The following is a 54,381-nucleotide window of genomic DNA, read 5'->3' as shown; positions in this document are numbered from 1 at the left end:
GCCAGCATCAGCGTGTAGACCAGCAGGTACACAATGTACCAGAGATGGTTCCAGGTGGGGGTTGTGATCGAAAAATCCGACCCGAAATCAAGGTATTGAGGCCAGAAGGCTAAGAAACTGCCTGAAAACTCCCCGGATTCGACCAGCTGCAGCCAGCTTTGCGGCGCGACCACGACCGCCATGCCGAACAGGATGGGCAGGCCCAGACGTACGACGCGTTCCCGGGCCAGTTTCGAGCCGCCCAGCTTGTCGGCTGCAAAGCGTAGCGCCACACCGGAGATGAAGAAAAGCAGCGCGAGGCGCCACGGGTTCAGCAACATCATGGCCCATTCGGCCTCAGGGCCTGCATGCACGCTTTTCACGTGCCAGCCCCAAGTCACGTAGAACATGCCGGAATGGTAGAGAATGAGCAGGCCAAACGCGATAATGCGCAGCCAGTCTAGATCGTATCGGCGCGGGAAGGCGGGAGCGTTGGGCATGGGTTTCTCCTGTGGATTTGACGCCAGCCTCTCGCGCGCCTGTCGTCAGGTCACGCGGATTGGGATGTTCGGTGGATGCAGGGGACGAATGACCCGCCAGAGGGGTGGGCGGCGGTATTCAGGGACGAAATCCTGAGATTTCTATTCCGGACTTGGCCGGGCTTGTGGCAGGAAGCGAAGCATGGAGACACGTGCCGCCCATCCGGAAATCGAAGCTGACCGTCGCGCAGACCGGAAGACGTGGATCTATTTCGGATGCTTCTTGTTCGCGTCATTTCTCGTGGAGTCCTTGTCAGATCAGCATTTGCTGAATCGGGTTGGGGATCCGTACCCAAACCTGCCATGGCTGAGCCAGGCGACGTCGCATGGCGTGATCCTGGCATTGACGCCCTTTATCACTTTCATGCTCAGCCGGTTCCCACTCTCGGCGGGGCAGTGGCGCACCAATCTGCTGGTGCATGCAGCGGCGACAATACTGTTCTCGGTCGCACATATCCTGGCCATGGTGGCCCTGAGGAAACTGCTCACGCCGATTGTGTTCGGCATTCCTTATGATTTCGGGCTCTCGAATGTTTCGGTCTGGCTCTACGAATACCGCAAGGATGTGCTGAGCTATTCGCTGATCGCTGCGATCTTCTGGATGAACCGACTGGTCGAGCAACGCGCACTTGATTCCCGGGTGGCGCAACGCGACGCAACTGATTTGCATCGGCTGACGCTGAAATCCGGTGGGCGTTCCTATTTCGTGAATGCCCCGGATGTGATCTGGGCCAAGGCGGCGGGCAATTACGTCGAAGTTGTCACCAAGGGCAAATCCTATCTGGCGCGCCTGACGCTGACAGAGCTGTCACGTCTGTTGGATGCTGCTGGCGGACGGCATGTGCGGGTGCACCGCTCACACATCGTCAACCTGGACCATGTGCAGGCAATTGAGCCTACCGGCGAAGGGGATGTGACCCTGCGGCTGGACACGGGCGACGAGGTACCGGGCTCGCGGCGGTATCGCGCCCAGTTCGAGCCGGAACGGGCGGCCTGACCACTTTTCCGTGAGGGGGTAGGCGGCCGGATAAATGCCGCTAGGGTGCCGGAACATTTTTCTCGGAGAGGTCCATGCTCAACGTGTTTCGTGCCCTTGTCTGGTTTCTTGTCCGCGTGCCGCTCTTGTTGCTCATTTTTGTGACCGCGCTGATCATGAGCAGCTGCACCATGCTGGGCCTGAATTATGCGAGCCTGGAGACGGCCAACAAGCCTGTGCCCCAGCCTGAACTTAATGTGGCGGCGATTGTAAATGAGCCAGCTTACCGATCAGACGTTATGCAGGGCTTTGAGGACGTTCTCTACGGGCCATGGCCGGAAGGACTGCCGATCGAATGGGGTGAGCCACGTCTGGTCGATGCCAATTTGCTTGGCGGAAAAGGACGGCTTGAAGAGATACCTGTCACGATCGGTGAAGGTGAGGGTGCGAGCCAATTCTGGTTGGCTGTAGCCACTCCCGCCGGGGATGGGCCATTCCCGCTTGTGATCAGCCAGACCTTTTCTTCCAACTGCGCGGCCTTTCCCGGTTACCCGGTCACCGCGACCGACGGAACGATCTGCGAGGGCAGCGAGATGGAGGGTACATTCGGCTTCATCGCGACCCAGATCTTCGGCACATATATCGCCAAAGTGCCGCTCGACCGCTTCATGGATTCGGGCATTGCCTATGCGAGTTTCTATGGGTCGGATTTTGTGCCGGATCGCCGCACTGAAGCGCCGGGCGTGATGGCCAATCTGGGCGGGCCGATCAATCCAACCAGCACGTTGATGGCTTGGGCCTACGGGTATTCGGCCGCTATGGACGCGTTGGAGGGCCTCGAAGCGATCGATTCCGACGCGATAGTGCTGTTCGGGCATTCGCGGTTCGGCAAGGCTGCGCTGATCGCGGGCGCCTGGGACCGGCGGACTGACGGGGTCATTGCGCACCAGACCGGGTTCGCTGGCGCATCGCTCTCGCGTTCGGAAACAGGTGAAGGATTGAAGCGTATGGCAGAATCCTACCCGCACTGGCTGGCGCCTGAAATACAGGATTGGCTGGATCGGCTGGACGAATTGCCGGTGGATCAGCACCAATTGCTGGGCCTGTTGGCGCCAACCCCCGTCTTGCTGGGCAATGGACGCCGCGATGTCTGGTCCGATCCGAATTCCTCCTTTCGCGCAGCCCTGTCGGCTTCAGACGTTTATGAAGCGGCTGGTGAGCCGGGATTGCCAGCGGGCGGCATGAAGCAGGATTTCGTTCCAGAGGCGGGGATTGCGTGGTGGCTGAGGCCGGGCGGGCACAGCATTGTATCGGAAGACATCGACACGTTCATTGCCTTCGTTCACGCACAGTTTCCTGAAGCCTCTCGGACGCAAAGTGCTGTTCATGCTGCAGAATAGTGCCTAAGCTCCCCGCAATTAAAAAAGCTGTGGGAGGCCAAAATGCCAATCAATGTCGAATTTCTCCATCCTGTTCTCGCGCTTATCGTATGGACGCTGATCCTCTGGTTGTGGATGTACGCGACGCGTATCCCCGCCATGCAGAAGGCTCATATAAACCCGGACGACGCCCGTCATCCAGGCACCTATGGCGATAAACTGCCGGCGAATGTCCGGTCTGTGGCGGACAATTACAATCACCTCCATGAACAGCCGACCATTTTCTATGCCCTGATGTTCTTTGCGGCTTTGACCGGTGGTGGGGACCATCTCGCGACGCTGATTGCCTGGATTTATGTCGGCCTGCGCGTTCTGCATTCCTTCGTCCAGATCCTGTCGCCGAAAGTGGTTTTGCGGTTTACGTGTTTCGCGCTCGCCTCGATCACGCTGATCGTGCTGGCCGGTAAGGAAGTGATCCGCATCCTCCTCTGACTTAGGCAATCACAGCCGAAGGGACTTATCAGGTGGCCAAAAGCGCTCTAAAGGGCGCGGATGGCTACTCTTTCCCTTTCCCGGCTCCAGCAGGTTGTTGATCGTTTCGAACAGGTCGAGGCGCGCATGGGCGCGACGACCGAAACCGATGAAATCATCGCCCTGTCCAAGGAGCATTCCGAACTGAAACCCGTGGTCGACAAGGCGCGGGAAGTGATGACAGCGCGCAAGGGCCTGGAGGAGGCGCAGGCACTGGCATCCTCTGGCGATGCCGAAATGGCTGAATTGGCCCAGATGGAAATCGAGGACATCAAGGACCGCCTGCCGGACCTGGAGCAGGAGATGCAGGTCCTGCTATTGCCGAAGGATGTCGATGACGCGGCCAATATCGTGCTGGAGGTTCGCGCCGGAACAGGCGGAGACGAGGCCGCCCTGTTCGCAGGCGACCTCTACCGCATGTACACACGCTACGCGCAGACGATGGGATGGAAAGTCGAAGTGGTCGACGCGTCCGAAGGCGATGCCGGCGGCTATAAGGAAATCGTCGCCAATATTGCTGGCGACGGCGTGTTCGGTCACATGAAGTGGGAAAGCGGTGTGCACCGCGTCCAGCGTGTGCCAGCGACCGAAACGCAGGGACGCATTCATACGTCGGCCGCGACTGTGGCTGTTTTGCCTGCGCCCGAGAATGTCGAGATCGAAGTCAAACCCGAAGACATCCGTATCGACACAATGCGGTCTTCCGGTGCGGGCGGCCAGCACGTCAATACAACGGACTCCGCGGTGCGTATCACCCATCTTGCGACCGGTATCATGGTGACGAGTTCGGAAAAGTCCCAGCACGTCAACCGCGAGAAGGCGATGGAACAGCTGAAGATTCGCCTCTACGAGAAAGAGCGCTCCGAGCGCGATGCTGAACGCGCCGAGGCGCGCGCCAGCCAGATCGGCACGGGCGACCGCAGCCAGAAGGTGCGGACCTATAATTACCCGGAAAACCGGGTCACGGATCACCGTATTGGCCTGACACTGTATTCGCTCGACAAGATCATCACGGGCGACAAGCTGAACGATGTTGTCGAAGCGCTGATTACGGAAGACCGGGCGCGCAAGCTGGCCGCGATGGAGGCGAACTAAGCTGCCTGCGAAGACATATGACACTTTACTGGCAGAAGGCGCGGCGCAGTTGCGCAAAGCCGGCATTGATACATCGCGGCTTGAAGCGCGGTGGTTGCTGGCCCATGCGGCTGGCTGTCAGTCCTCAGACCTTATAGCGCGAGGGGGAGGCAATGTTTCAGATGAAATCAATTCTGCATATTCCAACAGTATTTTGCGCCGTGCCGCCCGCGAGCCTCTGCAACACATCATTGGCTCGACGGAGTTTTTCGGTCTTGAATTCCTGAGCGATGCGCGCGCATTGATCCCGCGCCCGGACAGCGAAATTGTGGTTGAGGCGGCCCTTGCGCGTATCCCTGACAATGCACCTGTCTTCATTGCTGATCTCGGAACGGGGAGTGGGTGCCTGTTGTCCGCAATCCTCGCAAATCGACCGCTGGCGACCGGGGAGGGCGTCGAGGCAAGCCAGGATGCAGCGGAACTGGCGGAGGAAAACCTGTCCCGGCTCGGCCTTTCGGATCGCGCATCGATCCATAGCGGCCCATGGTCCGATTGGCAGAAATGGGGTGCAGCGGACCTGATCATTTCCAATCCGCCCTATATTGTCAGCGCGGAAATGGCAGGCCTCATGCCTGAAGTTCGCGACCATGATCCGGCGGCAGCGCTTGATGGCGGCCCGGATGGCCTGAATGCCTATCGGGAAATCGTTGGCCTTGCAGCGGGTCGGATGAAGCCCGGCGGCTGGCTCGTATTCGAGATCGGGTATGACCAGAGACTATCCGTCAGCGCCTTGCTGGAAACGGCCGGATTTGAAGCCATCACCTGTCTGAAGGATCTAGGCGGAAATGACCGGGCCATTGCCGCGCAACACCCTGTTGTGTAATACTTACATTTCTTCTTGGCGTATTGGGAAAGTCACGCTAGAAGATTCTCGTGAGACGGCGACCACACACGGTGTAATTGCATGTCCCCCTCACAAGACTCGCGCAAATCAAGGGCTGGGGCCACTTTATCCAGAAGGCCAATTGCGCTGGGAATTGCCTGAAAACTGATCAGGCGCATGAAACGGGAAGATCTGCATGAAACGTTCACGCGGGCGCAATCGTCGCTCAGGCGGTAACAACCAGAACAGCCACAACAATCCGAATCGTCACTATGAAAGCGTCGGTCCGGATGTGAAGATTCGTGGCTCTGCACAGCAGGTTCTGGACAAATACCAACAATATGCCCGTGACGCCCAGACCAGCGGCGACCGGATCCTGTCCGAGGCGTATTACCAGTTTGCCGAACACTATCAGCGCATCGTGGCCAAGCAGGCGGAAGCGAAAGAACGCTCCCAGCAGAATCGCAATCAGAATCGCGACAATCGCCGCGATGATCGCGATAGCAATGACAACAATGACAACAGCAATGCCGATGACGACAATTCGTCCAAGCAGGAAGCCGAAGTCGAATCGCGCAACAAGAACCGCAACGAGGATGACCGTTCCGATCAGGACTCTGACTCATCCAGCGATGCGAAATCCAACCAGGACGACGCGTCGGAAAATTCAGACAAGTCCGATGATGGCGATGACAAGGCTGACAAGCCCCGTCCGCGCAGTCGCCGCAAGCCTTACGCCAAGCGCGAAAAGGCCGATGATGCGCCAGAAGCTGAAACCGATGGAGTGCTGAAAACCGTCTCCCGTGGTCGTCGTAAAGCTGCGCCGAAGGGGGATGATGGTGCCCAGCCCGAAGAGGCTTCCGCCGAAACCACCGACTGATTGCAAGTCGTCAAACCGATTTGAAGCGCCCGGCTGCATCTTGCAGGCCGGGCTTTTTCTTGCGCGTATCGTGACGGTGCGGGCGGTTGCAAACCCATCAAGGCTTCCCACATCAGGAAAGAACCGGATACCGGCTGCCGCTGAGCGGGGCCATTGTCCACCAACTTCCATGATCTGCCTTTCAAAGGGGATGTAGATGAATATTGAACAATACACAGAGCGCGCTCGCGCGATCATTCAGGGTGCACAGACCGCTGCCTTGGCGAATGGCCATCAGGTTCTGACGCCTGCCCATGTCCTGAAGACCATGCTGGAAGACCGCGACCAGCTCGCGGTGAACCTGATCCGTGCAAGCGGGGGTCGTCCGGAACTGGTTGCGCAAGGCATAGACACGGCGCTTGGCAAACTGCCCAAGGTGCAAGGCGCAAGCTCTGGCCTGCGTCTCGAGCAGGCAGGGGCCCAGCTGTTCCAGACTGCCGAAGCGGACGCAAAGAAAGCTGGCGACAGTTTTGTCACCGTTGAACGCCTGTTGCTGGCAATCGCCAGTCTGAAGGGTGATCCGGCTTCTGACGTGCTGGCCAATGCGGGCGTGACCTCATCTGGCCTCGAAGGCGCCATTGCCGAACTCCGTCAGGGTCGCACCGCTGACAGTGAAAATGCCGAAGAAGGCTATGATGCCCTGAAAAAATACGCCCGCGACCTGACCAAGGATGCGCGGGAAGGCAAGCTCGACCCGGTTATCGGGCGCGACGAAGAAATCCGCCGTGCGATCCAGGTCCTGTCTCGCCGCTCGAAGAACAACCCAGTCCTGATTGGTGAGCCCGGTGTGGGTAAAACGGCAATCGCCGAAGGACTCGCGCTGCGCATTGTTAATGGCGACGTACCAGAAAGCCTGAAAGGCAAACGCCTGCTTGCGCTCGACATGGGCGCACTGATTGCGGGGGCAAAGTTCCGCGGTGAATTCGAGGAACGCCTGAAGGCCGTGCTGAATGAAGTTCAGCAGGCGGAAGGGGGCGTTGTCCTGTTCATTGACGAGATGCACACGCTGGTTGGTGCGGGCAAGGGTGATGGCGCAATGGACGCCTCAAACCTCCTCAAGCCTGCCTTGGCGCGTGGCGAACTGCACTGTATCGGTGCGACGACTTTGGACGAGTATCGCAAACATGTTGAAGGTGACCCCGCCCTCGCACGACGGTTCATGGCCGTTTTCGTGGATGAGCCAACCGTTGCCGATACAATCTCGATTCTCCGTGGCCTGAAGGGTCGCTACGAGGCGCACCATGGTATCCGCGTGTCGGACGCCGCGATTGTTTCTGCCGCCAATTTGTCGAACCGGTATATCACTGACCGGTTCCTGCCGGACAAGGCCATCGACCTTATGGACGAAGCCTCTGCGCGTTTGCGAATGCAGGTCGATTCCAAGCCCGAAGAACTCGACGAGATCGATCGCCGCCTCCTGCAATTGCGGATCGAGGCCGAGGCTCTGAAGAAAGAAAAGGATGCTGCTTCGGTGGATCGCCTCAAGACAATCGAGAGCGAGATTACGGATCTGCAGACAAAGTCTGATGAGCTGACGGCGACATGGTCCGCCGAGAAGAACAAGTTGAAGGGCGCTGCCTCCGCGAAAGAACAGCTCGACCGGGCCTATGCCGACATGGCGGAAGCCCAGCGCCAAGGCGACCTGACCAAGGCGTCTGAGTTGAAGTTCGCGACAATCCCGCAGCTGGAAAAGCTCATTGCCGAAGTCGAAGGCAGCGAGGATGATCAGGGAGACGGTGGACTCGTCTCCGAAGTCGTCCGCCCAGAGCATATTGCTGCCGTGGTCTCGAAGTGGACAGGCATTCCCGTCGACAAGATGATGGAGGGCGAGCGCGAGAAGCTGCTCAAGATGGAAGACGATTTGCGCAAGCGGGTCGTGGGTCAGGATGCTGCGCTGGAGGCCGTCTCCAATGCTGTTCGCCGTGCGCGTGCAGGCCTGCAGGATCCGAACCGCCCAATCGGCTCTTTCCTGTTCGTCGGTCCGACGGGCGTCGGCAAGACAGAGCTGACCAAGGCACTGGCCGAGTTCATGTTTGACGATGATACCGCGATCCTTCGGCTCGACATGTCGGAATTCTCCGAGAAGCATTCCGTCGCCCGTTTGATTGGAGCGCCTCCGGGCTATGTTGGTTATGATGAAGGGGGTGTGCTGACGGAGTCAGTGCGGCGCAGGCCCTACCAGGTGATCTTGTTCGATGAGGTCGAGAAAGCCCATCCGGACCTTTTCAATACGTTGTTGCAGGTCCTCGATGATGGGCGCCTGACCGATGGTCAGGGCCGTACGGTCGACTTCAAGAACACGATCATCATCATGACGTCGAACCTCGGCGCAGACGCGCTGGCGAGCGGCGAAGAGGGAGAGGTGTCGGAGGCAGCCAAAGAGTCCGTCATGGGCGCTATCCGCATGCATTTCCGACCCGAATTCATCAACCGGATCGACGAGATCGTCTTCTTCAAGCGGCTGGGCCGCGGCGAGATCGACCATATTGTCGATATCCAGATGGAGCGCCTGGAAGCGCTGCTGAAGGATCGGAAGATGACGCTGCAGTTGAGCCTCGATGCTCGCAACTGGCTGGCCGCGCGGGGCTATGACCCGGTCTATGGGGCAAGGCCACTCAAGCGTGTCATCCAGAAGGAATTGCAAGATCCTCTGGCCCGCCTCCTGCTGGAAGGCCGCATCCATGATGGCGAGACCATCGAGATTGGGGTCGAAGGCGACCAGCTGTCCATCAATGGCGTCCCGAACGGGTTCGCCAAAGGTGCTGCAGCCCTGAACTAAAGGTTGATCGACCGAGAATTTTATGATGGCCTTTCTGTCACTCAGGGAGGCCATCTTGCATTTGAAAATGATATTGACCGCGCTCGCGGTGACACTGGCGGCCGCGTGCCAGACGGCGCGCGCGGACATGAACGAGATCGCGGAACTCTATGGTCGTGCGGACGGAATTGCTGAGCCGCAGCTTTCTCCTCAAGGCACGAAACTGGCCATTGAATGCGCCCCGCAGGGCTTGCCGTCGCTGTGTGTGTTCGACCTGACCGGGGCCACGGAGTCTGCTCTGATCGGCCTCGACTCCACGTATCGCCTGAAAGATTTTCTCTGGGTAGATGAAGCGCGTCTGATCTTTCGTTTCGGTATGTTCGAGCGCCTGCAGACTCAGAGCGGAATGCAGGAATTCGAGGCGTGGCGGGCCGTTTCGTATGATGTGAACTCTGGCGAATCCACCGTACTCATGAACGACACGCGGGGCATGGTGGACACGTCGAACATCGTGTCTCTGCTGCCCCAGGATGAGGGCAAGGTCCTGATCATGGGATGGATTTACGATAGTGGTGCGACTTCGGGTACGATCATGCCGACGAAATCCAACAAGGGCTGGATGCCCCGTACATTTGCGGTCAATCTGAAGAACGGAAAGACCCGGAAAGCTGAAACGTTCCCCAAACACACAGATCAGGTCGTTTTCGACCAGTATGGTCGAGAGGTTGCCCGTTTGCGTCGCGACATCAATCTCGGGACGTCGACCGTTTATCGCGGGCGGGATGAAATCTACTTCGAAGATGATGTGAATGTTCGTAATCTGCGCCTGATCGCGCTCGAAGAAAGCGTTGGAGACCTGATCGTCTGGATCGACAGGGGTGAGAACCGCGGCCTGAATTACATGTCGCTGCGCGACGGATCGATGTCTCCCGTCATGATCGGAGACAAGCGGGCCGGGGCCGCCGCGACGATCATCGATCCCTATACGGGCACATTGGTTGGGGTCGAATATGGTGGGGAATGGGATGAGCAGGTTTTCCTCGTGCCGGAACTGGATGCTGCGCAGTCCGCCATCGAGGCGGCCATGCCGGGCAAGCATGTTACGATCACTTCCTGGACGGCCGACCGCAAGAAAGTCTCTGTCGCCCTGGCGGAGGCCGGGCGGCCGGCAGACTATTTCGTCTATGACTCTGCCGCCGGCACGATGGGGAGCATCGGCAGCGCCGGATCACATCTGGTGAACCGCCCTGTTGGAAATGTCGTTTCGATTTCGTATGAGGCCCGCGATGGCCGCACCATTCAGGGTTTCGTCACCTTGCCGCCCGGCAAGACGTCGGATAATGGCCCGTTTCCGCTGGTCGTCCTGCCGCATGGCGGCCCGGTGGCCCATGACACGGCCGAGTTCGACTGGTGGTCCGGCGCCTATGCCGAGGCAGGCTATGCCGTATTGCGCCCGAACTATCGCGGCTCGACCGGTTCGACTTCGGAGCATCGCTTCGCCGGATATGGCGAGTATGGCGGCAAGATGGTCGACGACGTGATCGACGGTGCGGCATGGGCCATCGCGCAGGGCATTGCCAAGCCGGACGGTTATTGCATCGCTGGCGGCAGCTATGGCGGTTATTCGGCCCTGATGGTGGCCGCGCGGGATTCCGGACGGGTGAAATGTGCTATCTCGGTGAACGGAGTGACGGATCCGATCCTGCGCCTGTCGGAATACACACCCGACAGCGATGCTTACAATCACTATGAATTGATGCTCGGGTCAGGCCGGTTTTCAGACGATGCCAGCCGCGCGGCCATCATGCCGGTCCGTCAGGCCGGGGCAATGTCGGCGCCGATCCTGATCATGCATGGCCGCGAAGACACGCGCGTGCCCTTCCGGCAGTTCACGCGGATGCGCGAAGCTACCGGAAACCGCCCGAACTTCACCTTTGTGGAGATGGAAGGCGAGGATCATTTCCTGCAGTCCACGTACGCACGTTCGGATGTGTTGAATCGGACGCTTACATTTCTGGAGGCGCATCACCCAGTGCAATAGCCGCAGGATACGCGGAGCCTCGGGAACTCCGCGACATTCCTTTTACGGAGAGGGTGGATTGGTCAGCGAGCCGGTGCCTGCCATGAGCTGGGCGCCCTGGGCTGTGCGGATCGCGTCGATCTCGGCCTTGCGGGCTTCGAATTCGGCAAGCATGTCCGGCGTCTCAGCCAGCTTGCGGCCGGTCGGCAGTTTCAGGCGCATCGCGTTGACTGGCTTGCCCTTGATGTAGACTTCGTAGTGCAGGTGCGGTCCGGTTGAGGCACCGGTCGAGCCGACATAGCCAATCACGTCGCCCTGGCGGACCCGCTTGCCAGCGCGCACGCCTGGTCCGTAGCGGGACATGTGGGCGTAGGCGGTCTTGTAATTATTGGCGTGCTTGATGCGGACATAATTGCCATAGCCGCCATAGCGGCTGGCGCGCTCGACCGTGCCATTGCCCGCTGCATAGATCGGCGTGCCGGACGGCGCAGCGAAATCAGTGCCCTTGTGCAGGCGCGTATAGCCAGAGATCGGATGGCGCCGATTGCCGAAGGAGGATGACAGACGCGCGCCATTGATCGGAGTCTTCATCAGGAATTTCGTGGCGCTTTCGCCATTCTCGTCGAAATAGTCAGCTACGCCGTCATCGCTGGGTGTGAAGCGATAGAAGCCGCGTGTCAGGGCCCGGCCATTCAGCTTGGCGAACACCAGCTCGCCATTCTTGACCGGTGTACCACGTTCATCGACCTGGGTCTCGTAGACCATTTCGAAGGTATCGCCCGGATGGATCTCGCGCTGGAAATCCACGTCATAGGCAAACGCGCTGGCAAAATCGACAACCTGCTGGTCGCCGGCGCCCAGCTTGCGGGCGGCTTCATAGATTGAGGTTTCAATTGGGGCTGCAACGCGGTGATAAGTTGGGCTGAGGCGGGCTTTCAGCTCGCTGGCGGTCCAGCCGCTCTCGGCTGAGCGCGTGATGAAAAGATTGCGTTCGGCGTCCGCCTTGATGTTGAGCGCGGTCAGTTGACCATTGGTAATGAAGGCGTCGGCCTTGACCCCGGGGCGAAGGCGCCGCGGATCGAGGAATTCCTTCTCGTAAATCGTGTGCAGTGCAGCGGCAGCATCGGATGGCTCGGCCCCAAGGCGCGTAACGAGTTCCGTCAGCGTTTCGCGGCTTTTCAGCGTGCCGCTTACGCGGTTTGGAATGCCAAGGCCGGGCTCGAATTCGGTTGCAGACAAGAGTGTTGTGGCGAGGGGCGGCGGGGCCGGCGATGCATGGGCGGCGCCCATTCCGACCGGCTCATTGGATGGACCGACCGTTACAAGGCCCAGAATGGCCGAAACCGATCCCAACAGACCCAATACGACCAGACTCTTCACGCCATGCGAGACCGTTCGGCCCGGCTCGGCAGTGTTCGTTTCGACTGTTTTCACGTCATGCACCATGGCGCGATCTCCCTCACTCCAGTGCCACCCAGCACCTCTGTCTCTCAAGACTGTGAATGTCAGAAGGACCTTTTATACCGTTTACACGTTAAGAAACGACATTCTTGCTCAATTTGGCCTTCTTGCTTTCCTACAAATCCTAGTAGCCAATCAAAGCAAGAAGCAAGCCGGAACCGTCAGTGAATACGCCACATTACAAAGATTTAGAGGTTGAAGGCTCGAAGGCGGGCACGCGCCGCCTGAATTGGGGGCGTTGGCTGCTGGTCGCGATCCTGACCCTGATCCTGCTTTTTGGTGCACTCGGCTGGCTCGGTCGCAAATACATCGCCCAACAGGCATTGGCGCAGTGGTGCCATGACCAGTCCCTGACTTGCGAGGCCGATTTCAAGCGCCTTGGGCCTGGTGGCGCGGTGATTACCGGGGTGCGCATCAAATCCGGCGACGAGACGCCCTTCGTGGCAGACGAAGTAATTGCAGACATATCCTGGAAGGGGCTGGTGCCGTCTCTCGGTGCCGTATCGGTTATTGCGCCGGAATTGCACGGCACGTTGGATGATCGTGGTATTCGCTTTCATGGGCTTGAAAATCTGGGCGGGTCTGGCGGGGACAGTGGCAGTCCGCTGCCTCCAGTGAAGATTACCAAGGGCCGCGTCTTGCTGGCCACAAGCGCCGGCGACATCGGGGCATCGGTCGATCTGGAAGGCGAATTTCCCGAATCCGGCACATTGCAGATGGTACTCGACCCGGTGTCCCTGTCCGGTCCGGACGGCACGCTGGTCTGGTCGGAGGGGCGAGTCGATGTCACCGCCAGCGACGGCCAGCTGGAAGGCGAGGCTTTTCTGGATCTTGCCGAGGCCGATATACGCGGCGTTCAGGCGCGAAACGTTCAACTCGACGCGTTGCTGAATTCCCCCCTCGACGGAGCAGGTGACACACAAATTGTCTGGGACGGACATGTCGCCAGCGCCTCCTGGAGCGGATATGAAATTTCCAATGCATCAAGTAGGGGGCGTGCCATTTTGGATCGTCTGCCATCCTTTGAGATCGACTCGATTTTGAATGCGCTGGTTGAGGCCTCTGCCGAGACAGATGCGTCGAAAGTTTCCGGCAGCGCATTTGCCGGTCGCGACATGCAATTGGAGTTCGATCTTGCGGGCGAAGCGGGGCACGTCATCGGCCCTGTACTGGCTTCTGCAAGCGACCTGGACGTTCCTCAGGGCCGCACGCAACGTGCGTCGATCCGGGCAAACTTGGACAGGACGGTCGCGGACGGCATCGACTTCAAGGCCGATGTATCGACGTCCGGGACATCGTTGACTGCCGCGACATCTGACCAGTTGCTCGACTTGGTCAATCTGCCCGACATGTTCGCGGCCCATGAAGCTAGTCTCACGAGCGCGCTGCGTCGAGCGCTAACGGCCTTCAATGCGTCGGTTACGGTCGAGGCTCAGCACAAGGCGGACGGATGGGCCATTTCGGCGGATGGGCCGGCGCAGCTCAACGCACAATCAGGGCTGGCGGCAGACATCTTGCCTGGCGCTAACGGAAAATGGCTCTCTTGGATGGGCCGTGATCGATCGGTAGCAGGTCAGCTCTCTTTGAAAGGCGGCGGTTTGCCAGCCCTTACGGCAGACCTTCAGGTCCAGATGTCCGAAATGGGCCTGTCGCATTTCAACGCGACGGATCTGAAACTGTCCTCCTGGTCGGCAGGTGGCAGGACTCTCTCAGCCGATTTGAAACGGATTGACTATCAACGCGTCGGCGAAGGGGAGATGGCGCTTGAGACATCTGGCAAGATCGGCGTCGCGGGTAATGTGTCCGGCTTTGATCTCGACTTTTCCAGCCTGTCCGGTCAGTTGCTGGTGTCGTCCGACAAGGCGGGGTGGCGGATATCCACTCCGGATCGGTCCTGCCTGTCACTGGACAGCCAGGGCTTGCGGTTCGGATCGGTCAGCCTCGGCGCTTTCCGCACGCCGATATGCCCGGAAGGGAAAGACTTCATCTCGCCGGGGGCCGGATTTGCCGGGGCCACAAAACTCGGAGACTTGGTGGTTCCGGTCGCTTTCTCATCGAATGCCGGGACGGTCAGCTTCACAAATGCACAGATTGACTGGACGGGCGGAAAGACTGCGAGCGTCTCGGCGGTGTCAGACTCTGTCTCATTGGCCCTTGGCATCGGTGAGGAGACGCTCAGCATTGATGGCGACGGACTGAGGCTGGGCATTGCCACCCGTCTGAACGCCGCGCCCGCTCTGTCGGCGCGACTGGGGGCAACCAAGTTCAACGGAACGCTTGTGCCCGCCAATGTCAGCTCCAGTGATTTCCGCTTCGACGGCACAACGGGCGAGGGTGGTGTGAAGGGGAGTATGAGCGCCGACGGTGTGATTATCCGCGACTATCGCGATGACCCCCTCTACCAGCCGCTGACAGCAGACCTGGACGCAACTCTGAGCGGTGCCGATTTCAGCATGTCCGGGCCTTTGCGGCTTGCGTCAAACGGCATCACCGTTGCGGACACACTGCTTCGCCTCGACGTGACGAAGCTGAGTGGCATGGCGGCGCTGGAGAGCCGTGACCTGCAATTCGAGCCCGGTGCCCTGCAGCCTTGGCGCCTGTCAGACCGTTTGCGGGGCGTTTTCACGGATGCGCGCGGCGGTCTTGCTGCGGCGGCGCGGTTTGACATTGTTGGAGGCAAGATCGAAGGGACAGGGGAAGTCTCGGTTTCCGAATTCGGTTTTCAGACGACACGGCTTGGCCGGGTGCAGGGGGTCAACGGCACCGTCGCCTTTCGCGAATTGCTGGCCCTGACCACCGAGCCAGGACAGACCATCCTCGTCGAGCGTCTCAACCCCGGCGTACCGCTGGAGAATGGCCAAATCACGTTTCAGCTGGTCGAGGGTACGCAGTTCAAAGTCGAGTCGGCTGCATTCCCCTTCGCCGGGGGGACACTGGCATTGCCGCCCTTTGTCTGGTCGCTTGGCGGCGAGCAACAGAACATTGAAGTTACGGCAGAAGCAATCGAACTCGCGAAACTGGTCGAGGTTTTGAAACTGCCCGACACACGAGCGACCGGCACTGTGTCCGGCAGCTTTCCAATCGACATTGACGGCACAGATATTCTGGTCCGCGATGCTCGGTTGAGAGCCGATGCGGATGGGGGCTATATCTCCTATCTGGGCACGGCTGCGGACTCTGCTGGCGCAGCAGACGAAAACGCAAAAATGGCCTTTGAAGCGCTGAAGGATTTCGATTTCACGGTCCTTGAGCTTGGCCTTGACGGCAACGTCCGCGATCGGATGACCATTTCTCTCATTCTGGAGGGTAAGAGCCGGAAGGGGATCGCGTATGGTGACGGAAATCAGGTGCTGACGGGGCAACCCTTCCTGTTCAACATCACGGTTAACTCGGCACTCGGCGAACTCTTGCGCAACACTCAATACTATACGAGCCAGAAGGGGCTGACCGACGCCGTTGTCGAGCAGGTGAAAGCAAAACGACTGGATGAATCTGAATAGGACACAACCGCCAACTTCATTGACGTTAAGGTGGCGTGTGTCATGTTCCCCATTGAACCCTGAGGAGCGAATCCTGATGAATTATTCCAAAGCCTTGCTGGCTGGCGCGGGCATTGCGGCACTGGTCGCCTGCACGCCGACCGTCCGCATCGAACCGTCCGACAAGCCGATCAAGATCGACTTGAATGTCAATATTACCCAGGAAGTCCGCGTGATCCTCGACAAGGAAGTCGAAGACCTGATCGCGGACAATCCAGACTTGTTCTAAACTCGCGAAATCTGGAGACGAGATGATGAAATCCCTTCGCACTTTTTTCGCTGCCCTGGCCTTGGCCTTCGGCCTTGCCGCGATGTCGCCAGCCGCCTTTGCGGGTGATCCCGCCATTGATGCTGCCATTGAGGCGGGTGAGGTCGGCGAACGCATTGACGGTCGCCTTGGCGTTATCGGGTCGGCTGACCCGTCGCTCATTCGCAAGGTTCAGGAGATCAACAACAAGCGCGCCGCCAAATATGCGGAAGTCGCTGCTGAAACCGGCACGACGGTCGCTGAAGTCGCCCGCATCACCGGCGAAAAGCAGATTTCCAAACTGAGCCCTGGCCAATGGTACATGGATGCCAGCGGCAGCTGGAAGCAGAAATAGCTTGTTTCCAGCGCCGTCAGGCGTAGGTGATCAGACATGTCACGCAAGCTGATCTTCTGGATTGTAGCCAGTTTCGTGCTCCTGGGGCTGATGCTCTGGGGCATTTCGCTGTTCTGGGAAAGCAATGCTGACGGGCTCTCGGGGCATGGCTGGATCGCCTATGTCCTGGGCGGCGTCATGACGCTTGGCCTGTCGATTGGCCTGTTTCTGCTCACCTTCCACAGTGCGCGCCACGGCTATGACGATATCGACCGTCCGGAAGATGCAACTGAGCAGAATGTTGAATATCGCCAATAGTTCATACAGCCTTGATTGACACGCCGGGCGGCTCACACAATCCTGCGAAAAAGCTGAACTCTAGAACGGGGCTCCACTACCCATGATCGATCCTGCACGCCTATCCGCGTACATCGCATCACGCATCTGCCACGACCTTGTTTCGCCCGTATCTTCGGTCACGAATGCGCTCGATCTGTTGAACGATCCGGGTGACATGGAAATGAAGGCGCAGGCCCAGGACCTGCTGCATGATGGAGCCGAGAAGGCGGGCGCTCGGATTCAGTTTCTGCGCTACGCCTTTGGGTCGATCGGCTTGAATGCGGGCGCGGCCGACATTCATGAAGCGCGCAAGATCACCGAGAACTTCGTGGCCAGCCACCGGCCGAGTATCGAATTCGATATCCAGACCGACCATTTGAGCTTCTCGCATGTTCGGATGATGATGAACCTCGTAATGATGGGCATTGACTGTCTGCCGCGCGGCGGCGTGATTCATGTGCGCATTCGCAATGAGCAAGTGGGCCTGACGATCACTCTGACCTGCAAGGGCAATCGGGCGCGCCTGCGCCCTGACATCGCCAATGGTATCAAGGGAATCGAACCAGAGGATGGCTGGCGTCCGGAAACCATTCAGCCCTTGTTCTCGAAGATCATCTGCGATGGTCTCGGCGGCGAGTTGACCGCCAGCGAAAGCGAAGAGACGGTCATCATCATGGCGGCGGGCATTCGCGCAGAGGGATAGTGCTGGCCCGAAATTTACACTTTGGCAGGACTTTCTTAACCGGGGTCGGCCAGATTCGAGTCCGAACCGCTGCGCACAGGATACATCATGAAAACCTGTCTGATCGTTGATGACTCCCGTGTAGTCCGGAAAGTGGCGGCGCGCATTGTGCGCGACCTGAAGTTTGACGTGCTGGAAGCCGGCGATGGAGCAGACGCCATGCGCCAGTGTCGCCAGAAAATGCCCGATGCCATCCTGCTTGACTGGAATATGCCAGTCATGAACGGCTTGGACTTCCTGCGGGCCTTGCGCCGCGAAGAAGGCGGCAAACATCCGCTTGTCGTGTTCTGCTCCATTGAGAATGATGCTGAACACATAAATGAAGCGTTGAGTTCAGGCGCTGACGAGTTCATCATGAAGCCCTTCGACGCCGATATTCTGGAAAGCAAATTTGCGGAAGTCGGCCTGGTCTGAAGCATTTCTTAATAAACCGAGCCCTATGGGTAAGGTTTATGGGCAGAATGTCCGATTCGGAGTGTTAGATGCAGGAAGAGGTCTTCAACGAGTTGGCTGAGCTGGCGCTGAAAGGCTCCGGTCAGGCGATTCCGAAATCCAAATCCTATCTGATTGAAGCCCGGCTTGCGGCAATCGCCCGCCGCGAGGGCTTTGGCACCATGGCGGATCTCGTCCACTGCCTGAAATCGCGCGCCAATCCGGTCTTCGCGGCCGAAGTCGCATCCGCGTTGGTGTCCAAGGACACCTGCTTCTTCCGGGACCGCGACGCCCTAAAGCGTGTTGTCGACGACGTACTGCCGAAACGGCTGAAGGCGTCCAATACGGGCCGTCTGAAAGTCTGGTGCGCCGGCGGCAGCACGGGCCAGGAAGCCTATTCCCTGGCGATCCTGCTGGAAGACGAATTGCCTGCCAGCCTGCGCGGCGCAAAGATCGATATTCTTTCGACTGATATCTGCAAGGTCTCCACCGAGACCGCTCGCGTGGCGCGCTATGGGCACTACGAGGTTCAGAAGGGGCTGTCGATCCACCGACTCGTCAAGCACTTCACCCGTCTCGAAACCGGCCAGTGGGAAGCGTCTGAAGCCTTGCGTTCGCGCGTGAGCTTTCGCCAGCACAATCTGCTCGAGCGGGCAGACGGGCTCGGAAACTTCGATGTTATCCTCTGTCGGAATGTATTGTCCGGAATGGCGCGCGCGTCCCGTACCAAAGTGATTGAAAGCGTCTCGAAACAAATGATGCCCGGCGGCATGATTCTGCTCGGTGGTGGCGAAAGTGTCATCGGCCTGACCGACAAGCTGGAGCCGGCTCGCCACTTCCGGGGCGGTTGGGTTGCTGCTGGAACGGCCAACGCTGAAGCATCTGCAGCCTGACCCCCTCGCAATTTGGCGCGTCTCGCGCTATATGCGCCCATTCCTGAAACTGCTCCGGGCCTTTAACCCGGTTGGAGTGAGACATGACTTATGAATTGCCGCCGGCCTGGGATGGCCGTGTGAACTCTCTTGGATTTGCCAAACCGCCCGCGGAAACGCGCGTCGTCGCTGCCATGTCGGGCGGAGTCGACAGCTCTGTCGTGGCCGCCATGCTGAAGGCGCAGGGCTACGACGTGATTGGCATCACGCTACAGCTTTACGATCATGGCGCTGCCATCGAGAAGAAGGGCGCCTGCTGCGCCGGGCAAGACATCCATGATGCCCGCAACGTATCCGACCAGATCGGCATTCCGCACTATGTACTCGACTACGAGTCTAAGTTCCGCGAGCAGGTGATGGAAGACTTCGCCGATACCTATCTGGCCGGTTCGACACCGATTCCGTGCATTCGCTGTAACCAGACGGTCAAGTTTTCGGACCTGTTGAAAACCGCCCGTGATCTCGGGGCAGATTGTCTTGCCACAGGGCATTACATCCGCCGCACGGATGGTGACGATGGGCCGGAGCTTCACCGTGCCGCGGATGCGAGCCGTGATCAGTCTTACTTCCTGTTCGCAACGACGGCAGAGCAGCTGGACTATCTGCGCTTCCCGCTCGGCTACCTGCCGAAGACGCAGGTGCGCGAACTGGCTGATCAGTTCAATCTGCCGGTGGCTTCCAAGCCGGACAGTCAGGACATCTGTTTCGTGCCGGAAGGCTCCTATGCCACGGTTGTGGAAAAGTTGCGTCCGGGTGCCGGACGGGGCGGAGACATTGAACATCTTGATGGTCGCGTGCTCGGTCAGCACAATGGCGTGATCCACTACACGATCGGCCAGCGCCGGGGGCTTGGGGTTGCGACGGGTGACCCGCTCTATGTGGTCAAGATCGACGCGCCCAACCGCCGGGTCATTGTTGGCCCGCGTGAAGCCTTGATGACGTCCGGCCTGTTGCTGGAAGAACTCAATTGGCTGGGCGAAGGATCGCTCCAGGCGGCTGCTGATGCAGGGGTGCCCGTGCTCGTCCGTGTGCGGTCCACGCGGCCGCCCGTGCCGGCCCGTTTGGGGTGGAGTGATGGCGTTCCCGTGATCTGGTTCGATAATCCGGAAGAGGGTGTCGCGCGTGGCCAGGCCGCCGTGCTCTACGACGCAGAAGGCAGCACGCGTATTCTGGGCGGCGGCTTTATTCTGAAGCCGATCCCGGCCGATGAGCGGGTTGTTGCTGCCTAGCGGGGCTTTCGGGCGCCGGTCACTGACAGCCCGATACCACCGAGTACAATCAGCGCAGCAATTGCAAAGCGTAGTGTCAGATCCTCGCCGAGCATCGCGATGCCGCCAAGCGCGGCGAGGATCGGGACGCTGAGTTGTGCGATGGCCGCGGTGGCTGAGGTGATACGGGGCAGGATAGCGTACCAGAGTGCATAACCGAGCCCAGACGTAACAATGCCTGACAGGCAGGCCAGCAAGACGCCTACTGGGGTCAACTCTGGCCCGATGGCGAAGAGACCTAGCAGGCTGAGCGGAGCTGCCAGCGCGAAGTTTGCTGCGGTATCCTCGGTGGCATTTTGTGCACCGCGACCGAGGAGTGAATAGATTCCCCAACCGAGCGCCGCGATGCCCATCAACGCCGCGCCCACTGGGTCGACCGGAGCGGCGTCAGTCGGCCAAAGAAACCAGGCCAGGCCACCTGCCGCCACGAGTGCACCGATCCATTTCAGGGCCGGGACGTGCTCTCTGGCCAGCAGGGCGCCAGCGAACATGGTGATTTGCACACCGCCGAACAGGACCAGCGCCCCGACGCCCGTATCGAGCGACAAGTACGCAAACGAGAAACCGAGCATGTAAGCGAGCAGGGCGGCGACGCTGACCCCCCGCTTTGTAGACAAGAGAGCCGGACGTGTGGAAGACCGCGCCAGCACGATCAGGCCGAGAATGATCGCGCCGCTGAACAGGCGGATCACTGCGAAGCTTGCTGGATCAATCAGCTCGCCCGCGAGTGCCAGCCGGTTGAGCACCGAATTGGCAGCGAAGGCGAGCATGGCGAGCAGGGTGAGTGCGAACAGCTTCATGCTGCACCGCTCCGCCACTGTCGACAAAGTATCATTCCATCCAGTCCGGCGGCGCGACTTTTGACCCATCGCCGCCCATGTCTGGCTGGGGGTGGCGCTCCAGAAGCTTCTCGACGATTGCATCTGCAACGCGGTCTGCCTCACGCAATGCTGGATAGCTCCATGTTTCCAATGTGCCCCCGAACCAGCGAGCGGCGCCATGATCGATCAGGCTCTGGTGCAAGCTGTCGAATTTCTTGGAGCGACCTTCCAGACGCGCGATGTGGATTGGCAGATCATGCCAGGCCGCATCGGACAGCATGTTGGCGCTGTCCTCTGTCACGATGGCGCAATCGGAAAAGACCAACCATGCAAGATAGGGATTGTCGCCATCTTCCGGGCCGGCCCAGAACCGGGCTCCGACTTCATCCGCCATCGAACGGAACCTGGATACAATCGGCACAGGCGTGCGGCGCGATGTTGTGATCCGCAGACGCCAGCCTTGCCCCGCCAGGATGCGAAGCTGGGATTCAAGACGCTCGGCAGCAGCATCGGTAAATGTATGTGTGCGGGAGTTCCCCCCCAGAATGACGATCGCGCTCTTGTTGCGCTCGTCGGCCAGATCGGCAAAGGATTGGCCCGCATCTTCGATCAGGTCAGGGGCAAAATAGGATGGCGAACCGATCGTCTGAATGACATTCGGGCCGTTTGTCTCGTCATGCGCCGGTGTGACCAGAAGGTCGAAGTTTTCTGAGGGAATCCTTGGGTCGAGGATTTGGACGGTCAGCGTTTTTCCGCCGGACAGTTCCCGCACGGCACGAGTCAGGGCAGCTGAACGACGGCCCGCAGCAATCCAGATCGTTGGCCATGGCGGGGTTAGCAGGTCGCGCTGATTCTTCGGCAGGGAAGCCAGGGGAGACGGCCATTTGTCCGCAGGCAGCAGGGTCCACGGCAAGCGTGGGCTCAGCGTCAGAGGTTCGGAGCGGTGCGATTCACCATTAATGTGAGCAATCTGAATCCATCGCCGCGTATCACCCAGTGCCTGCAGCACTGCGCGAACCTGAGCAGCATTGCCTGCGCGGCCGTCCGAGACCGCCCAGACGGATGGTCCGAGCGACCCCGCCTCTGCCATTTACAGGTACTCGACCTTGGCAACTTCGTAAGCGCGCGCTCCGGACGGGGCGGCCACTTCGGCTTCGTCGCCTTCTTCCTTGCCGATCATTGCACGAGCAATTGGCGAGGTGACGGAGATCTTGCCGTCCTTCACATTGGCTTCGTCTTCGCCAACGATCTTGTACGTGCTCTCTTCTTCCGTATCGACATCAATCAGAGTCACAGTCGCGCCAAAGCGCACCTTGCTGCCACCCAGCTTGGAGACGTCGATCACGTCCGCGCGGGCAAGCTTGTCATCGATCTCGGCGATGCGGCCTTCGATGAAGCTCTGCTTCTCCTTGGCAGCGTGATATTCAGCGTTTTCGGACAGATCACCATGCGCACGCGCTTCCGCGATCGCCGCGATAATATTCGGGCGCTCTACGGATTTCAGCGTCTTAAGTTCTGACTGAAGCGCAGCATGGCCTTCAGCGGTCATGGGAATGCGTTCCATCTGTGTCACCTCTATTGTTGGCGGCAAAATCGTTGTCTTAATTGGTAATGGCGTCAAGTGGGGCTGATCAGGCCGATTGCAAGGCGCGCACCGAGATTTCCCGGTCTTTCATACTCTCAATGGCCTGCACCGAGGCAATCGAGGAGGCCAGAGTTGTGAAATACGGTATCTTGCGGTTTACGGCAGTCCGGCGAATGGATGCGGAATCTGCAAGCGATGCTGCACCTTCGGTCGTGTTGAAAACCAATTGCACGTTGCCATTGATCATGGCGTCCAGAATGTGCGGCTGGCCTTCGAGAACCTTGTTGATCCGGCTCACTTTCAGGCCTTCAGCCTCCAGAAAGGCAGCTGTTCCGGCGGTGGCGAGGATCGAGAATCCGAACTCCGTAAGCTTTCGAATCGCCGGAACGATGGCCTTCTTGTCGGAATCTCGCAGAGACACGAATACCGTTCCTGAGTCTGGAAGATGGACCCCGACGCCAAGCTGACTTTTCAGGAAGGCCATGCCGAAATCATCATCCCAGCCCATGACTTCGCCGGTCGACCGCATCTCCGGGCCGAGTTGCGGGTCCACACCGGGGAAGCGGGCGAATGGGAACACCGCCTCTTTCACCGCCACGCGCCGAGGATTGGCCTGGGTCAGGTCGAATTCTGTCAGGCTCATGCCCGCCATTACCTTGGCCGCAATTCCGGCAATCGGGGCACCAACGGCTTTTGCAACGAATGGTACGGTCCGACTGGCGCGGGGATTGGCTTCCAGCACGTAGATTTCGTCATCCTTGACGGCGAACTGAATATTGATCAGGCCGCGTACTTTCAATGCGCGGGCAAGGGCAATCGTTTGCTCGGCGAGGCGCCCCTGAAGTGCAGGCGAAAGCGTATAGGGCGGCAGGGCACAGGCAGAATCGCCCGAATGCACACCCGCTTCTTCGATATGTTCCATGATGCCGGCGACGTGCACATTCTCGCCATCGCACAGCGCGTCCACATCCACTTCAATCGCATCGGACAAATATCGGTCAATGAATAGCGACGCATCGCCGGAATCCTTGGCGACGCTCAGGGCTTCGGCGGCGAATTTGCGCAGGTCTTCGTCATTGCGGGCGATTTCCATGGCCCGGCCGCCCAGCACGAAGGAGGGTCGCAGCATGACCGGATACCCGATCTCGTTGGCTTTGATTTCGGCTTCTTCGACAGAGCGGGCCGTGCGGGACGGTGCTTGCTGGATGCCAAGAACGTCGAGCAGGGCTGCAAATTGCTCACGGTCTTCGGCGAGGTCGATGGAGGCCGGGCTGGTGCCAAGAATTGGCACGTTTTCCTGGTCAAGCGTATTGGCGAGTTTCAGCGGCGTCTGGCCGCCGAATTGTACGATCACTCCGTTCAGCGTGCCGGCCGATTGCTCTTTGTGGATAATCTCCAGAACATGTTCTTCCGTCAACGGCTCGAAATAGAGCCGGTCAGATGTATCATAGTCCGTGGACACCGTTTCCGGATTGCAATTGACCATGATGGACTCGATGCCGATGTCATCCATCGCGAATGCGGCATGACAGCAGCAATAGTCAAACTCGATGCCCTGACCGATCCGGTTGGGGCCGCCCCCAAGGATGATCGCCTTGTTGCGATCTGATGGCAGCGCTTCGCATTCAGCTTCGTCGGCGCCGAACACGGGCTGTTCATAGGTGGAGTAAAGGTAGGGGGTCTTCGCGGCAAACTCGGCTGCGCATGTATCGATACGTTTGTAGACCGGGCGCACGCCGAGGCCGTGGCGTGCATTGCGGATTTCCGCTTCGCCCTTGCCGGCCAGCTTGCCGAGGCGCTTGTCAGAGAAGCCGAGCATCTTCAGGCGCAGCATGCCTTCATGGTCGTCAGGCAGGCCATCCTTCAGGATGCCAGCTTCAACCTCCATCAGTTCAGCGATCTGGCGCAGGAACCATTTCTCGATAGAGGTGATTTGATGAACTTCGTCCACGGATAGACCCTGACGCAGGGCTTGCGCCACCACGCGCAAGCGGTCCTGTGTCGGTACGCCGAGCGCCGTGCGCAAATCAGCTTCTGTGTCGAATGCGATATCATCAAGCCCGGACAGGCCGGTCTCCAATGAGCACAGGGCCTTCTGCAGACTTTCCTGGAATGAGCGACCAATCGCCATGGCTTCGCCGACGGATTTCATCGCCGTGGTCAGTACGGGGTCGGCGCCCTTGTACTTCTCGAAGGCAAAGCGCGGTATCTTGGTGACAACATAGTCAATTGTCGGTTCGAACGAGGCAGGAGTGACACCCGTGATGTCATTGTCCAGTTCATCTAGCGTGTATCCCACGGCCAGTTTTGCGGCGATCTTGGCAATCGGGAAACCGGTGGCTTTCGAGGCAAGCGCAGAGGAGCGCGACACACGCGGGTTCATCTCAATCACGACGAGGCGGCCATCCGCGGGGTTGACCGCGAACTGGACGTTAGATCCGCCCGTCTCTACGCCAATCTCGCGGAGCACCGCGATCGAGGCGTTCCGCATGATTTGGTATTCCTTGTCGGTCAGCGTCAGCGCCGGCGCGACCGTGATGGAGTCGCCAGTATGGACGCCCATCGGGTCGATATTCTCGATGGCACAGATAATGATGGCATTGTCCGCTGTGTCGCGGACCACTTCCATCTCGTATTCTTTCCAGCCCAGCAGGCTTTCATCGACCAGGATCTGCGCCATGGGGGAGGCAGCAAGACCGGACCGACAAATTTCTTCATACTCTTCGACATTGTACGCAACGCCGCCACCGGTGCCGCCGAGCGTGAAGGCCGGGCGGATGATGGCGGGCAGGCCAACTTCGTCCAGCGCGGCCATGGCGCGCTTCAGGCCTTCGATCCGATCATATTTGCCGTCTTCACTCTTCGGAGACGCGATGATGGCGGCGCGGGGATTTTCAAGACCGAGCCGATCCATCGCTTCGCGGAACAGCTTGCGGTCTTCGGCCATCTCGATGGCTTCGGCCTTTGCGCCGATCAGCTCCACGCCATGCTTTTCGAGGATGCCGGCATAGTGGAGGTCCAGCGCGCAATTGAGTGCGGTCTGGCCACCCATGGTCGGGAGCAGGGCATCCGGCTTTTCAGCCTCGATAATCTTTTCGACAACTTCCGGCAGGATGGGCTCGATATAGGTTGCGTCAGCGAGCTCTGGATCGGTCATGATCGTTGCCGGGTTCGAATTGACCAGGATCACCCGGTAGCCTTCGCTTTTCAGCGCTTTGATCGCCTGCACGCCGGAATAGTCGAACTCGCAAGCCTGCCCGATGATGATCGGACCGGCACCAATAACCAGGATAGAGCGGATATCCGTGCGCTTCGGCATGTTGCTTTTCTCCTACCGGCCAAACGGCTGCTCCATAGCTGGGAGTCGGGGGCGGGGGCAAGACTAAAGGGGTGGGTTTCCGTTATTAGCTGCAATTGACTGTCGCGAGGCGATCAGGCTGCAAGCTCAGAGCGCTCCATTATGGACAGTCGAATGCTCATGAACCAGGTGCCACCCACCTGTGATTTTCTCCCAGATTTGAGAAACTGCCTGCGTCTGGTTCATCACCCCGTCTTCATGGGTGATGCCGCTCAGCTCGGTGAAGAAGTTTGCGGCGGCCATGTCTTGGGTGCGGCGCAAATTGATCGCGGATACGATGTTGATATGCCAGCGCTTGAACGTGTCTTCCAAAACCGGCTGCCAAAGCTGACGATATTGGGCAAGGTTTTGGCTTATCGCGACGTCGCTGCCAAAATCACTAAGCAGGCGGATACACCCAGAGCCTGTGAGGGGTATGGCTTCTCGGTCGGCATGGCCTTGCGGCCAACAGCTGTACCAGGCGCGGATCCTTTCACGGATCGCGCGATCATCTGGCGCAATCCACGGGTCGTCTGAAGCAGTTTTGTTAAGGGGCGTTACCCGTCCCATGAAGTCTCTCCTGTTTAACATAGGTAAAAGGGAAACGCGTTGTCGCGCAGGGCGTTCCGATTTTGGGCGGGGAGAGACCGGGGTGATTTGGCGGCGAAACTGTGCCGCGAAAGAAAAAGCCCCGCATCCAATGGATGCGGGGCTCACCATCACTTTAGTGCCTCGGCTGCTTACCAGCGCGTGCTGTCATTCGGGTAGCGGTCATAGATGTCCGCTCGACCGTCTCGGTCGGTGTCTTTTTCGTCAGCCTGGTCTTTCACGCCCGGCATATCGCAGTCTTCCGACTCCGTGCAGCCCTTTGCTGCGCCAGCAGTGCCGCCCAGAACGGCGCCAATCGCAGCCCCGCGTTGCGCGTCACCATCCCCGACATTATTGCCAATCACAGCACCCGCGGCTGCGCCAGCAGCAGCGCCATAGGCAGCGTTGCGTTCAGTGGTGCCAGTTTGGGTGCAGGCGGCCAGAGCGAAGGCGCTGGCGCCGATAGCGGCGAGTTTCAGATAAGCGGTCATAAGACATTCCTTTCCGTTGTGTACGGGTCAGAAACGTCTCCTTGGTGGCTTGGTTCCGTTGGATTTCCGAGGCTTACGGGATGGTAATACCGTTTGCTTGTCAGCTCCAACGCTTGGCAAGTTTCTGGTCGGTCGAACTTGCATCTTGCTTTGCGGCGCCTTGATATCCGGTAATCGTATCTGCCACGAACGGGTTGGTTTGACGCTCTTGGCCAAAAGTGGACAGCGGACCATGACCCGGCACAAACCGCATTTCATTGCCAAGTGGCCAGAGCTTGCCGGTAATCGAGTCGATCAGTTGCTGATGGTTCCCGCGCGGGAAATCAGTCCGGCCGATGGAGCCCTTGAACAGGACGTCACCAACAAAAGCGAGCGCGCCTTCTTTCTGATAGATCACAACATGGCCCGGCGTATGGCCCGGACAGTGTGCGACGCCGAATTTTGTACCAGACAGCTCCAACTCGTCGCCATCATGAAGATACTTGTCCGGAGTCACATTGCGGCCATCAGTGATGCCGTATTTGGCGCCTTGAGCTTCCAGTTCATCCAGCAGCCACTGATCGTCCTCGTGGGGGCCAATGATAGGGCAGCCCGTGCGCTCCGACACTTCGGTGGCCGCGCCGGCATGATCCAGGTGGCCGTGGGTCAGCCAGACGCCGACGATCTTCACACCGAACTGCTCTGCTGCGCCCATCAATTTGTCGACCTCGCCGCCCGGATCGATGAAGACGCCATCCATTGTGTCTGTGGACCAGATCATCGACGTGTTCTGTTGCAGCGGCGTCACGGGAATGATGCGAATTTCGAGCTTGGGCGGGGGAGCTTGGTCTGTCATGCCTCAGAAATAGCGTCCCGACATGGTTTCGTGAAGGTGCAAGCGTGCTTTCCCTCGCGGTTCTTCTTGGTTTAAACGATTTACCAAGCAGATTTGACGGAGATTGCCCATGCGCCTGCCGCGACACGCCTATGGCCACAAGACCCGCAGTAGCGGGATTGGTGGCCTCTTGCGCAGCCGGTTCAGCCTGATCCTTGTCGGCTTGTTCCTGCTGTTTCTGTATTGGCAAGCCAACCAGACCGAAGTGCCTTTCTCGGGCCGCAAGCAACTGAACACCGTCCCGATCGAGAAAGAGGTGCAGCTGGGCCAGCAGTCCTATATCCAGATACTGAACCAGGAGCAGCAGCAGGGAAATGACGTCCTGTGCGCAGATGGCAACAATTGCGAAGGCACGGAGGCGGAATACACTCAGGCCGTTCGCGAGATTGGCGCACGCCTCCAGCGCGCCGCAGTCGAGCTGGAACAGGATCTCCTGCGCCAAGGCGCCTCCTTCACCCCGGTCGCCGACCAATTCGACTGGACCTACTATGTCGTCGATTCCGATACGCCGAACGCTTTCTGCCTGCCGGGTGGGTATGTTGCGATTTACACGGGCATTCTCGACATTACGGGAAACTATGATGGCAAGGTCGACGCCGAGGATATCAGCGATCTCGACAAGCTGGCCGTGGTGATGGGGCATGAGATTGGCCATGCCCTGGCCCATCATGGTGCTGAGCGGGTCAGCCAGCAACGCGTCGTCCAGTTCGGGCAGATCGCTGTCGGCGTGGGCCTTGGCGACATGGACGCCTCTCAACAGCGCGCCATCATGCAGGCTTTCGGCATCGCGGCCCAGGGTGGAATGCTCGCCTATTCGCGCAAGCATGAGACGGAAGCCGACAAGATCGGGCTCGATCTACTGGTTCGCGCCTGTTACGACCCGCGCGAAGCACCTGATCTTTGGGAGCGGATGGGTCAGATTGGTGGTGGCCAGCGTCCACCGGAGTGGATGTCCACGCATCCGGCGTCCGAAACCCGGGCCGAAAATTTCCGGAAATGGATGCCGGAGGCGATTGCGGAATATGAGCGTCGCTGCGAACCGCTGGGCTAGGCGCTGTCCTCGTCGCCGCGCAGGCGGTCAATAATCGCATCCCGCCAGCTTTCCGGCATCAGGAACAGTGCCCACGCGCCTGCCTCGTAATGTGCACGACGCCAGATATCGAGCGGATTGTACCCGCCATTGGGACAGGCGGCGAGCGCCTTGGCCTGCTTGCCCGGATGGCTGGCATAGACGGCCTTGGCGCGCAGGATATGCATGCAATTGGAGATGAAGACGATCTTCCCACTCTCCGAGGCGCTGGTGGTGTTGGCGAGGCTTTCCAGGCCGGAAATCGTATCGCGGCTCTCGACATCGGCGCTGACCTTCGCGGCCTGGCCGGACCGGCGCGCCGCGAGCAAGGCCATCTCCTGGCTGCCGAGACGGCCTTCCTGGGGGCGATGGCCCCCCACGACTTTCAATTGGTCCAGCTTGCCCGCTTTCAGCAGGGCGACGCCCTTGTCGACCCGCGCAGAGGCATCGGATACATTGTCGGTATAGAAGATGATCCCGCGTCCCCCCGCCAATTTGCCAGTTTGGTCTGAAAGCCGGGTGACGCCCCAGAAAAGAAGCGTCGCGGCGAGGTCCACGAGGACCAGCCAGATCAGCAAGGTTCGGATGCGTCGAATCACAGCCGCTATAATCACCAACTGGCCCCGGCCTGCTAGAGCCGAGCCGCAACAATGACTACATATTTGCAGTTTCAGCCGGTGGGGCCAGCCGGCTCCAGAGAGGCGAGATAATCTTTCACAGGCGTGGTGATCTGGTCTGGCAGGTCATCCAGCGCAAACCAGCCGCATCCGCCATGCTTTTCCGGTTCCATGACACGTGGTTCGCCTGACACGATGCGCGCAGAATAGACTGGCGCAACCCAATGCTTCCCGTCACCCTTGTCGATGGTCTCGGCAATGCAGGCGAGGCCAGTCAGCTCGATGGTGACACCGAGTTCTTCTTCGATTTCGCGCCGGGCGGTGTCCTCGGCGCGTTCGCCAAAATCGATCTTGCCGCCGGGCAGACCCCACGCTCCCGCTTCGGGTTGCTTGAGACGTTGGATAAGCAACAGGCGCCCGTGCGCATCGCGAATGGCTGCGCCGCAACCGGCGCCGGGAAGGGAGTTAGAATCAGTCATGCTTACCAGTTTACAGGGCCATGGCGCGATTGGCAGGGCGAAATTGGAACCGTGGCCCGCCGGATCGCATTGCGTTTCTTCACAATTCAATTAGCCTTTGAGGCGCTACTGGAGATGTTTGGCATGGCCTACACAATCACCCGCACACTGGATGGCATCACGCTCGAAGAAGCCGACAAGCGCACGCGCGCAGCGCTGTCTGGCAAGGGGTTTGGGGTTCTCACCGAGATTGATGTCCAGGCGACGATGAAGAAGAAGCTGGATGCCGACATGGCCGGGTACCGCATTCTTGGCGCGTGCAATCCGGACATGGCGTTCGAGGCCATCAAGATGGAGCACAGGGTCGGTGCGATGCTGCCTTGCAATGTCATTCTGCGCGAAGTCGATGGCGGCATTGAGATCAGTGCGATTGATCCGGTCGCGTCCATGCAAGCGATTGAGAACACGGAACTCCATGCCGTAGCCGGGCAGGTGCGTGACATGCTGGCGGAGGCATTGGAGGCGATCTAGCCGATTAGAACAAGTGGGGGGGAAAACATGGCAAAAGTGATTGGTTTGGGTGGACTGTTCTTTCTTTGCAGAGACGTGGATGCGACGCGGGCGTGGTATACGCGGGTACTCGGTGTGCAGATTGACGAATATGGGGGCGCGAGTTTCTCCCAAGCGGATGCTGCTGCACGATTCCCGCAAGGTGCCCGCACGATCTGGGCGCCCTTCAAGGCAGGAAGCGACTATTTCAAACCTTCAGACAGCGACTTCATGATGAATCTGATGGTGGACGACCTCGACGCCATGATTGAGCAAATCAAGGCTGAGGGCGTTGAAATGGAAGGCGAGCCCATGACGGAAAGTTATGGAAAGTTCGCCTGGATCATGGATCCTGATGGCCGCAAGGTCGAACTCTGGGAACCCATCGAGGCGCAACCCGCGACCTGAAGCGGTGACTCTCAGAACCAGCCAGCCACCCGTCCCCACGGGACAAACAGGAATGTGATGGTAAGAGCGGCGGCCGTTGCCGCGAAGCCGGCAAGCATCAGCGCGCCATCCTTGGCGACGAGCGCCAAACCGAACAGGACAATCGCAACACCCGGCGCTGCGACGGCGAACGGCACGAGTTCCAGAGGGATCATCAGAATAGCGAGCAGGGAAACCGCGATCGCGGCCAGATAGGTGGCCACACGTCCTGTCGCCCAAGCGAGCCGCTCGGTGATCATGCGATCAATGCGTTCCAGCCAGGGTTTCACCTTGTGTTCGGCTTCTTTGAGTTTCGAGGTTTCGATGGATCGTTTCTCAACGAAGGACGGCATCCAGATATGATCGGCGCCAAACAGAATCTGAATGCTGAAAAGCAGGATGATAACCCCGATCACCGCTGGCAGGCCGGGTATTCCGCCTAGCGGCGGCAAGACGACCAGAAGGCCCAGCAATGTGATGATGGGACCAAAGGATCGGTGCCCGAACATGTTGAGCAGATCCCCAACCGAGATTGTGCCTTCGCCACCTTCTTCAATGGCGGTCTCGAGTACGTTCTCCAACGGATCGCTCTGTGATGCGGGCATGGCCTTCCTCTTGGTTACTCATGGTAACGCATCAAGTCGGCTGGGGTTCGCACTGCGCGCAAAAAAAGAGCCGCCTGGCATGACACCAGAGCGGCCCGAGGAGAGGTCTGCTATTCAGGAAAGTGCGTTAGCGTGCGGACTTCTTGCACGCTTCAATATCGTCTGCTTCCAGCTTGGAATTGGAGTTTCCGTAGGAGATGATTTCGCCGGCCTTCTTCGCAATCTTCTTGCAATCGCGAACAGAGGCCTTCTTGCGGTCGAGGTCGCCTTTGCAGACAGTGCCTTCGCAAAGCCAAACAGTGCCGATGGCCACGACCTGGCCTTCGTCGACAGGGGCGGCTGTTTCGAAGGTGAATGTGTTGGCGAAAGCTGGTGCGCCGAGCGCAAGGAAGGCTGCGGTGGTGAGAGCGGAACGGATCATGGGAGGATACCTTTCGGTGGGTGGACTTCAAAACAGTGTCGGACCCTAAGCGTCCGTTCGCACTCAATAGCGATTACTGACGAAAACGTCAATCATTCAGCCTTTCTGGCCTTGGTGCCTAGTTCGCGTCAGCCAGAATGCGCCTGTTCAGGCCAGAACGCGACACATAGGCTTCGGTGAGCTTCGGGTGGTCAATCTTGTTCACAGCTTGCGCGATAACCTGCGAGACGCACGAATCATCGACACGGGGTGCCTGCGAGACAGGGGCATCGTAGCGGCAGATGGAATCAGCCTGCATTTGCAGGGAATCCAGAACGACTCCGGCCCCGGCACGAGAGTGCAATGCGCTGTTATCATACTGGATTTCTGCTGACACAGTCTGGGCCGGATCGGCCATGGCAGGGGCGGCATAGGCGAGGCCGGCAAGACCGGCAGCGACAACGATAAGAGAGAGGCGGGAAGACGGCATGGGAGGAAACCTTCTTGCAGTTGCGGTCGGTGGTGACCGTAACGACAGAATATGATCATTGAATAAAAAGTCAATTGTTCATTGATTATATTTTTGTTTCAATCCTGCCGTGGCGGCATAAATTGCCGCGCGGTTTCAGTGCGGTAGTCTCGAAGGTGGAAAAGAGATCGCCGCTGAGGCGACCGCTCAGGAGGACAAAGCATCATGGATTTCAATATCCCGCAGGACATCGCCGATTATCTGACCGTGCTCGACCAGTTCATCGAGGACGAGATTAGGCCGCTCGAACAGCAGGACGACAACATCCGCTTCTTCGACCATCGGCGCGAATGGGCCCGGACTGATTTCGAAAATGAGGGCCTGCCGCGGCCCGAATGGGAAGAATTGCTGCGCGAAGCAAAGCGCCGCGCCGACAAGGCCGGACACCTGCGCTATGCGTTGCCGAAGGAGTTCGGCGGGCAGGACGGCTCGAACCTCGGCATGGCAATTATCCGCGAGCATTTCGCCAAACAGGGCCTCGGCCTGCACAATGATCTCCAGAACGAACATTCCATAGTCGGCAATTTCCCGCAGATCCTGATGCTGCGCGACTTCGCCCGGCCGGATCAGAAGCATCTTGCCGAAGACGCTTTGAACGGGAAGTTTCTCGCTTGTTTCGGCCTGACCGAACCTGATCATGGGTCCGATGCGACCCATATGGAAACCCGTGCGGTGCGCCAGAAGCGCGACGGCAAGGATGGCTGGCTGATCAATGGCGAGAAGATGTGGATCACCGGCATGCATGTGGCCACGCACATCATGATGTTCTGCCGCACAAGTGGTGAAGATGGCGACGCCAAGGGCATCACCTGTCTTCTCGTACCGGCGCGTGATCCCGGCGTCATCATTGAAGAATACATGTGGACCTTCAACATGCCGACCGACCATCCGCGCCTGACCATCAAGGATGTCTGGGTGCCTGAAGATGCCGTGTTCGGCCCGCCGGAAGGGGGCCTCGCCCTGGCCCAGCATTTCGTGCATGAGAACCGTATTCGCCAAGCCGCGAGTTCGGTGGGCGCCGCGATGTATTGCATCAATGAGAGCGTGCAATATGCCCGTGAGCGCAAACCGTTCGGCAAGCCGCTCGCGACCAACCAGGCGATCCAGTTCCCGCTTGTGGAGCTCGCCACCGAGGCCGAGATGCTGCGCCTGCTGATCTTCAAGACGGCCTGGGAAATGGACCAGATGTCCAAGCCGGACGTCGCGATCCATCTCTCCGACAAGGTCTCCATGTGCAACTACCGGGCAAACCGGCTCTGCTGCAATGCCGCCGACCGGGCGATGCAGGTGCATGGCGGGATGGGCTATTCGCGCCACAAGCCGTTCGAGCACATCTACCGCCACCATCGCCGCTATCGCATCACCGAAGGCTCGGAAGAGATCCAGATGCGCAAGGTCGGTGGCCACCTCTTCGGCTTCATGGGCCCCAACAAGCACGGCCAGGCCAAGGGCGAAAAAGACGCCAAGGGCAAGAGCACCGAGCCCACCGATTTTGCGGTGCGGTAGGCGCAGCAGAAACTTCCCCTCCCGCGCGAATGGTTAATGATGGCGTAACTATCATTAGGCATTTCTCGTTTGATCCAGATTGAATCAGGCGGGAAGGGAGACGGGCATGTCTCTGCTCGAACGAGTAATTCGCGGCCATCGGTGCCGCTCGACGCACCACTATATCGCGATGGACGCGCTGTCGCTCATAGCCTCGGAGGAGGCCGACAAGTGGAAGGACCTGTTCCTGGTTCACCACGAGCACCTGCTCGAAGGGGCCAAGGCGCCGGATTCCAAGTTCAAGGATTTCCGCAACCATGTCCTGCACATTTCCGAAGGGGAGTGGGGCGGCGCGCCGGGCAAGGCGATGGAATGGTATGCGACGGCGGTCGACCATCTCCGTCGCAAGCAATGGAGCAAGGCCGCCTATGCGTTCGGCGTGCTGAGCCATTATTATGCCGATCCGATCCAGCCCTTCCATACCGGCCAGACCGAGGAAGAGGGCACGATGCACCGGGCGGTGGAGTGGAGCATCGCCAAATCCCGCGACAAGATTGATGCCCGCATAGAGACGCTCGGCTATCCGGATGTGCCAGTGCCGGACGGCGCAGGATTCATCGCCGACATGGTCCGCAATGGCGCGCGCCTGTCGCATCCCCACTATCAGACCTTCATTGACCATTATGATCTCGACGTCGGCGTGAAGGATCCGCCCGCCGGGCTGGACGAGACCATGTTCGATGCGATCGTGGAACTGGTCGCCTATGCCACGGCCGGATTCGGCGCGATCCTCTCACGCGGTATTGCGGAGGCTGCTGTCAGCCCGCCCAAGACTAATCTGACCCTTCAGGGCTATATCGAGACACTGGACATTCCGCTGCGCTGGGTAACGGCGAAACTGTCGGATGCGGCCGACAAGCGCACCGTGACGCGGATGTACAAGGAGTATCAGAAGAGCGGTAAGGTCATCCGCACCCTGCCGGATGATGACAAGGAAATCCGCAAGCTTCACGCCAAACAAGTTTTGCGCGTTCCGCTGAAAGAGCTGAACAAACAGGAGATTGGCCCAATAGGTTCGAAGAACAAGGCGGTCGAGGAGCGCCTGCTGACCGCACTGATCGAGGATGAGGCCGAGATCGCCGCTGAGGCGACCGTTATTGAAGAGGATGTGGTCGAGGAGGCTGTAATCGAAGCGGCGCCAACCGACGAAACACTTCACCCGGCCGAAGCAGGAGTGCCGCTGGCCGAGGAAGCCCCTCCGCCGAAGAAAAAGGCTCCCCCAAAGGCAGAAGAAGTCTTGTTCGAGCCGGAGCCCGAGGCCGCTGCCCCCGCGCCGCTTGCTGATGATCTTGGCGAGGAGTCCGGCGACGTCGCCCGCCGCAGCCGCATCACCCGCGAGTCCCCCGTGGTCGAGGCGCCGAGCATTGGCAAGAAGACGGCCAAACGCCTGTCGCGCGCGGGGATCACCACGGTGGGTGACCTGCTGGATTGCGATACGGAAGAGACCGTCTTCCTCGTCGATGTGGCCTATATCGACATTGACACGCTGAACGACTGGAAGGACCAGACGATCCTGATGATGGAAGTGCCGGGCCTGCGCGTGCACGACGCCCAGATCCTTGTCGGCGCGGGCATCCGCAATCGCAAGGAACTGGCCGAGGCGCCTGCGCGCACCCTGTTCATGTTGGCGAGTGAATTCCTCCAGACGCCACAGGGGGACCGTGTGATCCGCGACGACGACTACCTCGCCGAAGAGGAAGTCGAAGAGTGGATCGAAATGGCGAAGGAAGCCTAACGCTCCCGAGGTTTTTTTCCGCGCTTCACCTCTGTTGCGAGCGATTCAAGCTTGTGCGTCCAGAAACCGCGGAAATGGCCTAGCCAGTCGTCGACTTCTCTCAATGGCTCTGTACCGAGCGAATAGATTCGCCGCGTGCCTTCTGCCTTCACTGAAGCAAAACCGTTCTCGCGCAGCACCTTGAGGTGTTGGGAAACGCCGGCTTGCGAAATGCCGAATTCGGCCTGGACCACGTCCACAATGTCGCCTGACGACAGGCTGCCTTCCGCCAACAGCTCGAGAATGCGACGGCGGACCTGATCACCGAGAACGTCAAAGGCATGCATGATGGTCAGCCTCCTTCCGGCGGAGCCTCGCCGAGATAGAAAGACGTTGTATTCGCTGCAGCGCTGGCTGCAATCTGCGGATTATTACCGGCGGCGACGGATGCGTCGCGCCAGCCTGCGCTGCTCTTGCGGACGAACAACTTGTATTCGTCGGTCCTTGTCCATTCCATGTCGGCTTCCGGAGGTTTCGACCAACCGCTGGCAATATGTGTTTGCAGGCCCAGTAATCCGAGATCCCAGCCAACGCCAGTGGCGCCGGGGCCGTATTTCTCGGCCCATGCCGGATCGATATGGCCCTCGTGAACCAGCTGGAGGTGCGTTTCATCTTCGCTGACTGCGTGCAAATGGACCTCCACCCAGCTGACCGTTCCGCCAAACTCCCACGTCAGTTCAAGCGTCTTCGGCGGATCGCACACTGTCACGGTGCCGCCCGCATTTCCCTCCACTTGGTAGCGCCCGCCGAGTTTGAGGTCGCCCGTAACGGGAGAGAACCAGCGCGGCAGTCGCTCCGGATTGGTCAACGCATCCCATAGGTCCTTGATACCGATGTCGTAAGTGCGTTCCGCGATGACGGACTCTGCAGGTTTTCCGTCGCGTTCGCGCTTGCGGACGATGCGGCTCGTGGCACCGATGGCAGCGGCGATATCATGGATCATGAGTCACCTATATATAATTCTACAATTATATAAGGCTTTAGTTATATAGGAGTCAATCTGCGATCAAAGCGTTTCAAACTCCGCCGTGAAGTGGCGCATCATGGGCGGCTCTTTCACGATCTTCAGGCCGCGAATGTCATCTTTGCGCTTCGCGAGTTCCTCGAACACTTCGACGATATAGTCCGCATGCGACTGGGTGTAGACGCGGCGCGGCATGGCTAGGCGGACAAGGTCCATCCGGGCGGGTTCTTCGGTGCCATCCGGTTTGCGACCGAACATGACCGTCCCGATCTCACAGCCCCGAATGCCGCCTTCCTCATAGAGCGCGCAGGCGAGCGCATGGCCCGGATATTCCAGCGGCGGAATGTGGGACAGCCATTCGCGCGCATCCACGAACACTGCATGGCCGCCCGCCGGCTTCATCACCGGCACGCCCAGCGCGTCCAGCCGTTCGGCGATATAGGCATTGGTGCGCACGCGGTAGCGCAGATAATCCTCATCCACGATCTCGGTCAGGCCCTGTGCGATCGCGTCGAGGTCGCGGCCGGCAAGGCCGCCATAGGTCGGGAAGCCCTCGGTCTGGATCAGCCGCGTGCGGGCCTGTTCGGCCAGCGCGTCATCATTCAGCGCGAGCCACCCGCCGATATTGGCGAAGGCGTCCTTCTTGGCGCTCATTGTCATGCCGTCGGCCACGTCAAACGTGTCGCGCACGATCTCCTTGATCGAGCGGTCCTGCTGCCCGTCCTCGCGCAGCTTGATGAACCAGGCGTTCTCGGCGAACCGGCAGCCATCAATGAAGAAGGGCTTGCCATGCGCATGGGCGATCTCGGCGGCGCCGCGAATATTGGCGAGGCTGACCGGCTGGCCGCCGCCTGCATTGTTCGTGATCGTCATCATCACACACGGCACGGCATCGCCGCGCTCACTCATCAACTTGGCGAGGGCGTCCAGGTCCATGTTCCCCTTGAAGGGATGGTCGAGGGAGGGGATCTTGCCCTCTGCGATGGGTAGGTCCAGTGCCTCGGCGCCCGCGGCTTCGATATTGCCGCGCGTCGTGTCGAAATGCGTGTTTGACGGAATGAGATGACCGGATTTGGCGATCAGCGAGAAAAGCAGGTGCTCCGCAGCGCGCCCTTGATGGGCGGGGATGATGTGCTTGAAGTCCATCAGATCCTTCACGGCCGCTTCGAACCGGTAGAAGCTCGGCGCGCCGGCATAGCTCTCATCGCCGGTCATCACCGCGCCCCATTGCGCCGCGCTCATGGCCGAGGTGCCGCTATCGGTCAGCAAATCGATCAGCACGTCATCCGAATGCAGCTTGAACAGATTGTAGCCCGCCTCTTTCAGCAGTCGTTCGCGCTCGTCTCGCGTGGTCATGCGGATCGGCTCGACCGATTTGATGCGGAAGGGTTCGATAATGGTCTTCATCTGTCAGCACTCCTGGCTCTGAATGTCCTGGGGGGTGCCGACAACGGCGCACACACAGGACTTATCCTGCGCCGCGGTTGCCTCGTCTTCGTGACGCGACCGCGCTCAGCGCCTGTTGTGAGATGGGTCGAATATCACGGAGCCAGCCCGCCATGCAAGATGCCGCGCAGGGCGCTCGTCAGTCGTCAAACACGTCCGACAGGGCCTTGTCCATTGCCATCATGGCGACGCCGAAGAACAGCATGTTGATCCCGGCCAATATGCCAATGGCCCAGGCCGCTGTGCTGGGCAGGCCGATCAGGATCAGCGCGCCTGCGATGATGCCGGCAAGGCCTGCCACGATCAGCATGGTCTTGCTGTTGCCGCGCAGACGCGGGCTGTTGGAGGCGAGGGCAAGCTGGACCCCGCCCTGGACCAGGAAGGATACGCCCAGAATTATGGTGAAGGAGATGAGCCCGATCCACGGAAAGACGAGCAGGCTGATCCCGCCAGCAAGGAAGAGCAGGCCGAGCAGCAAATGCTGCGTTCGCCCTTCAAGGCTCGGCCGCCAGGCCCACCAGAGATGCGCCGCGCCCGCAAAGATGATCAGATAGGCGAGAATGAAATTGTAGGAGAGCCCGGCAACATACGGGAAGAGGATTGCCAGCGCCCCGAGGATAACAAAGACCATGCCTGCGATTTTCATGTGATCAGCTCCCGGTCAAATTCAGACCAAGTCAGCTTATCATGTCCTGCCATGCGCTTGTACCGGACTGTGCCGTATTGACTACGCGCGGCGCGCCTGCATGGGTGTCTCGCCCGGACGCAAGGTCAGCACTTCAACACCGGTTTTCGTCACAGCAACCGTATGCTCGAATTGGGCGGAGAGCTTTCCGTCATTGGTCACCACCGTCCACCCATCAGCCTCGGTCGAAACCTGGCGTGTGCCCAGATTGATCATGGGTTCAATGGTGAAGACCATGCCTTCGCGCAGCTTGAGGCCGGTGCCCGGCTTTCCGAAATTGAGAACCTGTGGATCCTCATGCATTTCGCGGCCAATGCCGTGCCCGCAATACTCCCGTACGACAGAACAGCCATTTTTCTTGGCATGGCGGTCAATCGCAAAACCGATATCGCCAAGGTGCGCGCCGGGACGTACCTGTCCAATGCCTTTCCACATGGCTGTCTCGGCGATCCGAACAATTCGCTTGGCGGCGGCTGAGACATTTCCGACCATGTACGTCTTGCTTGAATCCGCGATGAAGCCGTTCTTTTCGAGGGTGATATCAAGATTGATGATATCGCCATCCCGGATGATCTCATCCGAACTGGGCACGCCATGACACACGACATGATTGATTGAGCAGTTCAGGACGAATTTGAAGCCATACTGCCCTTTGCTTGCGGGGCGGGCGCCGAGGTCTCCGGTGATGAAGCGGTCGACCAGATCGTTGACCTGTAGCGTCGACATGCCAGCCAGGTCCTGCTGGTCCAGCATTTCGAAAACGGATGCCAGCAGTTTGCCAGAGATGCGCATCAGCGCGATCTCGCTCGGCGTCTTTACCATGTCAGGCGACCTTCAGGTCGGCCAAGGGCGCATCGGCCGCTTCGAGCTGCATCTTCACAATGTCATTGAAGGAGAGCGTTGGATTGGCTTCGGCGAGCCGGCCGATTTTAATCCAGAATTCGGCTTGCGCATTGATGGATCGACACATGACCCCGCTCGCCCGCCGGACTTCTTCATGCAGGTCATTGTCGATCTTCACGATACCCATATTTGTCCTCGATATGAATTATATACATTCCGTATACGTTTTGTATATTCATGCGTCAAGCGAGCCTGGACGCTTTATCGGGGCGAGAGGCCTGCCGCTGCATAGATTGCGTCGATCACGGCCATGTTGCCGATCGCGTCGGCGCCACCGGTCAGCGGCACGGCGCGTCCGGCCATCACGTCCATGACATGGGCCAACTGGTGCTCATAGGTGATCATGCCGTCGGCCGTCTCGGTGCGTTCGTGGCCGCCTTGCCGGATGGTGATCTGGTGGCCGCGATGCGGGTGTACCGGGTTGAGCAAGGAGACACAGCCATCCTTGCAGACGATTTCGAGCCTGATATCGCGGTCCACATCTTCTGCCATACTGCATTCCACAATTGCTGACGCGCCGCTTGAAAAACCGAGATGTGCCTTGGTGCCGATATCAACACCGGGCCGGTCGCACTGCGCACTGGCCGACAGGACATCGGGTTCTGCGTCTGCAAGGGTGCGGATCATGTGGACCGAATAGCAGCCCAGATCCATTAATGCGCCTCCACCGAGTTCCAGCGTATGGCGCAACTCGCCCTCGCGATACGGGATCGACACATTGAACACCGCCTCCATGGTCTTGATCGCGCCGAGGTCTCCGCTGCGCACGATTTCCAGAACGCGCAGGAAAGCCGGGTGGAAGCGATAATGAAACGCCTCGATCAGTGGCTTGCCGGCCCGGTTGGCGGCGTCGACCATGCGCGTGGCTTCGGCGGCGTTCATGGCGAAGGGCTTCTCGCATAATACCGCCTTGCCAGCTTCCAGCGCGGCGATGGTCAGATCGGCATGGCGATGCGGGGGCAGGGCGTTGTAGATCAGGTCGACATCCTTGCGGTGCACCAGCGCGTCGTAATCGGTCTCAACATGCGCGATGCCGTTCGCTTCGGCATAGGTGCGCGCCTTGTCCGCGTCGCGCGCTGCCACGGCGACGATTTCGCAATCATCACGTTTTGCAGCGGGCTCGATGATGGCCTTGGGGCCAATCTTGGCGGCGCCGAGTATGCCGATACGGATCATGAAAACTCCTTGGGACGTACGGATGAGGGGTCAAAGGTAAATGATTTGGGGCGGTTTGTTTACCCGGCCCTAATGCATCTTAACGCACTTGGTCGCATTTGCCTTGCACAGCAATGCGCCCGGTAACCAAGCGGTAAGCACAATGAGGGTTAATGATAATTCCGAAGCCGTTAATCCTAGGAGTGCCATCGCACATGTTGAACGATCTTACAGCACACCTCGCCCGGCATAATGGCCTCTCGGAGGACGCGTCCCGACAAGCCCTCGGCATTGTCCTGAACGCAGCAGAGCGTCAGGATTCCCCCTTCGCCACGGCCATGTTCAAGACCATTCCGGGCGCACGCGCCCTGTCGGCCCGCACAGGCAGCACGATCGGCGCCCCGGTTGGAGAGATTGCTCGCCTGATCGAACAGACGCCCGGCGGCAAGCGCATTGTCGCGCAATCCATGATTTCCGAACTCCACAAGCTGGGTTTGGACCACAAGGCCATCGGCCTGCTATTGCCGAGTATTTCCACTTATATGGACGAGCACCACGCCCTGGTCGGCTTTGGCCATCTGGGTGACCTTATCGGGTCGGACCTCGACGCGGTCGCAGCCGCGGCCCAAGCCGCCTGATCTGGCTCGAAAGACAAGCTTTGGATGAGCCGCCGCGAGGGCGGCTTTTTCATGCGCGAAACTTTTTTCGTTTTCCGCGGAACCAAGCCAACTGAAGAGCGTAAACCTTGTATCTTGCAGGCAGACACCCCCCCTGACACTGTCAGTTGCCTCAAGACGTTCCCAATATGGGGCCAAGTCGGTTCTCCCTCTCTTCCCCCCAACCGGCTTGGCCCTTTTCTTTTGGAACGGGCCTGTCTATGTGCAAGGCCAGTGATTGAGGGCTTCCACCACATGCAAGACGTAACCACTCTGAAACCGGACGAACGACTGGCGCTGGACCTGATGGCGGCGATACGTGCCGATGCTGAAGCGATCTGCGCTCCCAATCCGGTGGAAATGGTTTCTGTCACGATCGACGTGTCCTCTGAGGCGGCTCAAGGCGCCGATGTCACGTTGGAGCCCAAGGTTGACCGGCAAACTCGCACAATCCTGTTCACCGGCGGCATGGCCCGCCAAGGTGACAAGCCCCTGATGAAAGCAACTGCGGTCTACCGGATTTTGCCAGAGTCGTAGCGGCCCTGTCGCAGCGTTTGCCGACGCGTTCCCATATACCCAGACCTATCCAGACGGAGAGTTTCTATGACTACCACGCTTATCACCGGTGCAAATCGTGGGATCGGTCTGGAGCTTGTCCGCAAGTTTCTCGCTCAAGGTCATGACGTGATTGCCACGGCGCGCGACCCTGAGACCTCAAACGAACTGAACGCGACGGGCGCCAAAGTTTATCCGCTCGAAGTGACCGATGCAGCTTCGGTGGCGGCATTGAAGGAAGCGGTCGGCGACCAGCCCATCGACTATCTGATCAACAATGCCGGCATTGGCAGTTTCGCTGCGTTCAAGGATCTCGATTATGACGCGTTCGCCAACATGCTGGCGGTGAACACGATTGCGCCGATTCGAATGATCGACACGTTCCTGGACAATATTGCGGCCAGCGATGTGAAGATGGCGGCCAGCCTGTCCAGCATGATGGGATCCATCGAGAACACGCATGCGTCCTTCGGACTGATCTATCGCACGTCCAAGGCGGGTCTGAACATGGCCTTGCGTGCCGCCGCGCCCGAACTTGCGGAGAAGGGGGTGACCCTGCTCGCGCTGCATCCGGGCTGGGTGAACACTGACATGGGCGGCAAGCAGGCGCCAGTCAATCCGGCTCAGAGTGCTGCTGGCCTCTACACGGTCATCACCACGGCAGGGCCATCAAGCGAGCTGCGCTTCCTGGACTTTGAAGGCAAGACCCATCCCTGGTAGCGACTAGCCCTGCTGGGGCGCAAAGCCGCCGAAATCCTCTGGCAATCTTACATCCGTATCAGCGCGCAGCCGGGGCAGGGCTTCGGGATGCTCGGCCTGAAGCCATTCGATCATCTGCTCACGGATCAGGCAACGCAAGTCCCAGGCTTTCGGAGACGAGCTGGCCGAGGCGAGCCCGCGCACCGTTACAGAATTGCCCGAGGCTTCGGTAACCTGCAAATTCACCACGTCGCCATTCCAGAGCGGGGTGGACTTGCAGATCTCTTCCAGCTTCTCGCGCATCCGCGCGATGGGTGCGTGATAATCTACCGTCCAGTAGACGCTGCCGATGATGGAGGCGCTCTTGCGAGTCCAGTTCTGGAAAGGCGTCTCGATGAAATAGGAGAGCGGCACGACGAGGCGTCGCCAGTCCCAGATCTTGATGACAACATAGAAGAGGCCGATTTCCTCGATCCAGCCCCATTCACCTTCGACGACGACGGCGTCATCCAGCCGGATCGGCTGGGTGAAGGCGATCTGCAGTCCGGCGATCAGGTTGCTGAGTACGGGACGGGCCGCCAAGCCGATGGCGATGCCCGCGATTCCGGCCGATGCAAACAGGCTGACGCCAATCTGTTTCACGCCGGGAATGACGGTGAGCGCGGCGGCGAGGGTGACGATTCCGGCAATGACGATCCAGACGCGGCGCACGACATCCAGCCGCGTGGCCGATTTGCGTGCTTCCAGATTGTCTTCTGCATCGAGGTGCAGGCCAGCCAGACGGCGTTTGATCAAGGCATCGACAATGGTGCCGACCAGCCAGCCAAAGGCGATGATGAACAATACGCCTGAACTGATCCCTGCCATTCGCTCGAGCCGGTCGCCTGAGACAAAGCCGTCAGGGATGTACTGAGGTAGGTATGGCGTCGCAAAGACCAGCGCCGCGCCGGCCAGCGCAAACAGAAGGGGCGGGCGAAAGCGCTTCAGCCAGCGCGTATTCCTGTGGGCAGTGATCTTTGTCCGGATACGCAGATTCCCTTCCAGTCGCTCGACGGGACTACGTCTCAGCCTGAGAAAGGTTTCATCGATTCAGCAAGCCACGTGCCCGGAATAGGTCAAGCCATTGCTGGCCTGCGCGCGGTTCGGTCAGTGTTTGCTGAAGTTTGCGGCAAGGATTCCCGTATTATTTTACGCGTTCGACCCGGAATGCGATGCCGCCATCCAGTTTCATCTTGTAGCTGCCGAAGGCCGCTTCATAGATCTGGGCTTCGGTCTGGCCATTATTGCGCAGCGCCTTGGAATCGGTTTGCCGCCAGATCTGTCCATTTTCCAGCGTGATCACCAGATTTCCACGATTGCCGCGCACGGCTTTCACAGGGAGCGTCATCTCCTTGAGGCTCTGGTCGTCAGATTTGCCGAGCGTCAGAGAGGGCAGGGACGGAATGGAGAAGCCGAAGGAATCCTGGCGGACCTGTTCGACTTCCTGTCGGGTCACTGTTGTGACGTCACCCGCCGCTTCGGCGGCTTGCAGCCGTCCAACAGCCGTATCGTAACAGGCAAGGCGCTCTGCATCTTCGGTGACGGATGTGCAGGTATAGACGTCATCGGTTGAGACATCTTGTGCAGTGGCTGTTGCGCCAAGCGCAAAAATCATCCCTGCAATGCACCAAATTCGGGTCATTCCTGTTACCTCATGTGCGACTTCCAGCAGGAAGGCTTTGCAAAACCGTAATGGTCTGGCAGCAGTGTTGCAAATCGCGCGATCGCGGAAAAGACGTTGGAGACACAAAACCCATGAAGTTGAACGCCTTGATGACAACCGGCCTGGCTGCCGCACTTGCCCTGACACTGGCCGCCTGCGGGGGCGGTGGGGATTCCGCAGCCTCTGACGTGCCGACCCTGCGCCGGGGAATTTCGGCCAAGGTGGACACGCTGGACCCCAACAAATCATCCGCGCAGTGGGAGAACATTATCATTGGCGACATGATCATCGGCCTGACCACGGATGGCCCAGATGGCCGCCCGGTGCTGGGCATGGCCGACAGTTATGAAGTCAGTGAAGATGGTTTGGTCTGGACCTTCACTTTGGGTGATCATGTCTGGTCTGACGGCACGCCCGTCACTGCCGGCGACTTCGTCTACAGCCTGCGCCGCATCCAGAACCCGGAAACTGCTTCGCAATACGCGTCGCTCCTCTGGTTGATCAAGAATGCGCAAAAGGTGAGTTCACAGGAATTGCCGCCCGAAGAACTGGGCGTGAAAGCCATCGACGACAAGATGCTGGAAATCACTTTGGAATACCCGGCGCCTTATTTGCTTGGCCTGCTGAGCCATTACACGACCTATCCGTTGCCGAGTTGGGCCATCGAAGCGCACGGAGATGCGTGGATCCAGCCGGAAAATATTGTCGTCAACGGTCCTTACAAGCTGGTCTACTGGCGCACGGGTGACCAATTGGTCGCCGACAAGAACCCGACCGGATTTGGCGCGCCGGAGGCGTGTTTTGATCGGGTCGTGTATCTGGAACTGGAAGACCTGTCGGCCGTCGAGAACAAGATTTCCGCAGGCGAACTGGACATCAATAATGCCTTTGACGGGTCTCGCTATACCGAATTGGATGCGAAATTCCCCGGCTGGCTGCGCACGACACCTTCTCTCATCTCGACCTACTGGACATTCAACACCACCGTTGAGCCGTTCGACGACGTGCGCGTGCGCAAGGCCCTTTCAATGGCGCTCGACCGGGAGTTCATGGTTCGCAACGTGCTGACACAGGGCTATCTGCCAGCGTATTCCTTCGTGCCACCGGGCATCAATAATTACGATGTCAGTCGGCCATCCATGGATTGGAAGGACACCTCACGCGAAGATCGGCTTGCCGAGGCGCGCAGCCTGTTGGAAGCGGCAGGGTTCGGCCCGGGCAATCCGCTTGAGTTCGAATTCATTCACCGTTCGACGGACGACAATCCGAAGGTGGCGCCGGTCGCTCAGTCCAATTGGAGTGATATCGCCCCCTGGGTTAACCCGACCATCGTGAAACAGGATACAAAAGTGCTCTATTCGCGCTTGCGGACCGGAAACTTCTCGGTAGCGGATGCGGCATGGGTCGCGGATTTCGATGATCCGATCAACTTTCTTTACCTGCTCGATTCCAAAACGGGCCAGCAAAACTATGGCGACTATGCCAATCCGGAGTATGATGCGCTTCTGAGCCAATCGAACCAGCAGCTGGACCTGCAGATGCGGGCAGAAGTCTTCGCAGCCGCTGAAGAACTGATGCTCGAAGAATATCCGATTACGCCGATGTGGTTTCAGGTGACCAAGAACATGGTCGATCCGGAGCTGACCGGCTGGGAAGAAAATGCGAAGGATCAGCATCGCTCGCGCTTTCTGTGCCGGGAGGGGCTCAGCGCCGAGTAGCGGTAAACAGACGGGGGTCTCGAAATGGAACATGAAATGGAGGCCGCAGGTCTCGGGTCGGCAAGTGGCTTGTCGACCGGAGACCATCATCCGGTAAAGTCCGGTTTGCCTTGCGCAAATTGCGAGACCATCGTCGAGGACCGGTTCTGCACAACGTGCGGCCAATTGGCGTCTGACTTCCATCGCCCGGTCTGGGATCTGGTGGCGAGCAGTCTGGCGGACGTATTTGCGCTGGATGGCCGCTTGTGGCGGTCCTTGCCCATGTTGTTGTTCCGCCCCGGCCGGATGACCCGGAACTATCTGGATGGAAAGCGCGCACGCTATGTGCCGCCTTTCCGCATGTTCCTGATGGCGTCTGTGATCTTCTTCCTGACCCTGTTCACGCTCGGCGATCAGATGGGCTGGTACAATTCTCTCAAGATCGACCGCCTCCTGGAAAACGGGATCGATGTCGGGATAGGGGAGGATGGTGAGCCTCTTCCGGTGGTGACCGAAGAGGGGCTGGAGGAATTGCGCGCCCGGGCAGAAGACCCCGACCTGACGCCGGATGAGCGCGAACTCATCCAGCTGGAATTGCTACAGGCGGAGCACGGCATCACATTTCAGCGTATCATGACGGATGACGGCCGCATCAATCGCGACGCGCTTTATGATGAGGTCACTTCAAGACTGGACGAGGATGCGACCCCCGCGGAGCGCGAGCAGGCATGGCGCGCCGCCGACCATGCGGCGACCGTGTACGAGAACCAGGATCGCTATGGCGCGCGCATTCGGGAATGGGCGCCGAGATTCAGTTTGATGTTCCTGCCTATCCTGGCCTTCATGCTGACGATTCTGTATGCGTGGCACCGCAGCCGGTACATCTATGACCATGTGATCACCGCGCTGCATGTGCAGACCTTCATCTATCTGACAGCGACCTTCTTAATTGTGCTCGCCGCCGTGAACGCAGCTTGGCTTGGCGAGCTTATCTTGGGTGGGGTGCTGGTCGGCATTGCGTATCTCTATCGCCAATTGCGCGTGACTTACGAGACGGGGCGATTCATGGCTGCCTTGCGAACCCTGATCCTGTTGTTCTCAATCCTGATCGTGGGCGTCACGCTGGGCATTTCCCTGGTCGTTGTCAGCTTCATGCTGGTCTGAACAGGGCGGATTGCCTGAAATGCGATCAGGCGCAGCATGAAGCTCGGCTCGAATTCAGGTGGCCTGCCTGGAAAACAAGCATAGTGGAGGGCGCCGCAAAATCCGTTCGGGGCATTTTTTCGGATTTATCAGGCGTATCTGGAACAATATTGCCCCAAACCGACCAAAAAGGTGATGCGATTCTGTCACACTGGTGTCATTTTGCTTGTGAGCGCCGCTGCATCCAATTGACTATGCAAGGTGCTCAATCCTTACTGCCCGGTAAGACTTGGTCTAGGGGGCCAGGTTTGTCTGCATGATGTGGACACATTTTTTTGACAATCCTTTCGGAGGTTCAAGTGAGCGAACTTAACTTGAAGAAGCGCCTATTGGCGTCGTCGGTATTTGCCGGCGCTGCACTTGCTGCAGCTGCTGCGCTGCCAGCGTACGCCCAAGACGCAGATGAAGACGTAATTGCTGTAGCAGAGGCGGACGGGGAAGAAGCATCCGTACAACAGACCATCGTCGTCACGGGCTCGCTGATCCCGCAAAGCGGCAACCTGGTTGAGACCAGCCCGGTCACGTCCCTCGGCTCCGCCGACTTCGACGTGCGCGGTGTTGTCCGTGCGGAAGACATGATCAACGCCCTGCCACAGGCATTCGGTGCTCAGGGTTCCGCCCTCGCCAACGGCGCGACCGGTACGGCTTCGGTCAACCTTCGCGGCCTGGGTGCTTCCCGCACGCTGACGCTCTTGAACGGCCGCCGCCTGCCATACGGCTCGCTGAACACGGCTGCTCCGGACATCAACTTCATCCCAGCCGCAATGGTGAAGAAAGTTGACATCCTGACCGGTGGTGCGTCCGCAACCTACGGTTCTGACGCTGTTTCCGGTGTTGTGAACTTCGTGCTCGACACGGATTTCGAAGGTGTTCGCCTGGAAGGTAACTACTCCTTCTACCAGCACGACAATTCCAACAGCTACATCCAGGACATCCTGGGTGGCTTCGCAGCTGACAACCCTTCCCAGTTCACGGTTCCGGATGGCTCGACGTCTGATGGTGAGTCCGTTGACATCACCGCAGCGTTCGGTGGCAAGCTGGACAATGGCCGCGGTCACGTCATGGGCTTCGCCAGCTTCCAGAACACCAAGGAAGTTCTTCAGGCTAACCGCGACTATTCGCAGTGTGCCCTGTCCACCACCAATGGTGGTAACGACTTCACATGTGCCGGTTCGTCCACGAACCAGTTCACCAACATTCTGGACCTCGGCTCCAACCTGCCGACCGGTCTGTGGGCTCGCGTTGACCCGACCACGAACGAGTTCGTTGAGCGGAACTTTGTCTCTGACACGTTCAACTACAACCCGTACAACCACTTCCAGCGTCCGAACGAGCGCTACTCCTTCGGTACGTTCGCGAACTATGACATCAACCCATATGTGAACGCATATGGCGAATTCATGTTCATGGACAACCAGACCAATTCCCAAATCGCGCCGTCTGGTGTGTTTGGTTACGGTGTGACCGGCGGAAATGGCGGCATCAACTGTGACAACCCATTCCTGAGCGCACAACAGGTCGACTTTATCTGTACGTCGCGCGGTGCAGCGGGTGATGACATTGCCGGTATCGGCGACGTCCTGTTCCTTCGCCGGAACGTCGAAGGCGGAAACCGCAACAACGACATCCGTCACACGACCTATCGTGGTGTGATCGGCCTGCAGGGCACCATTGGCGACTCGCCATGGGGTTATGACATCTCTGCTGTGTACGCCAACGTGCACCGTTCGGAAGTCTACAATAACGACCTGTCGATCTCGAAACTGTCCAAAGCGCTCTACGCTGTTGATGACGGAACGGGCAACATTGTCTGTGCGGTCAATGCCGATGCCGATCCGAACAATGACGACGCGGCTTGTGCTCCTTACGACATCTTCTCAGGTGCCGGCCCAAGCGACGCTGCTGTGAACTACATCGTCAACCCGCTGTTCAGGGATGGCGACGTCAAGCAGACGGTTGTGACTGCCAAGACCTTCGCAGACCTCGCCGACTATGGCGTCGTGTCTCCGATGGCTGAAGAAGGCATCAAGGTTGCCTTCGGTGTGGAATATCGTCGTGATAGCCTCGACTCCAACCCAGACAGCAACTTCCAGTCCGGCGACGGTGCTGGTCAGGGTGGACCTACGAACCCAATCGCTGGTTCGCAGGAAGTCTATGACTACTTCGCAGAGGTCAACGCACCACTGATCGAAGGTTATGAGGGTGTTGAGTCCCTGGGTGTCGACCTTGCTTATCGCCGGTCGAACTATGACGCCGTGTCTTCTGACGCTTACAAGATCGGTGTTGAGTACGCTCCGGTTGAAGACATCCGCTTCCGCGGTTCATTCCAGCGCGCCGTGCGTGCTGCGAACATCTTCGAACTCTTCTCGACACAGTCCATCGGCCTGTTCGACCTGACTCAAGGTTCAAACGGCATCTACGATCCATGTGCTGGCACGACGCCAACCGCAACGGCTGCACAGTGTGCAAACACTGGCGTGACCGCTGCCCAGTACGGCAGCATCGCGGATAACCCAGCTGGCCAGTTCAACACGCTGACCGGTGGTAACCCAGACCTGGAACCAGAAACGGCTGATACGTACACGATTGGTTTCGTGGCCACGCCGTCGATGATCCCGGGCCTGACAGTTTCCCTCGACTACTTCGACATCACTGTTGAAGACCTCGTGGGTACGGTTCCACAGGAACTGGCACTCGATACCTGCCTTGAAACCGGCGACACGTTCTTCTGTTCGCTCGTCAATCGCGGCAATGGCGGCACACTGTGGGCGGGTCAGACCGGCTACATCGTTGCAACCAACATCAACACCGGTTCGCTTTCGACCTCCGGCTTCGACCTTCTGGCCAGCTACGCTCTGGACCTGGATGCTCGCGGCGGAATCGACTTCGACTATGTCGGTACGATGCTTGAATCTCTCGAGACCAAGCCACTGCCGAACTCCACCGGCGCTGATATCTTCGACTGTGTCGGCTACTACGGCGGCAGCTGTGCCTCCGGTGGTGGTACGGAAGTTGCCAACGGTGCTTCGCCAGAATACCGCCACAAGGCTTCCATGACCTGGGCCGATGCCGAAGGCCTGTTCAGTGTCACCGGTACGTGGCGCCACTTCTCGGAAGTCGAAATCGCAGGTGGTGACGATGGCACCATCAACGGTGTTCTGGATGCCCAGAACTACTTCGATCTTTCCGGTTCCTGGAACGCGACGGACTACATGTCCCTGCGTCTCGGCGTGAACAACGTCCTGGACGAAGATCCACCGCTTTCCTCGGTTGTCGGTACGGCGCCGGGTAACGGTAACACCTACCCACAAGTGTACGACGCTCTTGGTCGCTACATCTTCATGGGTGCGACGTTCGACTTCTAAGTCTGACGACGTAACAGAAACAGGAACGGCGGCTTTTCGGAGCCGCCGTTTTTGTTTTAACGGGTGCGGTGACAGCGCTTAGCGCTTCACCCGAACCGGGCTAAGGGCTGTTTTGTCTGGCTGCGCAGAAAGAGGCGTGCGGTCAGGCGCCCGCGTGCCAGCGTGCATAGATGGCTGTCGGCAAGAGCCGGTCTGAACCTTGCTGGGGCAGGGCCATCTCGCCGGTCTCCATCACGCCGCCCAGCGGGGAGAGCCGGTCAGCCAGCGCCTGTGACAGGGCCAGATAAGACAAGCGCACGGCATAGGCCGTCAGGATCACAAACAGGGGCCGGTCACTCAGCAGCTGCTTCACGACGTCCAGCAATTCGGGCAAGTTTTCCTCGAACCGCCAGGTTTCATTCTTTGGGCCGCGTCCGAATTTCGGCGGGTCCAGGATGATGGCGTCATATTCGTTGCCACGCCGGACCTCGCGGGCGGTAAACTTCATGGCGTCATCGGCGATCCAGCGAATGGACCGATCCTGCAGGCCACTCATCGCCTGATTGTCCTTGCCATAGCCGTTTGATTTCGGGCTGGCATCCAGATGGACCACTTCGGCGCCCGCGGCTGCGCAGGCGAGCGACATCATGCCGGTATAACCGAACAGGTTCAGCACCTTGATCGGACGGCCGGCTGCGCGGATCTTCTCCTGCGCGAAGCGCCAGTGAACCGAATGTTCCTGGAACACGCCCATATGCCGGAAGGCAGCACGGCGCGCCTCGAAGGTCAGGCCATTCCATTGCATCGGCCAGCTGTCGAGCGCCTTGGGAGACAGCACTTCCCAATTGCCCGCGCCGTCATCATCTTGCGACTTCGCAGAAAACTGCGCATCGGCGCGCCAACTTTCCAAGGGGCGGGCTGGCTCCCAGAAAGCTTGGGGATCGGGCCGGATGACGGTCTGGCTGCCGAAGCGCTCAAGCTTCTGCAAGTGGCCACTGTCGAGCAGGGCGTAGTCTTTCCAGTCGTCGGCGATCAGGAGGCGGGTTTCGGTCTTCATTTGAAATCCCTCTGGCGCCACGCTTCATAGGTCATGATGGCGGTGGCCTGGGCGAGATTGAGGCTGTCGGCGCCGCCCCGCATCGGGATCAGGCAGAGCTGGTCGCAGGCGGTTTCGGCTTCAGGCGGCAGGCCGGATTGCTCATTGCCCATGATGATGACAGAGCTGGAGGTGAAATCGGTGCGGTCATGGCGGGCCGTGCCATTGACCGACGCGGCGCTCATAGTCAGGCCAAGCCTTTTGCGCCAGGCGTTGAACTGGTCGAACGAGGCGGTCGCAAAGGGCATGTCGAAGATCGAGCCCATGGAGGCGCGCACGGCCTCGAAACTGTAAGGATCACAACAGGTTTCGATCAGGATCACGCCGGAAATGCCCGCGCAGTCGGCCGTGCGCAGGATTGTGCCCAAATTGCCGGGATCGCGCACTTCATAAAGGGCGACAAACAGGCCATTGCTGTCCTGCGGCAGGGCATCAAGGCCGAGATGGCGCTGGTGGAACGCCGCGACCACGCTCTGCGCATTATCCTTGTGAGTGATACGCGACATCAGTTTGTCGGCGGCCAGCACGACCCGCGCGCCGGAAGTCTCTGCCTGACGGATCAATTCCGCGAGGTGTGGCCGATCTGCCATGCTTGCCGCGACAATCAGCGAGTCCGCCTTCCAACCGTTTGCAAGCCCCTGGCCGATCAGGCGCGCGCCTTCTGCGAGAAACAGGCCCGTTTCGGCTCGGCCTTTCTTTCTTTCAAGACTTTTCAAGGACTTGATGAGCGGGTTTGATGCGCTGCTGATCGTCTCAATCTGGCGGGTCATGCTGGGGATTCGGCGTCTCTGACTCTGCGGGGTAACTCTTGCGAGGACATGCTGAATAGGGCATCCCTGATTATCAGGGGATTAGCAATGGAGGAGGTCGCGGGGCCTCTATGAGACTGCTCGACTACCTTTTTGGATTTGTGGCCCTTGTTGGCTTGATCTGCACGGGCTGGTGGGCCGTGTACCAGTCAGCGAACACGCCTGTAAACCTCCAAGCGCGGCTGGAGGCCAACGCCAATGCGGCGCTGGCCGAGCAGGGCTTTGACTGGGCAGGCGTGCGCATGCATGGCCAACGCGCCGAGCTGACCGGCAAGGCCCCCTCCATGGATGCCATAGAAGCAGCAGCTGAAACCGTGCTGACATCCAGCGGGTCAGGCGGGATCGTCCTTGGCGGAGTGACCATGGTCGAGAGTGGGGTGGGCACTGCGCCGCCGGTGACCCCCTATGTCTGGCGCGCCATCAAGACTGGTGCAGGCGACTATATCCTGATGGGGCATGTGCCCTCGCGTACCATTCGCGCTGACCTTCTGGACTATGCCGGTTCGCATGCTGGCGATGGCGCGGTTGAAGACCGTATGCAGCTGGCCAATGGCGCGCCAGCCGCTTACTGGCAGGGCATGGCCCGGCTCGCATTGGACAGCCTGGCTGAACTCGATACAGGCGAAGCCCGCCTGCATGACACGCGCGTCCGGTTGCGCGGGGTCTCTATGGAGACTGCGACCCGCGCGCGGGTTTCGGCCGACATCGCCAATGTGACCGCCCCGTTCCGGGGAGAGCCTTTCCTGCGCGGCCCGGCCTTGTGGAGCGCGGCGCATGGCGACGGCGAACTGGTGCTGTCCGGCAAGGTCGCCAGCGAAGCCGAGCGCGAGGAAATCCTGACGATCGCCAAGCAATATTATGCGCGCACCGTACGTGACGAGATGGAGGTCGCTGGCGAGCCTCATCCGGGCTGGCTGAACGGCGTGCGCGTGGGCTTGCCGCATTTTGCCAAGTTCCGGTCCGGCGAAATGGCGTTCGAGCCAGAGGAAACCGGTCTCAGTTTCGAGGGCGAGGCGTCAGGGTCCACGATTGCCTACCTCCAGCAGGATATGGCCAATCTTGGTGGCCCTTATCCTGTCACAGTCTTCGCCGATACGGTGCAGGTAGATGTGGACGAGATTCGCGACATCGACTTTCAGGCAGACCCGGTTGCGGCCTGCCAGCAGGCCTTTGACGCGGTGATGGAGACCAACAAGGTGTATTTCGAGACCGGCCTGGCAAACATTAGCCGTGAAAGCGGCCTGACGCTGGACAAGGTCATGACCGTATCTGAGCGGTGTGCGCGAGATCTGGTGTTTGAAGTGGGCGGCCATACCGACTCCACGGGCGAGCGGGAGGCAAATATTGCCCTCAGCGAGGCACGGGCGCTGGCTGTGCGGGATTATATGGTTTCGGCCGGATTTTCTCCTTCTCGGCTGACTGTAATTGGGTATGGTCCCGACGAGGC

53 protein-coding genes are annotated in these 54,381 nt (G+C 59.3%); 28 read left to right on the top strand and 25 right to left on the bottom strand.

Annotated features, from left to right (window positions below):
* Positions 1 to 479: acyltransferase family protein (locus B2344_RS06955; protein WP_290484897.1), on the bottom strand; the 479-nt coding region annotated here is incomplete at its 3' end.
* Between the two features lie 181 nt (positions 480 to 660).
* On the opposite strand from B2344_RS06955, the gene B2344_RS06950 reads away from it, so the two are divergent.
* The 8 genes from B2344_RS06950 to B2344_RS06915 all read left to right on the top strand — a co-directional run bounded on the left by B2344_RS06950 (position 661) and on the right by B2344_RS06915 (position 11,079).
* Positions 661 to 1,515, top strand: coding sequence for a LytR/AlgR family response regulator transcription factor (locus B2344_RS06950; protein WP_290484896.1), 855 nt, complete (start codon positions 661 to 663; stop codon positions 1,513 to 1,515).
* A gap of 74 nt (positions 1,516 to 1,589) precedes the next feature.
* A complete protein-coding gene (locus tag B2344_RS06945; RefSeq protein ID WP_290483463.1) occupies positions 1,590 to 2,894 on the top strand; it encodes a hypothetical protein in 1,305 nt (434 codons plus the stop codon).
* 42 nt (positions 2,895 to 2,936) lie between these two features.
* Complete coding sequence (locus B2344_RS06940) at positions 2,937 to 3,365, top strand: MAPEG family protein (protein WP_290478544.1); 429 nt, start codon at positions 2,937 to 2,939, stop codon at positions 3,363 to 3,365.
* A gap of 60 nt (positions 3,366 to 3,425) precedes the next feature.
* On the top strand, positions 3,426 to 4,499 hold the full coding sequence (gene prfA, locus B2344_RS06935) for a peptide chain release factor 1 (protein ID WP_206992436.1): 1,074 nt from the start codon (positions 3,426 to 3,428) through the stop codon (positions 4,497 to 4,499).
* Position 4,500: 1 nt separating this feature from the next.
* Positions 4,501 to 5,361, top strand: a complete 861-nt coding sequence (prmC, locus tag B2344_RS06930) for a peptide chain release factor N(5)-glutamine methyltransferase (protein WP_349679783.1) — start codon at positions 4,501 to 4,503, stop codon at positions 5,359 to 5,361.
* A gap of 196 nt (positions 5,362 to 5,557) precedes the next feature.
* A complete protein-coding gene (locus B2344_RS06925) occupies positions 5,558 to 6,241 on the top strand; it encodes a DUF4167 domain-containing protein (protein ID WP_206992438.1) in 684 nt (227 codons plus the stop codon).
* Between the two features lie 196 nt (positions 6,242 to 6,437).
* Positions 6,438 to 9,059, top strand: coding sequence for an ATP-dependent chaperone ClpB (gene clpB / locus B2344_RS06920; RefSeq protein ID WP_290484895.1), 2,622 nt, complete (start codon positions 6,438 to 6,440; stop codon positions 9,057 to 9,059).
* A gap of 67 nt (positions 9,060 to 9,126) precedes the next feature.
* The gene (locus tag B2344_RS06915; protein WP_290484894.1) at positions 9,127 to 11,079 is read left to right on the top strand and encodes an alpha/beta hydrolase family protein; all 1,953 of its coding nucleotides are present in this window, start codon (positions 9,127 to 9,129) and stop codon (positions 11,077 to 11,079) included.
* Positions 11,080 to 11,121: 42 nt separating this feature from the next.
* Here the strand turns inward: B2344_RS06915 and B2344_RS06910 are convergent, their stop codons facing one another.
* Positions 11,122 to 12,504, bottom strand: coding sequence for a M23 family metallopeptidase (locus B2344_RS06910; protein ID WP_290484893.1), 1,383 nt, complete (start codon positions 12,502 to 12,504; stop codon positions 11,122 to 11,124).
* A gap of 179 nt (positions 12,505 to 12,683) precedes the next feature.
* Here B2344_RS06910 and B2344_RS06905 point away from each other — a divergent pair, with 179 nt between their 5' ends.
* The 8 genes from B2344_RS06905 (at position 12,684) to mnmA (ending at position 20,313) form a co-directional block, all read left to right on the top strand.
* Positions 12,684 to 16,019, top strand: coding sequence for an intermembrane phospholipid transport protein YdbH family protein (locus B2344_RS06905; protein ID WP_290484892.1), 3,336 nt, complete (start codon positions 12,684 to 12,686; stop codon positions 16,017 to 16,019).
* A gap of 76 nt (positions 16,020 to 16,095) precedes the next feature.
* Positions 16,096 to 16,287 carry a YnbE family lipoprotein gene (locus B2344_RS06900; RefSeq protein WP_051607597.1) on the top strand — a complete coding sequence of 64 codons (192 nt, stop codon included), beginning with the start codon at positions 16,096 to 16,098 and terminating at the stop codon, positions 16,285 to 16,287.
* A 22-nt stretch (positions 16,288 to 16,309) separates the two neighbouring features.
* Positions 16,310 to 16,660: a YdbL family protein gene (locus tag B2344_RS06895; RefSeq protein WP_290484891.1), complete on the top strand. Its 351-nt coding sequence runs from the start codon at positions 16,310 to 16,312 to the stop codon at positions 16,658 to 16,660.
* Positions 16,661 to 16,696: 36 nt separating this feature from the next.
* Positions 16,697 to 16,957 (top strand): hypothetical protein, encoded by a 261-nt coding sequence (locus B2344_RS06890; protein ID WP_051607596.1) that lies wholly within the window; start codon positions 16,697 to 16,699, stop codon positions 16,955 to 16,957.
* A gap of 82 nt (positions 16,958 to 17,039) precedes the next feature.
* A complete protein-coding gene (locus B2344_RS06885) occupies positions 17,040 to 17,681 on the top strand; it encodes a histidine phosphotransferase family protein (RefSeq protein ID WP_206992444.1) in 642 nt (213 codons plus the stop codon).
* 87 nt (positions 17,682 to 17,768) lie between these two features.
* A complete protein-coding gene (locus tag B2344_RS06880) occupies positions 17,769 to 18,134 on the top strand; it encodes a response regulator (protein WP_034812625.1) in 366 nt (121 codons plus the stop codon).
* 68 nt (positions 18,135 to 18,202) lie between these two features.
* Positions 18,203 to 19,045, top strand: coding sequence for a CheR family methyltransferase (locus B2344_RS06875; protein ID WP_206992445.1), 843 nt, complete (start codon positions 18,203 to 18,205; stop codon positions 19,043 to 19,045).
* A gap of 83 nt (positions 19,046 to 19,128) precedes the next feature.
* Entirely contained in the window at positions 19,129 to 20,313 is a 1,185-nt protein-coding gene (gene mnmA, locus B2344_RS06870) for a tRNA 2-thiouridine(34) synthase MnmA (RefSeq protein ID WP_290483458.1), read from the top strand.
* Here mnmA and B2344_RS06865 read toward each other — a convergent pair.
* From B2344_RS06865 to B2344_RS06835, 7 genes are all read right to left on the bottom strand, one after another.
* Positions 20,310 to 21,152, bottom strand: coding sequence for a DMT family transporter (locus tag B2344_RS06865; protein WP_290484890.1), 843 nt, complete (start codon positions 21,150 to 21,152; stop codon positions 20,310 to 20,312). The genes mnmA and B2344_RS06865 overlap by 4 nt on opposite strands.
* Positions 21,153 to 21,183: 31 nt before the next feature.
* Positions 21,184 to 22,263 (bottom strand): mitochondrial fission ELM1 family protein, encoded by a 1,080-nt coding sequence (locus B2344_RS06860; RefSeq protein WP_290478535.1) that lies wholly within the window; start codon positions 22,261 to 22,263, stop codon positions 21,184 to 21,186.
* Entirely contained in the window at positions 22,264 to 22,737 is a 474-nt protein-coding gene (greA, locus tag B2344_RS06855) for a transcription elongation factor GreA (RefSeq protein ID WP_206992448.1), read from the bottom strand.
* A gap of 67 nt (positions 22,738 to 22,804) precedes the next feature.
* Positions 22,805 to 26,077 (bottom strand): carbamoyl-phosphate synthase large subunit, encoded by a 3,273-nt coding sequence (gene carB, locus B2344_RS06850; protein ID WP_290483457.1) that lies wholly within the window; start codon positions 26,075 to 26,077, stop codon positions 22,805 to 22,807.
* A 126-nt stretch (positions 26,078 to 26,203) separates the two neighbouring features.
* Positions 26,204 to 26,665 (bottom strand): nuclear transport factor 2 family protein, encoded by a 462-nt coding sequence (locus B2344_RS16005; protein WP_290501616.1) that lies wholly within the window; start codon positions 26,663 to 26,665, stop codon positions 26,204 to 26,206.
* A 170-nt stretch (positions 26,666 to 26,835) separates the two neighbouring features.
* Entirely contained in the window at positions 26,836 to 27,174 is a 339-nt protein-coding gene (locus tag B2344_RS06840; protein ID WP_206992451.1) for a YMGG-like glycine zipper-containing protein, read from the bottom strand.
* A gap of 100 nt (positions 27,175 to 27,274) precedes the next feature.
* Positions 27,275 to 28,009 (bottom strand): MBL fold metallo-hydrolase, encoded by a 735-nt coding sequence (locus tag B2344_RS06835; RefSeq protein WP_290483051.1) that lies wholly within the window; start codon positions 28,007 to 28,009, stop codon positions 27,275 to 27,277.
* 109 nt (positions 28,010 to 28,118) lie between these two features.
* Here B2344_RS06835 and B2344_RS06830 point away from each other — a divergent pair, with 109 nt between their 5' ends.
* On the top strand, positions 28,119 to 29,099 hold the full coding sequence (locus tag B2344_RS06830; RefSeq protein WP_206992453.1) for a M48 family metallopeptidase: 981 nt from the start codon (positions 28,119 to 28,121) through the stop codon (positions 29,097 to 29,099).
* On the opposite strand, the gene B2344_RS06825 is transcribed toward B2344_RS06830, so the two are convergent.
* Complete coding sequence (locus B2344_RS06825) at positions 29,096 to 29,716, bottom strand: ElyC/SanA/YdcF family protein (RefSeq protein WP_206992454.1); 621 nt, start codon at positions 29,714 to 29,716, stop codon at positions 29,096 to 29,098. The genes B2344_RS06830 and B2344_RS06825 overlap by 4 nt on opposite strands.
* 71 nt (positions 29,717 to 29,787) lie before the next feature.
* The gene (locus tag B2344_RS06820; RefSeq protein ID WP_206992455.1) at positions 29,788 to 30,213 is read right to left on the bottom strand and encodes an NUDIX hydrolase; all 426 of its coding nucleotides are present in this window, start codon (positions 30,211 to 30,213) and stop codon (positions 29,788 to 29,790) included.
* A 123-nt stretch (positions 30,214 to 30,336) separates the two neighbouring features.
* On the opposite strand from B2344_RS06820, the gene B2344_RS06815 reads away from it, so the two are divergent.
* Both B2344_RS06815 and B2344_RS06810 read left to right on the top strand, forming a co-directional pair.
* Positions 30,337 to 30,723, top strand: coding sequence for a DUF302 domain-containing protein (locus B2344_RS06815; protein ID WP_290484888.1), 387 nt, complete (start codon positions 30,337 to 30,339; stop codon positions 30,721 to 30,723).
* A 27-nt stretch (positions 30,724 to 30,750) separates the two neighbouring features.
* Entirely contained in the window at positions 30,751 to 31,149 is a 399-nt protein-coding gene (locus B2344_RS06810) for a VOC family protein (protein WP_290483053.1), read from the top strand.
* An 11-nt stretch (positions 31,150 to 31,160) separates the two neighbouring features.
* Here B2344_RS06810 and B2344_RS06805 read toward each other — a convergent pair whose 3' ends face one another.
* The 3 genes from B2344_RS06805 to B2344_RS06795 all read right to left on the bottom strand — a co-directional run bounded on the left by B2344_RS06805 (position 31,161) and on the right by B2344_RS06795 (position 32,662).
* Positions 31,161 to 31,772 carry an exopolysaccharide biosynthesis protein gene (locus B2344_RS06805; RefSeq protein ID WP_290483054.1) on the bottom strand — a complete coding sequence of 204 codons (612 nt, stop codon included), beginning with the start codon at positions 31,770 to 31,772 and terminating at the stop codon, positions 31,161 to 31,163.
* Positions 31,773 to 31,899: 127 nt separating this feature from the next.
* The gene (locus tag B2344_RS06800; protein WP_290483055.1) at positions 31,900 to 32,193 is read right to left on the bottom strand and encodes a CC_3452 family protein; all 294 of its coding nucleotides are present in this window, start codon (positions 32,191 to 32,193) and stop codon (positions 31,900 to 31,902) included.
* A 118-nt stretch (positions 32,194 to 32,311) separates the two neighbouring features.
* Complete coding sequence (locus B2344_RS06795; protein ID WP_290478527.1) at positions 32,312 to 32,662, bottom strand: UrcA family protein; 351 nt, start codon at positions 32,660 to 32,662, stop codon at positions 32,312 to 32,314.
* A 204-nt stretch (positions 32,663 to 32,866) separates the two neighbouring features.
* Between B2344_RS06795 and B2344_RS06790 the strand changes: the two genes are divergently transcribed.
* Both B2344_RS06790 and B2344_RS06785 read left to right on the top strand, forming a co-directional pair.
* Positions 32,867 to 34,207: an acyl-CoA dehydrogenase family protein gene (locus tag B2344_RS06790; RefSeq protein WP_290484887.1), complete on the top strand. Its 1,341-nt coding sequence runs from the start codon at positions 32,867 to 32,869 to the stop codon at positions 34,205 to 34,207.
* A 106-nt stretch (positions 34,208 to 34,313) separates the two neighbouring features.
* Positions 34,314 to 35,981 carry a DUF4332 domain-containing protein gene (locus B2344_RS06785; RefSeq protein ID WP_290484886.1) on the top strand — a complete coding sequence of 556 codons (1,668 nt, stop codon included), beginning with the start codon at positions 34,314 to 34,316 and terminating at the stop codon, positions 35,979 to 35,981.
* On the opposite strand, the gene B2344_RS06780 is transcribed toward B2344_RS06785, so the two are convergent.
* The 7 genes from B2344_RS06780 to B2344_RS06750 form a co-directional block, all read right to left on the bottom strand.
* Positions 35,978 to 36,307, bottom strand: coding sequence for an ArsR/SmtB family transcription factor (locus B2344_RS06780; protein WP_206992462.1), 330 nt, complete (start codon positions 36,305 to 36,307; stop codon positions 35,978 to 35,980). The genes B2344_RS06785 and B2344_RS06780 overlap by 4 nt on opposite strands.
* Positions 36,308 to 36,312: 5 nt before the next feature.
* Entirely contained in the window at positions 36,313 to 36,963 is a 651-nt protein-coding gene (locus B2344_RS06775) for an SRPBCC family protein (RefSeq protein ID WP_290484885.1), read from the bottom strand.
* A 63-nt stretch (positions 36,964 to 37,026) separates the two neighbouring features.
* Positions 37,027 to 38,391, bottom strand: coding sequence for a tryptophanase (locus tag B2344_RS06770; RefSeq protein ID WP_206992464.1), 1,365 nt, complete (start codon positions 38,389 to 38,391; stop codon positions 37,027 to 37,029).
* A 178-nt stretch (positions 38,392 to 38,569) separates the two neighbouring features.
* A complete protein-coding gene (locus tag B2344_RS06765; protein WP_290484884.1) occupies positions 38,570 to 39,076 on the bottom strand; it encodes an HdeD family acid-resistance protein in 507 nt (168 codons plus the stop codon).
* An 81-nt stretch (positions 39,077 to 39,157) separates the two neighbouring features.
* Complete coding sequence (gene map, locus B2344_RS06760; RefSeq protein WP_290482751.1) at positions 39,158 to 39,937, bottom strand: type I methionyl aminopeptidase; 780 nt, start codon at positions 39,935 to 39,937, stop codon at positions 39,158 to 39,160.
* Position 39,938: 1 nt separating this feature from the next.
* Positions 39,939 to 40,145 (bottom strand): ParD-like family protein, encoded by a 207-nt coding sequence (locus B2344_RS06755; protein ID WP_034812582.1) that lies wholly within the window; start codon positions 40,143 to 40,145, stop codon positions 39,939 to 39,941.
* A 74-nt stretch (positions 40,146 to 40,219) separates the two neighbouring features.
* Entirely contained in the window at positions 40,220 to 41,194 is a 975-nt protein-coding gene (locus B2344_RS06750; RefSeq protein WP_290478521.1) for a Gfo/Idh/MocA family protein, read from the bottom strand.
* A gap of 194 nt (positions 41,195 to 41,388) precedes the next feature.
* On the opposite strand from B2344_RS06750, the gene B2344_RS06745 reads away from it, so the two are divergent.
* The 3 genes from B2344_RS06745 to B2344_RS06735 all read left to right on the top strand — a co-directional run bounded on the left by B2344_RS06745 (position 41,389) and on the right by B2344_RS06735 (position 43,104).
* The gene (locus B2344_RS06745) at positions 41,389 to 41,811 is read left to right on the top strand and encodes a hypothetical protein (RefSeq protein ID WP_034812575.1); all 423 of its coding nucleotides are present in this window, start codon (positions 41,389 to 41,391) and stop codon (positions 41,809 to 41,811) included.
* Between the two features lie 273 nt (positions 41,812 to 42,084).
* Positions 42,085 to 42,366, top strand: coding sequence for a hypothetical protein (locus B2344_RS06740; protein ID WP_290478520.1), 282 nt, complete (start codon positions 42,085 to 42,087; stop codon positions 42,364 to 42,366).
* A 66-nt stretch (positions 42,367 to 42,432) separates the two neighbouring features.
* Positions 42,433 to 43,104 (top strand): SDR family oxidoreductase, encoded by a 672-nt coding sequence (locus B2344_RS06735; RefSeq protein WP_290482750.1) that lies wholly within the window; start codon positions 42,433 to 42,435, stop codon positions 43,102 to 43,104.
* A 3-nt stretch (positions 43,105 to 43,107) separates the two neighbouring features.
* Here B2344_RS06735 and B2344_RS06730 read toward each other — a convergent pair whose 3' ends face one another.
* A complete protein-coding gene (locus tag B2344_RS06730; protein ID WP_290484883.1) occupies positions 43,108 to 43,950 on the bottom strand; it encodes a mechanosensitive ion channel family protein in 843 nt (280 codons plus the stop codon).
* A 316-nt stretch (positions 43,951 to 44,266) separates the two neighbouring features.
* On the bottom strand, positions 44,267 to 44,764 hold the full coding sequence (locus B2344_RS06725; RefSeq protein ID WP_290484882.1) for a hypothetical protein: 498 nt from the start codon (positions 44,762 to 44,764) through the stop codon (positions 44,267 to 44,269).
* Positions 44,765 to 44,877: 113 nt separating this feature from the next.
* Here B2344_RS06725 and B2344_RS06720 point away from each other — a divergent pair, with 113 nt between their 5' ends.
* From B2344_RS06720 to B2344_RS06710, 3 genes are all read left to right on the top strand, one after another.
* A complete protein-coding gene (locus tag B2344_RS06720; protein ID WP_290484881.1) occupies positions 44,878 to 46,503 on the top strand; it encodes a peptide ABC transporter substrate-binding protein in 1,626 nt (541 codons plus the stop codon).
* A gap of 24 nt (positions 46,504 to 46,527) precedes the next feature.
* Positions 46,528 to 47,646, top strand: coding sequence for a DUF3667 domain-containing protein (locus tag B2344_RS06715; protein WP_206992473.1), 1,119 nt, complete (start codon positions 46,528 to 46,530; stop codon positions 47,644 to 47,646).
* A 338-nt stretch (positions 47,647 to 47,984) separates the two neighbouring features.
* Positions 47,985 to 51,050 (top strand): TonB-dependent receptor domain-containing protein, encoded by a 3,066-nt coding sequence (locus tag B2344_RS06710; protein WP_206992474.1) that lies wholly within the window; start codon positions 47,985 to 47,987, stop codon positions 51,048 to 51,050.
* A 142-nt stretch (positions 51,051 to 51,192) separates the two neighbouring features.
* On the opposite strand, the gene B2344_RS06705 is transcribed toward B2344_RS06710, so the two are convergent.
* Positions 51,193 to 52,086, bottom strand: a complete 894-nt coding sequence (locus B2344_RS06705) for a class I SAM-dependent methyltransferase (protein WP_206992475.1) — start codon at positions 52,084 to 52,086, stop codon at positions 51,193 to 51,195.
* Positions 52,083 to 52,895, bottom strand: coding sequence for a TrmH family RNA methyltransferase (locus tag B2344_RS06700; protein ID WP_290482747.1), 813 nt, complete (start codon positions 52,893 to 52,895; stop codon positions 52,083 to 52,085). Before B2344_RS06700 ends, B2344_RS06705 begins: the two co-directional genes overlap by 4 nt.
* Positions 52,896 to 53,005: 110 nt before the next feature.
* On the opposite strand from B2344_RS06700, the gene B2344_RS06695 reads away from it, so the two are divergent.
* Positions 53,006 to 54,381: OmpA family protein (locus tag B2344_RS06695; RefSeq protein ID WP_290484880.1), on the top strand; the 1,376-nt coding region annotated here is incomplete at its 3' end.

This window comes from Hyphomonas sp. UBA3195 (assembly GCF_002366485.1).
Lineage (GTDB): Bacteria > Pseudomonadota > Alphaproteobacteria > Caulobacterales > Hyphomonadaceae > Hyphomonas.
This window is presented reverse-complemented; position numbering and strand designations above follow the sequence as displayed.

Coding starts and splice junctions, on each gene's coding strand:
- B2344_RS06900 (WP_051607597.1), top strand. CDS start 16,096: ATGAATTATTCCAAAGCCTTGCTGGCTGGCGCGGGCATTGCGGCACTG.
- B2344_RS06890 (WP_051607596.1), top strand. CDS start 16,697: ATGTCACGCAAGCTGATCTTCTGGATTGTAGCCAGTTTCGTGCTCCTG.
- B2344_RS06875 (WP_206992445.1), top strand. CDS start 18,203: ATGCAGGAAGAGGTCTTCAACGAGTTGGCTGAGCTGGCGCTGAAAGGC.
- B2344_RS06830 (WP_206992453.1), top strand. CDS start 28,119: ATGCGCCTGCCGCGACACGCCTATGGCCACAAGACCCGCAGTAGCGGG.
- B2344_RS06780 (WP_206992462.1), bottom strand. CDS start 36,307: ATGCATGCCTTTGACGTTCTCGGTGATCAGGTCCGCCGTCGCATTCTC.
- B2344_RS06915 (WP_290484894.1), top strand. CDS start 9,127: ATGATATTGACCGCGCTCGCGGTGACACTGGCGGCCGCGTGCCAGACG.
- B2344_RS06750 (WP_290478521.1), bottom strand. CDS start 41,194: ATGATCCGTATCGGCATACTCGGCGCCGCCAAGATTGGCCCCAAGGCC.
- B2344_RS06880 (WP_034812625.1), top strand. CDS start 17,769: ATGAAAACCTGTCTGATCGTTGATGACTCCCGTGTAGTCCGGAAAGTG.
- B2344_RS06910 (WP_290484893.1), bottom strand. CDS start 12,504: ATGGTGCATGACGTGAAAACAGTCGAAACGAACACTGCCGAGCCGGGC.
- B2344_RS06945 (WP_290483463.1), top strand. CDS start 1,590: ATGCTCAACGTGTTTCGTGCCCTTGTCTGGTTTCTTGTCCGCGTGCCG.
- B2344_RS06735 (WP_290482750.1), top strand. CDS start 42,433: ATGACTACCACGCTTATCACCGGTGCAAATCGTGGGATCGGTCTGGAG.
- map (WP_290482751.1), bottom strand. CDS start 39,937: ATGGTAAAGACGCCGAGCGAGATCGCGCTGATGCGCATCTCTGGCAAA.
- B2344_RS06745 (WP_034812575.1), top strand. CDS start 41,389: ATGTTGAACGATCTTACAGCACACCTCGCCCGGCATAATGGCCTCTCG.
- B2344_RS06720 (WP_290484881.1), top strand. CDS start 44,878: ATGAAGTTGAACGCCTTGATGACAACCGGCCTGGCTGCCGCACTTGCC.
- B2344_RS06740 (WP_290478520.1), top strand. CDS start 42,085: ATGCAAGACGTAACCACTCTGAAACCGGACGAACGACTGGCGCTGGAC.
- B2344_RS06705 (WP_206992475.1), bottom strand. CDS start 52,086: ATGAAGACCGAAACCCGCCTCCTGATCGCCGACGACTGGAAAGACTAC.
- B2344_RS06820 (WP_206992455.1), bottom strand. CDS start 30,213: ATGACTGATTCTAACTCCCTTCCCGGCGCCGGTTGCGGCGCAGCCATT.
- B2344_RS06835 (WP_290483051.1), bottom strand. CDS start 28,009: ATGACAGACCAAGCTCCCCCGCCCAAGCTCGAAATTCGCATCATTCCC.
- B2344_RS06950 (WP_290484896.1), top strand. CDS start 661: ATGGAGACACGTGCCGCCCATCCGGAAATCGAAGCTGACCGTCGCGCA.
- B2344_RS06925 (WP_206992438.1), top strand. CDS start 5,558: ATGAAACGTTCACGCGGGCGCAATCGTCGCTCAGGCGGTAACAACCAG.
- B2344_RS06815 (WP_290484888.1), top strand. CDS start 30,337: ATGGCCTACACAATCACCCGCACACTGGATGGCATCACGCTCGAAGAA.
- B2344_RS06775 (WP_290484885.1), bottom strand. CDS start 36,963: ATGATCCATGATATCGCCGCTGCCATCGGTGCCACGAGCCGCATCGTC.
- B2344_RS06860 (WP_290478535.1), bottom strand. CDS start 22,263: ATGGCAGAGGCGGGGTCGCTCGGACCATCCGTCTGGGCGGTCTCGGAC.
- B2344_RS06940 (WP_290478544.1), top strand. CDS start 2,937: ATGCCAATCAATGTCGAATTTCTCCATCCTGTTCTCGCGCTTATCGTA.
- B2344_RS06800 (WP_290483055.1), bottom strand. CDS start 32,193: ATGATCCGTTCCGCTCTCACCACCGCAGCCTTCCTTGCGCTCGGCGCA.
- B2344_RS06810 (WP_290483053.1), top strand. CDS start 30,751: ATGGCAAAAGTGATTGGTTTGGGTGGACTGTTCTTTCTTTGCAGAGAC.
- clpB (WP_290484895.1), top strand. CDS start 6,438: ATGAATATTGAACAATACACAGAGCGCGCTCGCGCGATCATTCAGGGT.
- prfA (WP_206992436.1), top strand. CDS start 3,426: ATGGCTACTCTTTCCCTTTCCCGGCTCCAGCAGGTTGTTGATCGTTTC.
- mnmA (WP_290483458.1), top strand. CDS start 19,129: ATGACTTATGAATTGCCGCCGGCCTGGGATGGCCGTGTGAACTCTCTT.
- B2344_RS06790 (WP_290484887.1), top strand. CDS start 32,867: ATGGATTTCAATATCCCGCAGGACATCGCCGATTATCTGACCGTGCTC.
- B2344_RS06700 (WP_290482747.1), bottom strand. CDS start 52,895: ATGACCCGCCAGATTGAGACGATCAGCAGCGCATCAAACCCGCTCATC.
- B2344_RS06715 (WP_206992473.1), top strand. CDS start 46,528: ATGGAACATGAAATGGAGGCCGCAGGTCTCGGGTCGGCAAGTGGCTTG.
- B2344_RS06840 (WP_206992451.1), bottom strand. CDS start 27,174: ATGACCGCTTATCTGAAACTCGCCGCTATCGGCGCCAGCGCCTTCGCT.
- B2344_RS06785 (WP_290484886.1), top strand. CDS start 34,314: ATGTCTCTGCTCGAACGAGTAATTCGCGGCCATCGGTGCCGCTCGACG.
- B2344_RS06730 (WP_290484883.1), bottom strand. CDS start 43,950: ATGGCAGGGATCAGTTCAGGCGTATTGTTCATCATCGCCTTTGGCTGG.
- carB (WP_290483457.1), bottom strand. CDS start 26,077: ATGCCGAAGCGCACGGATATCCGCTCTATCCTGGTTATTGGTGCCGGT.
- greA (WP_206992448.1), bottom strand. CDS start 22,737: ATGGAACGCATTCCCATGACCGCTGAAGGCCATGCTGCGCTTCAGTCA.
- B2344_RS06725 (WP_290484882.1), bottom strand. CDS start 44,764: ATGACCCGAATTTGGTGCATTGCAGGGATGATTTTTGCGCTTGGCGCA.
- B2344_RS06865 (WP_290484890.1), bottom strand. CDS start 21,152: ATGAAGCTGTTCGCACTCACCCTGCTCGCCATGCTCGCCTTCGCTGCC.
- B2344_RS06765 (WP_290484884.1), bottom strand. CDS start 39,076: ATGAAAATCGCAGGCATGGTCTTTGTTATCCTCGGGGCGCTGGCAATC.
- B2344_RS06805 (WP_290483054.1), bottom strand. CDS start 31,772: ATGCCCGCATCACAGAGCGATCCGTTGGAGAACGTACTCGAGACCGCC.
- B2344_RS06755 (WP_034812582.1), bottom strand. CDS start 40,145: ATGGGTATCGTGAAGATCGACAATGACCTGCATGAAGAAGTCCGGCGG.
- B2344_RS06795 (WP_290478527.1), bottom strand. CDS start 32,662: ATGCCGTCTTCCCGCCTCTCTCTTATCGTTGTCGCTGCCGGTCTTGCC.
- B2344_RS16005 (WP_290501616.1), bottom strand. CDS start 26,665: ATGGGACGGGTAACGCCCCTTAACAAAACTGCTTCAGACGACCCGTGG.
- B2344_RS06770 (WP_206992464.1), bottom strand. CDS start 38,391: ATGAAGACCATTATCGAACCCTTCCGCATCAAATCGGTCGAGCCGATC.
- B2344_RS06895 (WP_290484891.1), top strand. CDS start 16,310: ATGATGAAATCCCTTCGCACTTTTTTCGCTGCCCTGGCCTTGGCCTTC.
- B2344_RS06885 (WP_206992444.1), top strand. CDS start 17,040: ATGATCGATCCTGCACGCCTATCCGCGTACATCGCATCACGCATCTGC.